This window comes from Telluria sp. LT2P80 (assembly GCF_059685955.1).
In genome coordinates this window covers 1-56,680 of sequence record NZ_JCASIO010000007.1, presented here as the reverse complement: position 1 = coordinate 56,680, position 56,680 = coordinate 1, and the positions used below count along the sequence as shown (strand labels likewise).

The following is a 56,680-nucleotide window of genomic DNA, read 5'->3' as shown; positions in this document are numbered from 1 at the left end:
CGGGCCAAGACGATGCAAGTCACGAAGGAAAGTGACACGCCGCGCTCGTTTGGCCAGTTCCCAGAAGCGCCCCTTCAATTTCAGTGCAACTAGGATGATCATTGCGACCGACAAAGCTATGATTACTATCTCCGGGTTGCAGGATCATGAGGTGATTCTCGCGTCCGGTAGTCATCTCGATAAGACGCCACACCAAGTCGATTTATTCCAGGCTTCTGACAGCTCTCCAAGGGTACCTGCACGCCGGGAGGCTCAATCACCTAGCACGGCAGCGAATGCTCTGCCAGAGGCCGCGCCAGCCTTCGCACCTGTCACGAAACCATGGAAAGTGGCCAGCGGCGCCCCCACGGCCGTCAACTTCCGGCCGGATATGCCACTACACGCCAAGATGGAATGGGTCTGCGACAACGTCCCCAAGATGTCCCGCCTGCGCATCCTGCGCGAGGGCGCTATGGCCGAGTGCGACCGGTTAATCGAGCTACACTACAAGGATTAGGTGCGCGGATGAGTCCGGCGGCGATAGGAACCGCGCATCTTGATGCCGCCTTAATTCCTGTCGTACCCCGGAGAAAACACAATTGATCGGCTTTATGCGAAACGTTCGGCAGCGGTGGATGGATTGGCTGATCGCGCGGGTACAGGAAGACGCGCCTATTCGCCAACAACCATGCAGTTCATGTGAGCACCACGCTGCCGGCTGCTATCTTTGTCCCCGAGAGCATTGCATTGGGATGCTGAACGACCGCGACGACCTCGACCCAGATAAGCCTCGGCCATTCACCTCGGGGCACTGCGTTTATATGCCGGGGGGGGGGGGGTAATGGCGGTATCGGAATGCGCGTTAACATCACTCTCCACGGCGCCAATGAGAACTACAAAAAGCGCGCGATAGACCGGTGCTACTCGGATATTTCGATTCGCGAAATGATCCTGGCCAACTGGATCCGGTTGGATCAGGTATCTTCCAAGCCAAAACGAGAGCCATTGATCGAAGCGAAGCGGCAGGCACGTCCAGGCGACGTACTCTTCTGATGATACAAACACGCAGGGACAGCCTCTGACGGGGAAGTCCGTGCTCAGTGCGTGACCGCCTCCATAGACACGAGCAAAAGGTCGATTTTCTCTTCAATCGCGTCAAGGCGATAATTAATGCGTTCCAGTACCGTGATCAGGGACGGCACGTCCTGCTGGGCAGGCGGGGCAGCTTTTTTTACCGCAGTGCTTCGGCACTCATTGGCACGGACAATTGAGCGCCAGTCGAAGAGTCCGGTCACCGGAAGCGCGCCCCACATGAGGCGCAGCGAACGACTGACAACTTGACGTAACTGATCATTCATGAGCAAGGGCGTGATATGGGTACAACCCTATGATGCTGGATTGAGAGTAATTCGACGGGTGCTTCCAAAAATTTTTGGCTTTTTCTATGCGCCGAAAAATTTTGAGGCATTGACCTATAAATTACGTACAGACGGGAGGGCGCCTTCGGCCTCCCCCCCCACGGGGGTGGGGCCGGTAGGCATGCCAAACCGCTCTGAGGGCGTCAAAAGGGTTGTACAGTACAGCGGCGGGGCGGCCGGTGAGCTTCCACAGTGAGCTGTACTTGCGGCCTATGCAGGGCACGTCGCCCGCGCTGAGCATGCGGCCTAGTGCATCGATGGCGACCTTGTAAGGCAGATTGGCGCGGGGTTTGGTGCACTCCCGGCCTGACAGTGCCGGCTTGGAGCCTTGTAGAGCCTTGGCGAGGACGGTGCGGATTCTAACTGCGACAGTTTCACATCGAGGTAGACAATCATGGCATTGCGGGCCACACCTAGACGTGGCGGTGGACGCACGTGGTCCAGCCATTTTGTCCAGGATGGGCCAGCCCTCTCGTCGTGCGTGCCGGGGTAGGAGAATCTGGAGACGGACGCTTCAATGGAGAAGGTGACCACGGCAAACGGCAAGGTGCTCGAAGGCGTGGTATTGGGATAGACCCTAGCCACGGCCATCAACAATTCACCAGCAATGTTTTCGCTGGGACGCGGCGCTGTTCAGAACGGTCAAGTGGTGGGAACCGTCACCCAAGGGGACGCAGATAAGGCGATTAGCAATGCTCTCCGTGGCATCACGCGCGGGGTCCAAGGTATCGAGTTCCACGTCGTCCCGACCTTCTCCGCCCTCCAGGCCTATGTCCTGGCCGAGGCGACCGAGCAGAAAGTCACCGCCGCCAAGGGCGTTTTCAGCAACGGGCGCGTCTTTCTTATCCTTGACACGCGCACAACGAAACAGAAACTTCAAGAAACGGTCTTTCACGAATTGTATGGTTATACCGGCGTCCAAAGGCTATTTGGCGAGCATGCTACCACGATGCTCGATCAGCTCTATCGCAATATCGGCGGCATGGAGGTGTGCTTTCCATTCGGTCATTAGGCCGTCATGGTCGCAGATTTCTTCAAGATCAGCTTGACTTGGGATTCGCTGACGTTAAGGGTCGCCGCGACTTTAGCGATGGTGTAGCCTAGGCCGCGCAGTTCGACGATTTTTATGTTAGCCACTGTGTCGGGTTTGCGGCCCTTGTAGACGCCCTTGGCCTTGGCGATTTCGATTCCGCTGGCCTGCTTGCTCGCGCGCTGCTCGTAGTCTTTGCGGGCCATGTGCAAGGCGATCTTGAGCATCATCTTTTGGTTTGCTTCCAAGACGATCTGCACCAGCGGATCGGTCGCGCTGGCGATAATGTCGGACAGGTCGATCAGGTCAGGTACGGCGATCTTGGCGCCCTTCTCAGTGATGCGAGCGATCAGAGCTTCACCTTCGGCCACTGGCAGGCGGCTAATGCGGTCGAGCGATTCGGCAATGACCACGTCACCCTTTTTCAGGTCGGCGATCAGTCGGTTTAGCTCGGGGCGACTCGCCACAGTGCCACTGACCTTTTCAGAGTAGACAGCGGCCACATAGAAGCCCGCTGCTTCGGCGTCCACCACGAGCTGGTGCTGGCGGCTGAGGTCTTGGCCAGATGTGCTGACACGCTGGTAGATGCGGCAGGCTTTGGTTTTGGTCATTGACAGCTCAAAATGCTAGGTTAAATTGAGTATACCCTAAATGACCATTATTTTAGCTACCGTTTATGGGGAATACAAGCTAGAAATGCCAGCTTTTTAACCTATCTCGAGCAAACCACCCTATTTAGCCCTTCCTGCCGACGGCCGTTGGTGCGTTCAGCACGAATTGACACTGGCATTGAAAGTCGCGATCCCGCTTTATCTGTCACTGCTCTTCAGAAAGAACTGCACATGTAAGGCGGCCGTGCGCTCCCTGGTCCTATCGATCAGTTATGTCTGCGGCACTCTCCATGCGCCATGCTCGAGCCACGGCGAGTACGTATGACGAATTAAAAGTCAGGTCCTTGTAGTCCATGTTACGGATCAAGCCAGTATGAGCCAGCCGCGCCAGCACGGCACTGACGTTCGATATCGGCACCGATCGGGGTTGCCCCGACGATGCAGGCGTGATCTCAAGCACCGTTCCAACAACCTCGACGCTAAACTCGCTGCCCCGGGCCGTTGTCGAAAAAATCGAGCCTTGGTGCACGCGGCAAAATGCGAACAGTTGCGCTGCCGAGGGTACCCCGTGAAGCGTGATCCCCAGACCCAATCTCGGAGGAGTATCGTTTCGAGCGGGTGCCGCCCGCTTTGGCGATTTGGTCGGCGCTACCGAGCTGCGCCCATTCCACGGTGGGTTAAGAACCCTAATCAAGCTGTCCTCGATTCCAGCCGCGACGTTCAGTGGGAACTCTCCGTGGTGGTAAGCAGCCGTCTGGTCCAGGACATATATCTCGACCGCTGCACCACTGGTCAGCGCGGTCACGATGTTCTTGTTGTTTTTGATGTTCGTCGAGCCTCCACCCTCGGCGGTTGCAGCGGGCGAGCGGTACCCCTGCATCCGCCTCGGTAGACCTTGTGTGGTCTTGCCAACGTAAGTCAGCATCGAGTTTACCGCGAACGCGTAGACGACGTTCTGTACCGAGGTAATTGGTGAATGTAAGACAAGACGCAGAGCATCGCTTTCAATTGCCCAATAGCCGGCGCGGCGAAAGCCAGCGGCGAGCAGTCGGTCCAGTTCTGTGGCCATAAATCTCCTAAATGTCCATTTTGAGTTCGGCTTGCACGTTCTTGCCCCCTCCGATTTTAGACTAAGATAGTAGCCTTCTCGATTGATTCACTTGGGCTCAGCATTGGTCTAAGGGTTTTTTGTGTGGGACGTAGCACTCTCTCTGGGGAGCCGTCTCCGTCGCACTTGAATCAGCCCGATCTGCGACCGACTTTGACGGCCCAGCTTTTACCAAAACGACCTCCCGGCCCAGTCGCACTTCATGCAAACTTGTCGTTCGTACTCTTCCTCAACACCCTTTAATGCGCCGCTCAGCCGATACGCGATGGCTACCACATGCAGAACAGGATTCTAGGACCCGCCTCAAGCGCATCATTAGCGTAGTAGTACAAAGTCCAGTGCCACGGAACATATATGATCTGTCCACGCCTTCATATCGGCATGCTTAGGCGTTCAATTGCGGATCTACTCCATGGCATCACGGTCAGGGCGGAGCCGGCAAAGGCAAGCGATAGCTCAAGGCACTCCACTCCAATTGCCTGATAGTCAATCTTTCTTCTGCATTTTGGAATGCTTCAGTAGCACTCAGACAGTGCGTACCAACACGAAAAATGGTTCAACATATAGTTTGACAAATACCTAGTTATCGGTCTAAAAATACGAAAACAGCCGACTTGCACGACCTCATGTGCCTATTTTCGATAATTGAAAACTACAGAATTTTTCTAGCAACGATTCTGTGACAATTTGAGATATTTTTTCTTGATCGTCAAAAATATTCTTGCCATGGCTAAAGTCGTGGCTAAACCGAGACGTTGATCGCAAGAAACCATAGTAGAATTAATACATGCTGCCTGAGTTAGGCAAAAACAATTTTGCAAAGACTGCAACTACCGTGTCTACCGCCCCTCGCACCATTCTCATCGATACTTGTGTTCTACTTCAGGACCCAGATGTAATTATTAGAATTAAAGATAAAAACGGGATTCCCTTCCTTACTGGTACCGTTTTGGACGAACTTGATTACAACAAAAAAGGCGACGCGGAGATTAATAAGAATGCTCGCGCGATTGTTCGCAAGCTGAATAAAACTCCGAGCATAAAAGTACAAAATCTCCCTACCGGAAAAGATCTTGCCGATGGAGATCTGCTTACCCGTTTTGAATACGAAGGCGTTGGTGTTTTTCTTCTCACACGCGCCGTGTTCAAGAATAAAACGAACAATGACGGGAAGATTATTGAGCTAGCTCAGGACTATGGAATGTTGCTGCTAACTCGCGATGGTGGAATGAAGCTTCGTGCAGATGGGAAGGGGGTCAGAGTTGCGCTCTGGACTGGCCCAGTTCAAAATGCTAATGGTGATTCTACTGGAGCAGCGGCGGTAGAAAAAACGACAGCAAGCAATAAAAAGTCCAACTCGCCGCGTCAGTCGCCAGTTCCTAAAGCAAATACTGCGATCGATGCGCCGCTGCCTTTGGAGCTGACGCCTTTCAATATGCCCAACTCGCCCTTGTTAGACAAGGATCAACCTTGCGCTGTACCGTGCCTCCCAGTTGAAGGGGATAATATTTTTTTGGCAAATGGACAAAAAATAACACTAGGGCCGTTAATAAGCGAAGGTGGCGAAGGGAAGATTTACCAGGCTGCGAACGGGAGCACAGTCTGCAAGATATACCATGCAGATAAATTGACCGTATTGCGTCGGAAAAAAATTGAACTTATGGTCACACGAAAGGTTCAGCGACCGGGAATTTGCTGGCCTACCGATATCATTGCAAACGAGAAGGGACAGTTTCTCGGCTATCTAATGCCACGTGCTAACGGTAAAACGGTGCAATCCTCCATGTTTGTCAAAGCCGTACTTGAAAAAACATTCCCTCAATGGTCTCGAACTGATATCGTAAATCTCTGCATTGCATTTCTCGAGCACATTCAGTATTTGCATAGTTTGAATATTATTGTTGGTGATATTAATCCCCTGAACTTGTTAGTCAGCACTGATAGTACTAAGCTATGGATTGTGGATACGGACAGCTTTCAGATAGAGAGCTTTGCTTGCCCCGTTGGAACTGTGAATTTTACAGCTCCAGAAATTCAAGGGAAAAATTATGCTGATTTCTTACGTACAAAACAGCATGAGCTTTTCGCAGTGGCCACTATGCTATTTATGCTACTTCATCCAGGAAAGCCTCCGTATTCTCAACAGGGTGGAGGTTCCCCTGCTGATAACATTAAGGCGATGGATTTCCCTTATTGGTTCCGTAAGGACAATGACGAGTTCAGCGGTAAAAACGCACCACAGGGTCCATGGCAGATAATTTGGAGCAATCTGCCATATCACTTGAAGGAAGCCTTTCACAACGCGTTTCGCGCCAACAAGCGTGCACGCATAGATGAGTGGCTCAGAGCGTTCCGAAAATATAAACATATGTTGTCCCAAGGGCAGACGACTAACGACATTTTTCCAGCCTCATTTAAAATTAAAGAACCTGTTGATGCACCGTGCGGGAAATGTGGAAAAACTTTTATTGCTTCGAAGCCTTGGGTCGAAAAATTAGCATTAGAAGGAAAGCAGGCATGGTGTCCGGACTGCCATAAGCGCGTTAAATTAGAACGCTTGGCAAATCAAAGTATGCGGGACACCAATTCCGCAGTAAAACAAAGTCCGAGCGCGAAACCGGCGAGCCCTGGCGGTGCTTATCGGCCTCGTCCGAACCCAACAAGCGCACCAGGGAAGCCTTCGGGAGCCCAGCCCAAGTATAATCCTCCGCCTAAGCAGCAACCTGCGCCAACGTCGAGTGGTGGATTTCTCACCACTCTGCTAAAGATGTTTTTAAGTTAAGAATTAAGGAGCTAATTATGCAAGAAGAATATGTCCTCCGCCAAGAGGACCTGGTTGAGAACCCCACGGCTCGGGTACCGATTTGTCTCGTCCTCGATGTCAGCGGATCGATGGGAGGTGCCCCTATTCAGGAGTTGCAAGACGGCGTAAAAATGTTTTTTGATGCGATACGTCAAGACGAGGTTGCTCAATATGCAGCGGAGATCTGCATTGTGACATTCGGAGACGTTGCTCAAAAAGCGTTAGATTTTATGTCAATCGAGCGTCAATCGGTTCCGAACCTTGTTGCAAGTGGCTTAACCCCAATGGGCCAAGCCACAACGTTAGCCCTAGACCTTTTGGACGCGCGAAAGGAAGACTACAAGCGTGCTGGTGTCGATTATTACCAACCTTGGATGGTTGTAATGACTGACGGTGAACCTACTGACGACATTTCTCCCGCCGCTGCGCGGATAAAATCGCTAGTAACTAGCAAGAAACTTACGGTATTTCCTATCGGCATAGGTGCATCGGCTAATTTGAATAAGCTTGGCGAACTTTCTCCAACTCGGCCACCGCTGCGACTCAAAGGGCTAAACTTCAGAGAGTTCTTTCAATGGTTAAGCCGAAGCGTTTCGCGCGTATCTCAGTCCACGCCTGGTGAAACTGTTGCCCTCGATGTGGCAGGAATTGACGCATGGGGTCAGGTATAAATTAATGAAACGTGCGCCTTCCATGCGATACAAGGTAGCTTGCGGTCGAGTCGTTGGAAGGTCGCATATAGCGACCTCCACTCCCTGCCAAGATTACGTTGTAGCTAAAAACATTAATGGTATTGGATGCATTGCTTTAGCGGACGGCGCAGGGTCGCGGGCTCATTCAGAGATTGGAGCGCAAGAAGCAGTAAAAGCAACGCTGCGTGTTCTTCGGCGCGAATTTGATGCGTTATATACGTTAGCTTCTTCTGACTGTTCAGCGGTTGCATCTCGGGTGCTGGGCGAATGCCTGCGCGTCCTTGGCAAGAAAGCAAAAGCACTGAATGTGGAGATTGATGCACTTGCCTGTACACTCATGTTTGTCGTCCATAAAGATGGGCGTTACTTGGCTGGCCATTTAGGTGATGGTATTATTGCATTGGAAACGGCGGAAGGCATCGTCGATGTTCTCTCCCATCCCGACAATGGCGAGTACGCTAATACGACGGTGTTCATAACTGAACCTGATGCGGCCTCCCGTTTCCGCATTTATGCTGGCATCACGGCAACGCCTTCCTTTGCGGTAATGAGTGACGGCACTGCAGAAAGCTTGTATTTGCGTTCTACCGGTCGGCCAGCCCCAGCATTGCAGAAACTTTTGCAATGGACCCGGAATCTATCGAAACCGAAAGCCGAGGAAATGCTATCTGCAAACTTGGAGCGGGTTTTCAGCCAAAAGACCACTGATGACTGTTCGATAGGCTTGCTAACTTTCTCGACATAATGTTAGAAAGAACGACGCAAGGATAAGCCTGTCCATGATATCTCAGCGGATTAGAGGTTAGGTCCGGAGATCGCGGGTGGCGCAGCGGCGAGAGCCGACGCTGCTTCCGTTGTGATGAGGCGGGCACCGCAGGCCTACCTATTGGATGTGGCAGTCTTTAACCACTGTCCTGCATCCATTGAATACTTTACCCCCGCGTAGAACTCGCTTCTCCGCACTTTTACGGCAATGTGCCGATCTGCGTAGATGGAAAGAACGAACAGTGCGGGTCGGGCTGTACAAGCCCTACTGAGGGATGCCCGATGTGTTCGGCAATTGTATTGGTTGAAGATGCCACCACGTTGATGCCTGCGCCTAGGGAGCCAAGGACGATGGGCGCGCTGCCCCAGCTGTGGTACCGTCTGACCGGGCACCTGAGCGGCAGGCTTCGAGGCTAGCAAGAATGGGCTACATTTGGCGCTCGCGATTGAGAGGCTGAGCGCTTCGTTAGGATTAGCACCACGCAGGACTATGTCGACGCTCTGGCACAGACCGTCCCCTTGCTGCCCGACCGAGAAGAATCTGCGCCGGAGGTTATGATGGGTCTCAAGCGCCCACCTCTGGAGAGAAAATAGCGTCGCAACTCTGAACGTCAACCCGGTGAGAGCCAACATGGAACGTCTGCCGGCCTACTGCGTTCTGCTGCGCGGACCCTAGAGCGAGTTGACCTTTATCGCCAGCTTGGGCGCTTTCAGGAGGTCCGAGATTTGATCTCCTCCGTCCCACTGGATCTGTGGGTAAAGGCAGACCTTCAGAAGCAATGGGTCGAGACGGGAGATTCAAGCATGAGGGGCATTCCACCGCAACCAGCGACGCCCCTGGCATGCCGCTAAGGGTGATTCGACTGGGAGCTAAAGCACTGGTGACCACCTTACTGGCAGGCGATTAGAAGAACGTCAAGCAGGTGCTTTCACCATCGCCAAGACTGTGGACCTAGAAACGTGGTACAGCCTCGCCAAGGCGCCAATACTCTGCTTGGCTGCATACCCTTCGACGACCGCGTGCCGTTGCTGGCGTCGTTTTAGTGGGTCCGCTAAGTGTCTTACCATCGGCCTTGGCTCGGGCCAGTCCCACCTGGGTGCGCTCTACGATCAGATCGCGTTCCATCTTAGCCACCGCAGCTAACATGGCTAACATGAGCTTGCCGGCTGGAGAAGTCAGGTCGAGCTTCCCGAGCTGGAGCACGACTACCTCAACACCGAGATTGGCCAGCGTTTTTGATCGTCGCAAGCACTTCTGGGGCATCGCAGCCAACACAGTCCAGCTCGACGCGCCCACTGTGTCCTTCTTCCTCAGCTTCGTCAGCATGTCGCTGAACTGCCTGCGCTGGGCCGTATGAGCCTTGCCGCTCACGGTGTCGACGTACCAGTACTCCACTGCGTATCCAGCCCCTCGATCCCCAACCGCTGATTATCTGCTATACCGTCGACACCCACCCATACCCAAATACCGCCATGATTTGCTCCTTCACATGGTGAGAAACGGCATTAATTTATGCCAACATGTTGAGAATTTGAGGAGCTGTTTTTCCAAAAGTCAAAAACAGGTTGCTGCTGACTGTTGGAAAACGGTCGGTTCGAACATGGCATCAACATGGAACTAAAGACTGCATTGAATTCAGCGCGCTCAAAGGAGGCAAATTCCTCCTGTGTATCTCTTTGTCTCTTCAAGCAACGCGGCAGATACATCCACACTTTACTTAATCCTTACGCAACCTGTAGTATGGCCAGATTCGCAAACTATCAATAATCCTATGTGGTTCGAACAACTACCGTCTATGTGCCCGCCGGCGACCGCTGTACCTCCGAGCAGTGTTTTTTTTAGACTGACGGAATCAGTGTCGCCGACTTGTGAAGATTTTTGGTCTCATCGGAAGCTGAGTCCTGATACTAAATACAACACTGATGAGTGTCATGCGCGGGCGGTATCCATATTCGATACTCCAACCGGATTGGCTCCCCTTCTAAAAATGGAGCGCCACCGCCATAAGGCCATAACTGCAGTAAAACTTGACCAGTCGGCCGGGCTTATAGAGAAAAACGGTAAGCCAAATCACTACTCGTGGTGGCGTTCGGAGTCGTTTCCAGTCTTGCAAAACATTCAGGCTTCGCCATGAGAAAAATCAAGCAGGGCCTAATTCTTCTCTTTTACGACATACCTCAGGTTTTCTTGGCCAAGGATGAGGTTGGCGGGCAGTATGTTTGCATGATCGGTGCCGAAGATGGTGAACAAGGACCTGCTTATGCTTGTACATTGGTCTCGCCGCAACGAGCAAAGGATCTGATTTCAGGCAAAGTTGATTTGCGATCTATTTACGAATTTCCTGAAATTCCTGAGTTCTATATTGCACAGTTTCTTGGCGGTGATGATGTAACTTTGGGCGCCAGTTTAGCGGACTATAAAAATTTCCCGACTAGGTCACTTCCAGAAGCTGAACTCTTCTTTGAAGGTCTTGATGAGGTAGCAGAAACTGCAGCGGAGATGGCCACAACTGTTTCATTTGTTTCGCTTGAGGTTCCAGAAGCTGCAACCCATGCTCGCATCCACACAAATACCCTGGGCGAATTCTTATTTATTTTCCAGGCGCTAGTGCGTAATTTTTCAAGGGTAGCTGCACGAATTGCAAAAAAACCATTGAAAAAGAGTGATGATTCGTATGCCGCTGACGTATTTGGGTTTGCTAAAGGATCATTTACCGTAAAATTTTGCAGTTCTCATCCAAGTGATATGCATGGTGAGCACCCTGCCTTTACCTCGGCGATGGACCAGATAAACAAATTTTTGTCGCTTGCTAATGATTCGGCAGCGGCATTAGAATATTTGCAGTCAGTACGTGGGCACACGGCGTCATCGCTGATAAAAATGTTAGAATTTTTATCTGAGCATGCAGCGTCAATTCGTGTTGACTGGGCGAATCCTTCAATGTCTGCCGCGAACCGATCTCGGCTTGATCTGATCGCGATTCGAAGGTTAACTGAACTGTGCAGGCAGCGGTCTGATTTGAGTTTACAAGAAGTTTTGATACGCGGGCGTCTTGATCTCGCGGCGCAAACTGCAGGGACTTGGAAACTGATAAGCGAAGAAGACAAAGAAGTTTATTCTGGAGAGATTGCGTCTGGGTCCACAGTCAGCTTAAACGGCGTCGTTATCGGCGATGCCCTTTATGAATTTCTATGTGAGGAATATGTGGAAATTGTTCCGGCAACCGGCCGCGAAAACCGTAAATTATTTTTGAAAAGCATGAAAAAACTCAAGCCCGAGTGAGCTAACAGTTTCGATTATTTGATGCTTTACACATACGTTCAAGCTCATCTAGCTGTAACGGCACATGTAGAACTGTAAGGCCCGTCATCATAAAAATTGCGTCTCGGCGTAACCAGATGTCGCCCTTGTCACTCGTGATAAAGACGGTGCATTGGGCTTTAAATGCTGAGTCCAAGTGTTGCGCATCTACTCGCTGCCCGCCGACGAGCCGCAGAATCTGATTGAAAAGAGCCGATGACTTGTCGTCATCCCATGAGCCAGCATCACTTGCCCACGATACGTGCCCGCTTTGCGCCCATGTTGCACCTGAACCAGGCACGATCTCAGTGACTCTGGAGTTTCGATTTTCAAACGGAAAGTGGCACGTTCGGAGTAGGCCCTGCGACTCAAGCCGTCGAACGACTGGATGAAGGCCGCCTGTATCGATGTAGGCTCGAATCATTGGTTAGCTTCCTTTACACGTCGATGCATCGGATTAACGCCCCCTGCGAGCTGCCTGATGATCGTTTTGAGGTGGTCGTAGTACTTGATCGTTAGTGTGCCATAGGTTTGAGCAAACGATGCATGGCGACGCCTCCAAGCTCTCGGCTGCCGTGCTGGCATAGCGCCGCCGGGTTCGCCGCCAAGCTGAATTAGCAATTTCATACGCTTGAGTTTGGCGCGGGCCGTCGAAGTGGCAGCAATGTTCGTCCGGTACCTCAGCGCATGACAGTGTCGACATGCCAGCTCGCCGCTGCGGAAGTACAAGGACTGAAAATTCCCCTCGTGGGCGCGAGGGCACTTCAGGAGGTGGCGTAATCGGCCCTGGAGGCACTGGACGGCTACGATGTCGGCTACCCATGTCCGACCGCCCAGGAAGACCGCCAGGCGGGTCTCAGCGAGCACAGCGACGGTTCGCACATCCCCATCGTCGAGCACGACACGGCAGCCGCCTGTTGCCTTTACCGCACGCATCAGCTTCGGCAGGTTCACCTCGAACGCATTTTCGAGAATCGGCACTCGGGCCGCCTTGGCTTTTTTCATCATCAGTACCTAAAAGAAAAGCAAACCGGCATTTGCATGCGCGATTCCATAGCTGGGTTACGGTTTTGAAAAGCCCCTCAACGACTGGGAAGTAGCTGGCCGGTTGAAGACGTAGAGGCTTCAGGGGTACGTTGCCTAATGTGAGAGGCCAGCCGGCGAGCCCGGTGCAAGTGTTTCGACTGCCTGCCCTGAAAACTCTCTTGCCCAACGCCGCCTTGTCCATGTTGGGCACAGGGATGCACCCAGAATACCGGACACGAAAAAATTCGAGTGGGCATTCTTATCCGATTAGCATTTCCTCTTTTGCTGAGCCTTTAGGCAGCCAGCGCGCAGGAGGAGTACTGCGTGTCGCAAATCCGAGGCGCATTGTGTGCCTCTGCGTATTGTCTGGCCGTATTTGATGCCGTATGCAGGCGTGTATCCGCGAGGTTACGGGTCGCCCTGACGCGTGCGCACATCTGGCTGACGCGATTGGCCGCGATCAAAAGCAAAAGCCGCTTGCGGCCTATAAGCTAGGCTACATGCGGCTTTCAGGGTAAATAGTATATAAAAAGATACCCCCTTTTTTTTATATATTAATTTTCTCTCTGCCAGCACCTGGCCAGAGAGGTTTCTGCTTTTATTGCGTTTATTGCTCTTGGTCGGATTGCTGGACGAACTCGGGTGCAATGTATGCCTCGCGCGTCTTGCCCTTGCCGCTGGCCGACTTTGTGCCGTAGCGGCGGATATTACGGTCAGATTCCAGGTTCTCGAACACGCTGCGGCGCATGCGGCCTTCAGTTCCCTTGAATTTCGCTGACTTCCTTGCCAGTTCAGCAGTGGTCAAGCCACGACGACCAGCTTCCAGAATCAGATTGGCCACGTCGTTGCACAGGGCTGCGAACGGGGAGTCGGCGATGTTATCAGCCATTCGGCTGATCGCCCTGTCAGCCCAGAAGGTTACGTAGTCGATCGCCCAGCGAGCGTGCTCGAAGTCGATCACATCAGCCCCAGTGGAGTGCGCGACGATCAGGGAGACTCGCATGGCGATCTCCCGAACGCGGCTGTACATCTCGGCCATGCCGTGCAGTTCCAGCTCGTCCATGCGCGCGATGCAGCGCACCTCAAGTTCGTCGAACAAACAGCGCGCCTTTCCCGAGAAATTCAAGACAGTCGGCACCGGCTTTTCGCTGTGCACCGCGTCGATGATATCTGTCAAATCGCCGCCACTCTTGATACGGCATTCGCGGACCCAGCGAACCAAATCGTCGGGCATCTCGACTGGATCGACAAAGCGAGCGGGCTGTCGCCCGAGATCGGATTCAACAACGATGAGACGATTCAAGAAGCCATCCGTCAAAGCCCCCGATCCTACTGCCTCGTAGAACGGAGTGGGCGTGGTCATGCCCAGCACCGTCAGTGCTGGGTTCTCCACAAATTGTGGCCCCATGCTGGCACGTTGAATTTGGTTCATGGCGGCGGTGGAGAACGCCTTCGGTTGAAGCGTGCCGTGGCAGCGGCCGAACACCTCCATGAGGCGTTTGCGCGCTGTACCGCCATTGGTATTATTCTTCGCGTTTGCGGTCTTTAGCATGTAGCCAAACTCATCAATGATAGCAATGTGGGTGGGATGCATGCGCAGCATCGAGTCGATTGCACTGTCGGACGTGTATTCAGACGCGGGGGACATGGCGGAGAACTTTGCGGCGTCCAGCACGCGCTCGATCACGGTCTTCGCATGCTCTTTGCCGGCCCCTGACACTCCGATGTTGAGGAAGTACAGCGACGCCCAATTGTCATTGGTGGTGCGGAACTTACGGCCCATGGCGACGCTGCCGAGTGCCAGGGCCGCTTGCACGGCGAACACGGGCTGCGGCTTCATTGCCGTGTCGTTGGTCCAGTCAACCATCAGGCCCAGCTTGCCTGGGATAGTCAGCAGATGGGGCGGGATGTCGCAGATCATCTGCGCTGGCTTAGGTACTTCATCGGGCACCTCGATGGCATTCGCGACTGTGACGCATTTTGGCTCGGCTACCGGCATATGCTTAAAGCTTTCCAGCAGCTTGCTAATGTCCACATTTTTAATGCGTTCTTCTTGCGCCATCATGCGGACTGTCTCGTACGAAATACCTCCACCCGGCTTGAGGCTGTTCCACGCCTTAGAAAAGGCACTGGCATCGTACTTTTCAGGGCAGGTCTGGCTCCACTCGTCGGCGATATCGAACATCTCTTGGGACTGGTTGCGGCTGTGCAGGCCCATCAAGATTTTCAGCCATACGTCCCGGCAGCACGCGGCGGAGATCATCTCCAAGTCGAGTTTGATGAAAGCACGCTCGTAGGGCAACAGCGGTTCGGCGTTGGGGGCGATCTCCATGCCGCACTCAGCCGACTTTGCTGGCTTGCTGAATTTGTCGATAACCCACTGCGGAAGGTCTGCCATTACTTGGCCCTCGAACAGGTCGCTAGAAGCTTCCATCTCGTAGCGGCGCCCAGATGCATGGACGGAGCCGGGACCGACAACGTAGCCGTTAACTTTAAGGTCGATGTTCGCGCCCATCTTGCCGGCGAAGTTGAGCGAGCAGTCGGCCAGGAAGTAATAGTGGCTACCTCCTGCGCCGGTAAGCACCTCAACGGTTTCCGGGAGGCAGCCGTGGACTTTTTCCAGCTCTTCCAGCGCGTCTGCGCCGCCGTCCTTGTAGCGGTCCTCGTCCACCACGATGGCCATCTTGCCCGTGCTGCCGATCTCTTGCCCCAAACGCACGCCATAGTTCAGCTCAAGTTCGTCGTTGAACCACATGTTGATGATGGTCGGATTCGTGCTGGCCTCTTTGAAGGAATTCCAGCGGCGCGGGTGTTTGCCGGGAGCAGTGCAATTGACATCGCCGCAGGTACACTTGCCATCTTTCATCCCGTGCACCGGGAACACAGGGTGGCCCGTTGATGCCATCAGGAGGGCCTGTGCATGGGCAGGCGAGACCGCTGCGGACGTATCGTAGGGATTTCTCGGGAGCACATCCAAGGGCGCGAGAGGCGTGTTCTGCGCAGCAGGCTGCTGCTCGCTGTCCTTTACGTCAAGGGGGCCACTGGAAAGCTCCGCAGCAGGGCACTGCGCGCCTCCCCCTGGGGCGAGGGCGATCATGCTTTGCCCTCCAGTTTCTGGATACGCGTGATGGGAGTTTGCTCGATCAAGCCGTTGGAAATGAAGTTTCGGAAGTGAAATTTTGCCTCAGTGCCCTGGAGTTCGAACAGTTCGCCAATTTGTCCGTCCGCGTCGCTGAACGCCTGGATCACGGGGTCATCCTTGCTCATTGCGATATGGAAGGTCATTGGGACGTTCGCGATTTCGAGATCGAACATCACAACGTTGCCGATGGTCCAAATGAAAGCAATGTACATTGTGCGCGTTGCGCTGTATGGGGGGGTATGCAATGAATTCTCCTAGATTTTTTTTGGCATGCCAGCGGCTTTGCTGGCAGCGCAGTGAGTTCGTTTAGACTAGCAGGCGGCTTTTGCCAAGCGACGGTTGAGAATGGACAGTCGCTTGTTCTCGCTAGTCAACACTTCGACGGTCTGTTCCATTTTCGACACTGCCATATAGAAATCCCAGAACGGAATCATGTCCAGCGGCTGGCTTCCGATGTCGGAGCAAATGCGATTTACGAACACCATGGCCGCCTGACGCAGAGCCATCATGTCGGAAGAGTTAGCCACAGTAGTAGATGGCATGGCATGGGTCGCTTTGCGCTTGCTGATGGTTTGGATTTGTCCGTGCAGCGTTTGCAGCAAGGCCGTACGTTCATTATTAGAGGGGCTGGAGAGGGACATAATCTACTGCTTTCTGCCTTTTCGTAGGCGTAAGTTCGCCCCTAGCGACGGGGCTATATTTTTTCAAACTGCGTGATTTTGGGTTTGTGCCCGGCTTGCCGTTATGGCGTTGTTAGCGGCCCGTAGATAGTTGGGTAGATTATGGTTCGGGTCATCAGTTCGCGCAGAAAGTCACGCGAAGGATGCCGAATTAGTGGCGATGAAATTTTCGATGTCGCCCATATGCCAGACGGTCACGCTGACACCGATTTTGAAGGGCTTCGGGAATTTACCCGCACGGACCCAGCGCCAGATGGTGGCCGGGCTGACCGGCAAAATGCCGGATTTCTTTGGGGTGGTCGCCAAGTCGGCGATGCGGACGATACGGTGAGACATCTGATACTCCGGTTTAACGTCACATGACGCATCCGTAGTATTTCAAAATTGGCCTTATAAAACACCGACAAACGGTGTCACAGTTTTTTGTTGCTCACCATACGCTCAAGATCACGGATGCTGCGCGGGTGGAGTTTCGCTAACGCTTCGATCGCTGCCTTTACCGTCCGAAACTGCGGACGGATTAGCTTAAAGTCCGCTCGGACCATAAACCTCTCCAGCTTGACTTCCGTTTCCACCAGCCAGCCTGTCTTCGCCAAACGATCCATAGCGTCAAGCAGCACCTGAGCCGCGCGCGCGCTGGAAATGATGATATGGTCTTCTGGGTCCTCTTCTGGGTTGAGGCAAAACGTACCAGACACGCTACGGATCGGCGGTCCGTATGCTTTCAGCAAATCCTTGGCTGCTGCGCGAGCCTCTTGCGAAGCCGTCCCTCGTCGGCCCGGTGCGTGCGGTGAGCAATCCTGGCGCTCATTTGGTAGCCGGCCGTTCTCGACAAAGTACTCCCATGCGTCCAATAGCGCAGGGGCAGAAGTCACGTCAACCGTAGTCGGACCGTATACCAGGACGAGCTTCGCCGCGCTCGACCGTGATCTGTGTGTCGCTTTACGGCCCTTTTTTGAGGAATGTGCCATTCGCTAGTCCTTCAACATGTTGGTGGGAAACTCAGCCGAACAGATTAGTCGCTGCGAAGCGCGTCCAAGTAATCGGCCCAGCGTTGCATCATTAGCCGGCGCGCGGGCAGGTGGGCGGTGCGATTGTACGCCCGTCCATTCGCATCCTTAACGGTATGTGCTAGTTGATGCTCGATGTAGTCCACGCGCTCTTCCAGCACCTCGTCCAAGATCGTGCGCGCCATAGCACGGAAGCCATGGCCAGTCATGACATCCTTGCCAAAGCCGAGGCCACGCAATGCCGCGTTAATTGTGTTCTCGCTCATGCAGCGATCCGCTGTGCGAATACTAGGGAAAACGTACTTGCCATGGCTCGTCATCGGGTACACGACGCTCAGGATGTCGACGGCCTGTTTTGCGAGCGGGACAATGTGATCGTTTTTCATCTTCATCTTGTGCCCTGGGATGCGCCACTCGGCGGCGTTCAAATCAATCTCGCACCACTCTGCACTTCGCAGCTCACCTGGTCGGACGAACACAAGCGGTGCCAGCTTCAGCGCGGCCGCTGCATAGGGATGGCCGCTATAGCCGTGGATGGCCGCGAGCAACTTCGCTACCTGATGAGGATCTGTGATTGCGGCGAAGTGATTCGTCTGCACGGAGGCGAGTGCGCCTTTGAGGTCTGCCGTCACATCGCGCTCCGCAAGACCGGTAGCGACCGCGAAGCGAAACACCTGTCCACAGAGCGATTTGACGCGGTGAGCGGATTCGTTGGCGCCTCGCGCCTCGATGCGTTGGACGGCAACCAGCACATCGCGTGGCTTGATAGTCGAGATGGGTTGTGAGCCAATGACTGGGTAAAGGTCTTTAGCCAGCCAGTTTTTCACCTTCTCCTGCGTTGTCGGAGCGCGCTCAGACTTGGTCTTCTCCAGCCAGCGAAAAGCCACTGCCTCAAACGTATGCTCGGCGGCGATCATCTTGGCATGCTTGGCGTCGCGCTTGGCCGCACCCGGATCAATGCCGTCCGCCAAAAGCTCGCGCGCTTCCTGGCGGCGCGCACGGGCCTTCACGAGGCTCACATCCGGGTAGACCCCTAACGCCAGCGTCTTGCGTTTTCCCAGGAAGCTATAGTCGAAACGCCAGTATTTTCCAGCCGGTTTGACATGCAGGTACATGCCATGCCCATCGGTGTACTTGTCTCCAGCGGGTTTAACACTGCTCTTAACCTGTCGTACAAAAGTATCTGTCAATGCCATCTTCTATCCCATCATAACGGTATCTGTTTATCGGTATCCAGAGATACCGTGAAAAATCACGGTATCTTGTCGAGATGCGCCTTGACGAGATGAGATGAGATGAGACAGCAAAAAACCCGTTCTCCCTAGGGAGGTTACGGGTTTTGAGCTGGGATAAGACAGTATGATTCATGGGTTTGGTGCCTCCGGCCGGAATCGAACCGGCACGCCTTACGGCGCTTGATTTTGAGTCAAGTGCGTCTACCAATTCCGCCACAGAGGCCCAATCGCAGGCGGGCATCTTAGCACATCGATTGCTCAGCTGGCCAGTGCGCCGCGAAATTCGCTGTACGGGCTGCCTAATGGACACTCCAGCGGCGAACTTCACTCTGGCTAACACGTCATCCGATGCTGCAACAACCGCAAGCTCCCCATCGGCCCGACGATCTCCAGCACATGCTCGCGCACCGCGACATCGATCGCGCCTTCTTGCCCGCGCAACCAGGGGCGTGGGCGGAAGTAGCGGATGCTGGTGCTGTCGGCGGCCGTACGCCGGTAGCCAAGCGCTCCAAGCGCCTCGTCGAGCCTGTCGATCATCTGGCAGTCATCGGCGCGGCTACGCATTTCAAAGCGGCCCGGACCCAGCATGCAGATGGGGAGCAGGCCACCGACGACGGCTGGCACGACGAGGAACGGCATCGGGGTGCCGGGATCGATCAGGTGCAGGGCCAGTACCAGTAGCGGCAAGCCGGCCAGCAGCGTGAGCGCCCATGGCAGCGACTGACGCCAGGTATCGATGCGCTGCAGGAAGCCAGGGCGTTTCCTGACGCGCTCGATTTCAGAAAATGTCACGCTGTTCATGTTGCTCTCCCTGGGTGCCTGCATCAGTCCGTGTTCGCGCCGATCAAGAAAACTGGTGCAATATCCAGCCAACTATTATTTGAATCGTCATTGACTTGATCATTGTGACAAGCACTTAGTGGCTGACGTTTGACTGCGCGCAAACACGCATTCGTTGAAGTCAGCTTCTCATAAAGACAACACTTGCCGCGCACAGGTGGATTTCGGCCAGTCATTAGCCCATAACGAACAAGCCGCACAGAAGTGCGGCTTGTCGGGGAAGTGCTCAGGGCTTCTGGCGGAATAACCGGAAGCGTTCGTCACGGTCCGATGCACGCCGGCCTTCCCACAGCGGCACTGCGTCGCGCACGTTCCATTTAGGTAGCAGGGTGGCGTCGCGGCGGTTGCGCAGGCTGTCCTGCAGCAGCACGTAGTCGCACTTGCCACCGGCCAGCGTGACGAATGGCAGGCGGCCGTAGAAGGCCAGCGAGGCGCGCTGGGCGGCGCCGACGTTGGTGGCGATGCAGTTGGCGTCCGCCGGCAGGCGGGCGGCGATCTGCTGGGCGACGCCAGCGTAGCTCTTGCCGTAGTTCAGGTCGGGCAGGAACAGCGTCATCAACAGCACCCACAGCAGGATCAGGCCGCCGGAGGACAGCACCACGGCGCGCCACAGCACCGCCGGCTGGCGCGACAGGCGCCAGTGCACCAGCATGATCCAGCCGACGCTGGCGCCGGCCGCAACGATAAAGGTGACCACGCCGATTTCGGGTGTGAAGCCCGGCACCAGCTTGAGCGCGTTCTTGGCCAGCTGTGCCGGCCAGCCGGTCAGTTTGGCGATCCAGAACAGCCAGATGATCGCGCTCAGCATCGTCAGCACCATCACCGAGAACCAGTCGATGGCGTTGATCGCGCCGCGCTTCATCGTTGGCAGGCCGAAGGCGGCCATCAGTGCCAGCGGCGGCAGCATTTTCAGGAAGTCGCTGTTTTCGGGCGCTGGGTCGGCCAGCAGTTGCAGCACCAGCGCCAGGAAGAAGAATACGGGCAGCACGATGTGCAGCATCTGCTGGCGGCGCCAGGCCCAGACTGCCCACAGGGCGAATGGCCAGGCTGGCCAGAAGAACCAGATGCCGATCCGGAAGAAGGCTTTCAGCGCTGGCCAGCCGGGCAGGCCGATCTGGTGCGCGTTCCAGTTGAGCCAGTCGGCGACCGGCGACAGGCCATATGGTTGCAATACCGTAGCCGGCACGATCCAGATCAGCGTAATGCCGAAGCCCACACCGGCGGCAACGGCCAGATCGCGCAGCGCGCGTGGCGTGGGCAGCTCGAGGTAGTGGGTGCAGGCGAACAGCGCCACGATCAGCACCAGCGGCGGCAGGAAGCCTTGCGTGAGCGCCAGCGCGCCAAGGGCAAGGCCCACCAGCACCGCATTGCGCGTGCCGGCCAGTTCGACGTAGCGCACGGCGCGGTACAGGAAGAAGGCAAGCAGCGCGCCTTGCAGGGTCGCTGCGAGCGTCAGGTGGCTTTGCAGCAGCAGGCCCAGGCTGCCGAGGTAGATCAGGACGGCGGTATCGCCCAGCGTGCGGCCGTAGTCATCCGGTTCGGGCTGGCCGCCGAAGGCCAGGCGCAGCGGTTGCGCTTCAGCTCGCCGGCCCAGGTGAAAGGCGGTGTACCAGAGCGACATCGTGCCCAGCACGAAGATGCCGACGGTCGAGACGCGCGCGGCCAGTACGTCGCCCAGCAGCCAGCCGAACAGCTTGATGCACACGGCGCCGAGCCAGAATGCGAGCGGCCCTTCGTCGACGCTGGCAAGGCCCGCGATGTTCGGATACAGCCAGTCGGCCAGCGTGCCATGCGCCATCGTCCACATGATGCCGAAGCTGGCGGCGTCTTCCTTCCACAGGTCGCGGCCGATCAGGCCGGGCAGGATGTAGAACAGGCCCAGCGCAAGCAAGGCCCAGCGGGGCAGTGCCAGGGTGGCGGCGGCGGGAAGACGGACTGGTTTCATCGATAAGTCTGATGGCGGAAATGAGCGCGTAGTATAGCCGCGAAAAAAAAGAAGCCGGGTAAGCGGCTTCTTTTTTGAAGCCGGCAACGCCGGCTGTCTGGCCAAAGCCGGTGAAGGCTTTGACGGTATTACGTCGGCAATTAGCCGTTGGCGACCGAAGTCTTCGAACCAACTGCGCCGAATTTCTGGCGGAACTTCTCGACGCGACCGGCGGTGTCGACGATCTTGTGCTTGCCGGTGAAGAACGGGTGCGATTCAGCCGACACCTCGATCTTGACCAGTGGGTATTCTTTGCCTTCGTGTTCGATCTTGTCGCGGGTGTTGATGGTCGAGCGCGTGATGAACTTGAAGTCGCACGACACGTCATGGAACACGACGTCGCGGTATTCTGGGTGAGTTTCGGTCTTCATGGTCTTGCTTTCTATAGAGTTGGTAGCCAAACAGCACTTCGTCGGTCGTCTCGCTTCTTGACCCGATTGCCGATCACTTGCCAGGGTTGGGCAGAACCGGCGATTATAAATAGGTTTTCAGCTTCCGGCAATGCCCAACAAAAAAGGCAGCCCGAAGGCTGCCTTTGCGCGTACTGCGTTGCGGTGGCTTAGCCGCCGCGGCGCATCATGTCGAAGAACTCCACGTTGTTCTTCGTTGCGCGCATCTTGTCGAGGATGAATTCCATCGCTTCGATTTCGTCCATCGAGTACAGCAGCTTGCGCAGGATCCAGATTTTCTGGAGCTGGTCCGGCTTGATCAGCAGTTCTTCGCGACGGGTGCCCGATTTGTTCAGGTTGATCGACGGATAGACGCGCTTTTCGGCCAGACGGCGCTCGAGGTGCACTTCCATATTGCCGGTACCCTTGAATTCTTCAAAGATCACGTCATCCATGCGCGAACCGGTTTCGATCAGCGCAGTCGCGATGATGGTCAGCGAGCCGCCTTCTTCGATATTGCGGGCCGCACCGAAGAAACGCTTCGGACGCTGCAGTGCGTTGGCGTCGACACCACCGGTCAGGACCTTGCCCGAGGCAGGGATCACGGTGTTGTAGGCGCGCGCGAGGCGGGTGATCGAGTCCAGCAGGATCACGACGTCCTTTTTCATTTCGACCAGGCGCTTGGCTTTTTCCAGCACCATCTCGGCAACCTGCACGTGGCGGGTTGCTGGTTCGTCGAAGGTCGAGGCGACGACTTCGCCGCGCACCGAACGCTGCATCTCGGTTACTTCTTCCGGACGTTCGTCGATCAGCAGAACGATCAGCGTGACGTCGGGGTGATTGGCCGTGATCGCATGCGCGATGTGCTGCAGCATGACCGATTTGCCGGACTTCGGCGACGCCACCAGCAGGCCGCGCTGGCCCTTGCCGATCGGCGAAATCAAATCGACGATGCGGCCGGTGATGTTTTCGGCGCCGTTCATGTCGCGCTCGAGACGCAGCGGCTCGTTCGGGTGCAGCGGCGTCAGGTTCTCGAACAGGATGCGGTGCTTCGAGGCTTCTGGCGATTCGCCATTGACCTTGTCGACCTTGACCAGCGCGAAATAGCGTTCGCCATCTTTTGGCGTACGCACTTCGCCTTCGATCGAGTCACCCGTATGCAAATTGAAACGACGGATCTGCGACGGGGAGATATAAATGTCGTCGGTCGAGGCCATATAGCTCGCATCAGGCGAGCGCAGGAAACCGAAACCGTCCGGCAGCACTTCGAGAGCGCCGTCGCCGAAGATCTGCTCACCGCCTTTTGCGCGCTTTTTCAGGATTGCAAACATCAATTCCTGTTTGCGCAGGCGGGCTGCGTTGTCGATATCGAGGCCGATTGCCATTTCCAGCAGCGCGGAAACGTGCATCGCCTTCAGTTCAGATAAATGCATGTGTTTGGGTAACCCGTGACGGGTAAAAAAGGTAGGGGAGGGAACTGCGTGGGTTAATCAAGGCGGGAAGGTGGCGATGGGCCGTGGGCCCTCCCGGCCGGGAGGCGATGACGCGGGCGCGTCGTCGCCGCTTATTGTATCAGCTGAATCAGATGTTGCTGTCGATGAACGCAGTCAGTTGGCCTTTTGCCAGTGCGCCGACTTTCTGCGCAGCGACTTCGCCATTCTTGAACAGGATCAGGGTCGGGATGCCGCGGATGCCGAACTGGGCTGGGACAGCCTGGTTGGCGTCGACGTCCATCTTGGCGATCGTGATCTTGCCGCCGTATTCCTTGGCGACTTCTTCGAGGATCGGGGCAATCATCTTGCAAGGACCGCACCACTCGGCCCAGAAATCGACCAGCACCGGCAGCTCGGATTTGAGCACGTCGGATTCAAAGGATGCATCGCTGATGTGTTTGATGTTTTCGCTCATGGTTTCCTCGATAAGAGGTAGTAACTGTGATTAACGCCTTGAGACAGGACATGCGGAACGTCTCGACCGGCTACCGGGTATCTTCCTGTGTTGCTTAATATTGTTACTACACAATGGTGGAGGCACTGTGTGCGAATTTCAATATTGGAAGAACGGCTAGAGGGTGTCAGGCGGGGAATGAGCCGAATAATACCGCATTTTTTTGAAAAGTGTTTAGCCGGTTGTACAAAAATTCAACAGGCCAGCGCTGCGCGCAACTGGTTTTGTTCGAGCGGCTTGCGAAATGAACCGACGACTTGCAGCCCCAGTGCACGCGCCAGTTCGCCAGCCGCTTCGCGCACGCCGTCTTCAAGCGCCGAAATCAGGATCACCTTGCCCTGATACCCTTGCGCCGCAGCGGCTTGGAGGAATTCGATACCGTCCATTTCCGGCATCATCAGGTCGCAGATCAGGACATCGGGCATGGATTGGGCGAGGTGCTGCAGTGCGTTGCGCGCCTCGGTCTCGAGCACGACCGTATTCGGCCCGCATGCGGCCAGCATTTCCCGCATCATTTCCAGCAGCAGCGGATCGTCGTCGAGCACCAGCACATGCAAGGGCGCTTCCGGGGCTGGCGCGTTGGCGGCTGGCGATGGCATGGTCATACCCGACGGGGAAGGTGATGGCTGGTCCGCCAGATGGCCAGAGTGTGGCATGGTTTATTGTCTGTTCGAATAATTAATTGCTACACGCTGCCCGTGAAGCGCGTCAGGTGGCCCGGATGCCACATCGTGGCCACCGAGGCAATACGGCCGGCCGATGTCGTGCGCCGATGCAGCACCAGGCACGGCGCGCCGGGCGCGATGCCAAGATGCCTGGCCGTGTCACCCGATGCCGGCAGGGCCTCGATCGTATACGTCGCGCCCTGTAGCGGCGCGCTCACCATCAGGTGTTCATTGGGCGTGATGCTGGAAAAATCCTGTTCCAGGTAGGCCGGGGCACAGGTTGGATTCACCCAGCGGTCTTCAAACTGGATCGGCACGTCATTCTCGAAGTGGACGATCAGCGAGTGGTACAACGTGCTGCCCGCTTCGAGCGCGAATTCGGCCGCCAGTCCATCGTCCGCCACGCCGGCCGCCAGCACCAGCACGCGGCTGGTGTGCTGCTTGCCGCGTTCGCGGATCTCGTCGGCGATGTTGCGGATCTCCACCAGCGTGGCCTGGTACTTCTGCGGCGCGACATACGTGCCCGAGCCCTGGCGTCGCACCAGGACGTGCTCGGCGGTGAGTTCGCGCACGGCGCGGTTGACCGTCATGCGCGAGACGCCGAACAGGCGCACCAGTGCCTGTTCGGACGGCACCAGGTCGCCTTCCTTCCAGCGCCCGGTCGCGATTTCGCCGACCAGGTAATCCTTGATTTGCCGGAAAATGGGTGCTTTGTCCGGGGGGCTGTCTTGCAGGGGATCGTGTGTGGTCCTTGGGTCCAAGCGGTTCTCCGAAGTGACGGCCTGTCTGACCAGCCGAGATTCTAGCATTCGATTCGAAAGCAAGACCCGGCGTGCATAGCACCAGGCATAGGGCTACGATAGGCTTGCCGCCTGACCCATGGAGATGAACATGACCATTCCCACCGATGCCAATGCCGATGCCGGCGCCGACAGCGCCGATCTGCGCTGGGCCGCTGTGCAGCAGCGCGACCCGGCCTTCGACGGCCGCTTCGTGTACTCGGTGCGCACCACCGGCGTGTATTGCCGGCCGTCGTGTCCATCGCGCGCGGCGCGGCGCGCCAACGTGGCCTTTCATGCGGACCCAAATGCCGCCGAAGCGGCCGGCTTTCGGCCCTGCCTGCGCTGCGCGCCGCATTTGCCGCCGCTCGCCGAGCGCCAGCGCGAAGCCGTCGCGCGGGTGTGTCGCCTGATCGATGCCGCCGACGAAGCGCCTGACCTCGACAGCCTGGCGCAGGCGGCCGGCATGAGCCGCTTTCACTTCCACCGCGTGTTCAAGGCGCAGACGGGGATCACGCCGAAAGCGTATGCGGCCGCGCGGCGCGGTGAGCGCGTACGGCGCGGGCTGGCGCAGGGCGCGCCGGTGCTCGACGCGCTGTTCGACGCCGGCTACGGGTCCAGCACGCGTTTCTATGCGGGCGCGCAGGCGGTGCTGGGCATGGCGCCGGCGCACTACCGGGCCGGCGGGCGCGGTGAGACGATCCGCTTCGCCATCGGGCAGTGTTCATTGGGCGCGATCCTGGTGGCGGCGACCGCGCGCGGGATCTGCGCGATCCTGATCGGCGACGCGCCGGCGCCGCTGCTGGACGATCTGCAGGCACGCTTTCCGCAGGCCACGCTGGAAGGCGCCGACGCTGCATTCGGGCAGACCGTGGCGCAGGTCATCGCGCTGGTCGAAGCGCCGCGCATCGGTTTCGAACTGCCACTGGACGTGCGCGGCACTGCATTCCAGCAGCGCGTGTGGCAGGCGCTGCGCAGCATCCCCGCCGGGCGCACGGTCAGCTACGCCGAGCTGGCCGTTATCGTCGGTGTGGCCGGCGGCGCGCGCGCCGTGGCCGGGGCCTGCGCCGCCAATCCGGTGGCGTTGGCGATTCCCTGCCACCGCGTGGTGCGCACGGGCGGCGCGCTGTCGGGTTATCGCTGGGGGATCGAGCGCAAGCGCACGCTGCTCGAACGGGAACAGGAGCAGGTTGCATCCAACCCGGATTGAACGGGCGCTGGTGCTATGCCGGGCATGCAAATTTCGATACACTCTGCCGAGCTGCGCCCACGAGGCGCGGGATCCCAACCGACGGAGAAAACCACGCATGCGCGCCCGCTTGACCCCCCTGTGTTCCCTGATCGTCCTGGCCGTTGCCGGCAGCCTGCCAGCCCACGCCGCGACCCTGATCGACAACGCCAACGGCTATACCCTCAATACCAAGGGCGACCTGGTGCAATTCACCGCGCTCGCGTTTGACGATGCCGGTCGCATCATCGCCGTGGGCGCCAGCGCGGATGTCGCGGCCAAGGCCCCGCAAGCCAAACGCATCGACATGGGTGGCCGCACGCTGCTGCCTGGCCTGATCGACGCCCACGGCCACGTGTTCGGCCTGGGCCAGCAACTGACGCAGCTCGACCTGTTCAACAGCACCTCGCTGGCCGGCGCGCTCAAGTCGATCGGCGAGTACGCAGGTGCCAATCCGGGACACCCATGGCTGCGCGGGCGCGGCTGGAACCAGGAAAACTGGAAGCTGGGGCGTTTCCCTACCGCCGCCGAACTCGACGCCGTCGTCAGCGACCGGCCGGTGTGGCTCGAACGCGTCGACGGCCACGCCGGCTGGGCCAATAGCCGCGCGCTGGCGCTGGCCGGCATCACGAAGGCCACGCCGGATCCGGTCGGCGGCAAGATCGTGCGCGACGCGAATGGCGAAGCGACCGGCGTCCTGGTCGATACGGCGCAAGACTTGCTGACCAAGGTGCTGCCGCCGCAGACCGGGGCCGAATCGCGCACGATCCTCGACCGCGCCCTGAGCGAACTGGCGCGCGTGGGTCTCACCAGCGTGCACGACGCGGGCGTGGACGTGACCCAGGACCGCCTGTACCGCGCCTACGCCGATGCGGGCAAGCTGACGACGCGCGTGTACGGCATGATCGGCGGCGCCGGTGCGGATTTCGATGTGCTGGCCAAGAACGGCCCGCTGAACGACTATGGCAACGGCATGTACGCACTGCGCGCCGTGAAGCTGTATTCGGACGGCGCGCTGGGTAGCCGCGGCGCAGCGCTGATCAAGCCATACAGCGATGACGCGCATTCGCACGGCCTGCTGTTCTTCAAGAGCGGGCAGATGGATACCATGATGACGAAGGCGATGCGCCGCGGTTACCAGGTCAATGTGCATGCCATCGGCGACGCTGGCAACAAGCAGATCCTCGACATCTACCAGAAAGAGGTGTCCGCAACGAAGAGCGCAGCGCAGCGTCACCGCATCGAGCACGCGCAGGTCGTGCAGCCGGGCGACATCCCGCGCTTCAAATCGATCGGCATCATCCCGTCGATGCAGCCAACCCACGCGACGTCCGATAAAAACATGGCCGAGACCCGCGTTGGTCCGGAGCGCATCAAGGGCGCGTATGCCTGGCGCACCTTCCTGCACCAGGGTTCGCGCATCGCCTGCGGCTCGGACTTCCCGGTCGAAGCGCCGAACCCGTTCTTCGGCCTGCACGCCGCCGTCACGCGCCAGGATGCGCAGGGCCAGCCGGTGGCCGGCTGGTACCCGAACCAGGCGATGTCGCTGAAAGAGGCATTCCGCTGCTTCACGCTCGACGCCGCCTACGCCGGTCACCGCGAAGACAGCCTCGGTTCGCTCGAAGCCGGCAAGCTGGCCGACTTCATCGTGATCGACCAGGACTTGTTCAAGATGCCGACATACGACATCCACAAGACCGGCGTGCTCGAAACTTGGGTGGCGGGCAAACAGGTCTTCAAAAAGTGAATTGATAGGGTTGTATAGACAACCTGAATAAGGTACCGTGGACGCATTCTGCGTTCACGCGGGGACGGTTGGCGCCAACCCATTCGTAGGGTGGACGGATTCTCCGTCCACGCGGTGATGGTTGGCAGCCAAGTCATCCGGCAAGCACGCGGAGCCCCATCCCTGACCCGAAGGAGCCGCCATGTCCCAAGATGCCAGTCTCATCGACGATCCCCGCTTCGACCCCTCGCGCGTGATCCAGGCCCCGCGCGGCACGACGCTCAGTTGCAAGAGCTGGCTGACCGAAGCGGCCTACCGCATGATTCAAAATAACCTGGACGCCGAGGTCGCGGAAAACCCGCAGCGCCTCGTCGTCTATGGCGGCATCGGCCGCGCAGCCCGCAACTGGGCCTGCTACGACCAGATCCTGGCCAGCCTGCGCGAGCTCGATGACAACCAGACCCTGTTGATACAGTCCGGCAAGCCGGTCGGCGTATTCCAGACCCACCCGGACGCCCCGCGCGTGCTGCTGGCGAATTCCAACCTGGTGCCGAAATGGGCCGACTGGGCCCACTTCAACGAGCTCGATCGCCGCGGCCTGTTCATGTATGGCCAGATGACGGCCGGCAGCTGGATCTACATCGGCACGCAGGGCATCGTGCAGGGCACCTACGAAACCTTTGCCGAAGCAGGGCGCCAGCACTTTGGCGGCGACATGCTCGGCCGCTGGATCCTGACGGCGGGCCTGGGCGGCATGGGCGGCGCGCAGCCGCTGGCGGCGAGCTTCGCCGGCGCCGTGTCGCTCACCATCGAATGCCAGCAAAGCAGCATCGATTTCCGGCTGCGCACGCGCTACCTCGACAAGCAGGCGCGCGATATCGACGAGGCGCTGGCGATGGTGCAGCAGCACACGGCGCAGCGCGAGGCGGTCTCCATTGGTCTGCTCGGCAACGCGGCCGACGTGCTGCCGGAACTGGTGCGCCGCGCCCGTGCCGGCGGCATCAAGCCCGACCTGGTGACCGACCAGACCTCGGCCCATGACCTGATCAACGGCTACCTGCCAAGCGGCTGGAGCGTGGCCGAGTGGCAGGCCGCGCAGCGCGATCCCGGCCAGCACGCGCGCCTGACGCGCGACGCGGCGGCATCCTGCGCGCAGCACGTGCGCGCCATCCTCGACTTCAGGGCCATGGGCTGCCATGCGGTCGACTATGGCAACAACATCCGCCAGGTGGCCAGGGACGAAGGCGTGCAGGATGCGTTCGAGTTCCCGGGTTTTGTGCCGGCGTATATCCGGCCGCAGTTCTGCGAAGGGCGCGGCCCGTTTCGCTGGGTGGCGCTGTCGGGCGACCCGGAAGACATCTACAAAACGGACGCCAAAATCAAGGAACTGTTCCCGCACGACGCGCGCGTGCACCGCTGGCTCGACATGGCGCGTGACCGCATCGCGTTCCAGGGCCTGCCGGCGCGCATCTGCTGGCTGGGCCTGGGCGAGCGCCATCTGGCGGGCCTCGCGTTCAACGAGATGGTGCGCACGGGCGAACTGAAAGCGCCGATCGTCATCGGGCGCGATCACCTCGACACCGGCTCGGTCGCCAGCCCGAATCGCGAAACCGAAGCGATGCGCGACGGGACCGACGCCGTATCCGACTGGCCGCTGCTCAATGCGCTGCTCAACACGGCCGGCGGCGCCACCTGGGTCTCGTTGCACCATGGCGGCGGCGTGGGCATGGGCTATTCGCAGCACTCCGGCGTCGTCATCGTGGCCGACGGCACCGATGCCGCCGCCAAGCGCCTGGCGCGGGTGCTGGTCAACGACTGTGGCTCGGGCGTCATGCGCCACGCCGACGCCGGCTACGACACCGCCATCGACTGCGCCCGGCGCAATGGCCTCAATCTTCCGATGATCAAATAAATCCATGAACGAATTCACTCTGCACCCCGGCCAGCTGACCCTGGGCGACCTGCGCGCCGCCTGGAGCGCGCACGCACCATTGACCCTGGCCAGCGCGGCCTGGCGCGACATCGTCGCATCCAGTGCGGCCGTCGCCGCCATCGTCGCCAAGGGCGATCCGGCCTATGGCATCAACACCGGCTTCGGCATCCTGGCCAAGGCCCATATCCCGGTCGAGCAACTGGCCACGCTGCAGCGCAACCTGATCCTGTCGCATGCGGTGGGTACGGGGCCGCTGATCGACGACCAGATTGTCCGCCTGATCCTGCTGACCAAGATCGGCAGCCTGGCGCGCGGCTACTCGGGCGTGCGCCCACTCATCGTCGAGACGCTGATTGCGCTGTACAACGCCAACATCATGCCGGCCATTCCCGTACAGGGCTCGGTCGGCGCGTCGGGCGACCTGGCGCCGCTGGCGCACATGACGCTGGCCATGCTGGGCGTGGGCCAGGTGCGCCACAACGGCGTGCTAGTCGACGCCGTCGATGCGCTGGCGGCAGCCGGCATCGAGCCGGTCGTGCTGGGCGCAAAAGAAGGCCTGGCGCTGATCAACGGCACGCAGGTCTCGACCGCACTGGCGCTGCACGGCCTGTTCCTGGCCGAGCGCCTGCTCGAAGCGGCGCTGGTCACCGGCGCATTGTCGGTCGACGCCGCGCGTGGCAGCGATGCACCGTTCGATGCCCGCATCCACGCCGTGCGCGGGCAGCCGGGCCAGATCGCGGCAGCGGCCATCTACCGCGAGCTGGTGGCCGGCAGTGCGATCCGCGCCTCGCACCTGGTGGGCGACGAGCGCGTGCAGGATCCGTACAGCCTGCGTTGCCAGCCGCAGGTGATGGGCGCCGTGATGGACCTGATCGGCAATGCCGGCCGCACGCTGCTGATCGAGGCGAATGCAGTCACCGACAATCCGCTGCTGTTTACCGACGGCGAGGCGGGCAGCGTCATCCTCTCGGGCGGCAACTTCCACGCCGAGCCGGTGGCGTTTGCCGCCGATTCGCTGGCCTTGGCCATCGCCGAGATCGGCGCCCTGGCCGAACGCCGCATCGCGCTGCTGATCGACGCCAACCTGTCCGGTCTGCCGGCGTTCCTCGTGCGCGAGCCGGGCCTGAATTCGGGCTTCATGATCGCCCACGTGACGGCGGCGGCGCTGGCGTCCGAAAACAAGTCGCTGGCCCATCCCGCCAGCGTCGACAGCCTGCCGACGTCGGCCAACCAGGAAGACCATGTCAGCATGGCCACCTTCGCGGCGCGCCGTCTTCACCAGATGGCGCACAATACCTGCGTGATCGTCGGCATCGAACTGCTGGCCGCATGCCAGGGCATCGAGTTCCACCGTCCGCTGCGCAGTTCGCAGACGCTGGAATCGGTCCATGCGCAGTTGCGCGAGCAGGTCGCGCCATATGATGCCGATCGCTTCTTTGCGCCGGACATCGAGGCGGCGCGCACGATGGTATGGCAGGGCGCGCTGTCGGCCTCGTGCAAGGCGCTGTTTTCGGCGCTGCATCCGTAAATCGACCAGGGAGTTGCGATGGAATTCCGGTTCAAGGCAGGCAGGCTTCCCATGCTGGTATCGATGCCGCATGCGGGCACCGATATTCCCGACGAGGTAGCGCACACGCTGGCGCCGTGCGCCGCGGCGCGCGCCGACACCGACTGGCATTTGCCCGAGCTGTACGGTTTTCTGGAAGAGATGGGTATCTCGACCATCTCGGCGCGCTGGTCGCGTTACCTGATCGACCTGAATCGCCCGCCCGAAAACACCAACCTGTATCCGGGCCTGGACACCACCGGCCTGTGCCCGCTCGACACGTTCGGGCGCGAGCGCCTGTACCGCGACGGCATGGAGCCCGATGCGGCCGAGGTGCAGCGGCGCCTGGCGCGCTACTGGCAGCCGTACCACGCGCAGTTGCGCGCGGAGCTCGACCGCCTGAAGATGGAGCACGGGCGTGTGGTGCTGTGGGATGCGCACTCCATTGCCTCCGTTGTCCCGCGCTTTTTCGAGGGCACGCTGCCCGACCTGAACTTCGGCACGGCCGAAGGCACGTCCTGCGCCCCGGACCTCGAAGGGGCGGTGCTGGGCGTGGCGCGCGCGCAGAAACGTTTCTCGATCGCGCTCAATGGTCGCTTCAAGGGCGGCCACATCACGCGCCACTACGGTCAACCGGCATCGGGCGTGCATGCAATCCAGCTCGAGAAATGCCAGTACCTGTACATGAACGAAGCACCGCCGTTCGAGTACCGGCCAGCGGTGGCCGCGACGCTGCAGCCGCTGCTGCGCGACATGGTCAAGGCCGCCGTCGACTGGGTGCGCCCATGACAGCGCTGTTCGCGCGCCACGCGCTGCTGCCGCAGGGCTGGCAGCGTGACGTGCTGCTCGAATGGGACAGCGGGGGCGACCTGACGCAGGTCGCCCCCGGCGCGCGCCCACCACTGAACGTGGCGCGCGCCGAGTATGTGCTGCCGGGGATGGTCAATCTGCATTCGCACGCGTTCCAGCGGGCGCTGGGCGGCCTGACCGAAACGGGCAGCGAAGGGCCGGACAGCTTCTGGACCTGGCGCGACCTGATGTACCGCTTCGCCGCGCGCATCACGCCGGAGGGAATCGAAGCCATCGCTGCGCAGCTGTTCGCCGAGTGCCTGCGTCATGGCTACACATCGGTCTGCGAATTCCACTACCTGCAGCGCGCTGTCGATGGCGCCAGCTATGCGCGGCCCGCCGAAACCGCCGAGCGTGTGGCCGCGGCCGCGCAACTGGCCGGCATGGGCGTGACGCTGCTGCCGGTGCTGTACAGCCACGCCGGGTTTGGCGCGCAGCCGCTTACACCGGGCCAGGCGCGCTTTCGCACCGACGTCGACGATGTGCTGGGCATCGTCGAATCACTGGCGCCGCTGCGGGGTGGCCAGCTCGAAGTGGGCGCGGCGCCGCACTCGCTGCGCGCGGCCGGCATCGATGCGATCCGCGCGCTGGCGGCCGGCTTGCCTCCCGCGCGGCCACTGCACATCCACATCGCCGAGCAAGAGGCCGAGGTGGCCCAGTGCATCGCGCACACAGGCCGGCGGCCCGTTGCCTACCTGCTCGACCAGCTCGCGCCTGATGAGCGCTGGTGCCTCGTGCATGCCACGCACCTGGACGCGGCCGAAGTAACGGCGCTGGCGGCCAGCGGCGCCGTCGCCGGCCTGTGCCCGACCACCGAGGCGAACCTGGGCGACGGCGTGTTTCCGCTGGCGCCGTACATCGCTGCCGGCGGGCGCTTCGGCATCGGCAGCGACAGCCATGTCTCGCAGAGTCCCGTCGAAGAATTGCGCTGGCTCGAATACGGCCAGCGCCTGCAGCACCGGCAGCGCAATGTCGCGCACGTGCCAGCGCAGCGCAGCGTTGGCGACTTTTTGTGGCAAGCTGCGTTGACTGGTGGCGCGCAGGCCACTGGCCGACGCGTCGGTGCACTGGAAGCAGGGCGGCGAGCCGACCTGCTGGTGCTGGATGCCCAGCATCCGAACCTCGACGGTATTGACCACGCCGAGGTCCTTGGTCGCATGGTATTTTGCGGTAACGATAACCTCGTGCGCGACGTGCTGTGCGGCGGCCGCTGGGTCGTGCAGGGCGGCCGCCACCGGGCGCAGGAGGCGATTGCGGCGCGCTACCGCCAGGCGCTCAGGGATTTGCGTTCTTAGAAAGGTGACCACATGACTGTCTTGATTCCGTTTGCAGGCCTGGCCCCGGTACCGTGGAAGAACGGCGGCGGCAACACGACCGAGATCGCGATCGGCCCGCTCGACGCCGGTTTCGACGATTTCGACTGGCGCGTCAGCCTCGCCACCATCGCCGAAGACGGCGCGTTCTCGCAGTTCGAGGGTGTCGACCGCACGCTGGCGCTGGTCGACGGCCACGGCATGACCTTGCAGATCGATGGCGAGCCGACCCTGATCACGCATGCCGAGCCGGTGGTGGCGTTCGACGGTAGCTCGGAAGTGCGGGCCAAGCTCAATCGCGGGCCGACGACCGACTTCAATGTGATGTCGCGCAGCGAGCGCTGTTATCACCAGTTCGGCCGGCGGCGCCTGAGCGGCGACTCGACCTTCATCGCGCGCGCCGAGATCACGGTGCTGTTTTTGGCCGAAGGCGACAGCCTGCAGCTGGCCAGCGACAACGAGCGCATTGGTCTCGTGCGCTACGACGCGGTGCTGCTCGACCAGGGCACCGTGTGGACGCTCGAGGCGGGGCAGGCCACCATCTATATCGTCGACGTCCACTATTACTCTGACGAGGATGATGACGACGACGCGGGGATGTATGACTGACCTGCTGCTGTCCAACGTGCACCTGGCCACGATGGACAACGGCTACGGCCTGCTGCACGACGCCGCGCTGGCGATCAAGGATGGCCGCATCGCCTGGATCGGTGCGCGACACGATGCGCCGCCAGCCGCGCGCGAACACGATTGCGGCGGCGCCTGGCTCACGCCCGGCCTGATCGATTGCCACACCCATATCGTCCATGGCGGCAACCGCAGCGACGAATGGGAAGCACGCCTCAACGGCGCCACCTATGAAGACATCGCGCGTCAGGGCGGCGGCATCATGGCCACCGTGCGCGCCACGCGCGCGCTCGACATCGATGCGCTGGTCGCGGCCAGCCTGCCGCGGGTAAAGGCATTGCTGGCCGAAGGCGTGACAACGCTCGAGATCAAGTCGGGCTACGGTCTCGCGCTGGACGCCGAAGAACGCATGCTGCGCGCGGCGCGCCGCATTGGCGAACTGCTGCCGGTGCGCGTCGTGACTACCTTCCTGGGCGCGCATGCGCTGCCGCCCGAATGTGCGGGGCGTCCGGACGACTACCTCACCGACGTGTGCGACGTCATGCTGCCGGCGCTGGCGGAGCAGGGCCTGGTCGATGCAGTCGATGCGTTCTGCGAGCGTATCGGCTTTACCAATGCGCAGACCGCGCGCGTGTTCGACAAGGCTGGCGCGCTGGGCTTGCCCGTCAAGCTGCATGCCGAGCAGTTGTCCGACCAGGGCGGCGCCGCACTCGTGGCGCGCCATGGCGGCTTGTCGGCCGATCATCTGGAACACCTGAGCGAACAGGGCATCGCTGCAATGGCGCAGGCTGGCACGGTGGCCGTGCTGCTGCCAGGCGCCTATTACTATCTGCGCGAAACGACCATGCCGCCGATCGCCGCCTTGCGCGCTGCCGGCGTGCCGATGGCCGTGGCCACCGACTGCAATCCCGGCACCTCGCCACTGACGTCATTGCTGCTGGCGCTGAACATGGCGTGCACCTTGTGGCGCCTGACGCCGCAAGAGGCATTGCTGGGCGTGACCGCGCACGCGGCGCGCGCGCTCGGTCTGCAGGACGAGATCGGCACGCTGACGGTTGGCAAGCGCGCCGACCTGGCGTTATGGAACATCGCGCGACCTGCCGATCTTGCCTACGCGATCGGTTTGAATCCCTGCCAGGCCGTCATTCATGGCGGCATCTTGCGCACCATTGGCTGAGCTTTTGATCGCCCGCAAGGCCGTCATCTGCGTTTCGGAGAAGATGAATTTCACGACATGTAAAAAAAACGGTGATCGCCGTAAGCAAATGTAAGGCTTAATCAATCGTTAAGGATCGCTGGCTATAGTCCTTCTCGTGATTCAACTTCTCCCCTCCCCATTTGCCAAAATGGGTTTGCCCACGGCGCCAACGCGTCGTGGGTTTTTCTTTGTCGGTCGGGTTTAGCGTCAGCCGAAATCAGCCGAAATCAGCTGCGTTCGGCCAGCGCCGTCAGGCTCTCGCCCGTCACGCGGCAGATGCGCCACTCGGGCATCACGTCAGCGCCCATCGCCTTATAGAAATTGATCGCAGGCTCATTCCAGTCCAATACCGACCATTCGAAACGCCCGCAACCGCGCTCGACCGCCAGCTGCGCCAGCCGCTGCAGCATGCGCGTGCCGATGTTCTTGCCGCGATGCGCCTGCTTCACATACAGGTCTTCGAGGTACAAACCTTTCTTGGTCAGGAAGGTCGAGAAGTTATGGAAGAACAGCGCGAAGGTGACGACCTCGCCGTTCTCTTCGCCAACGATGGCTTCGCACGACGGGTGGGTGCCGAACAGGCCTTCGTGCAGCAGCGCTTCGGTGGCCACGACCATGTGTTCGAGTTTTTCAAAGACGGCCAGTTCCACGATCATGGCGTGGATGTGGGTGACGTCGTCCGGACGGGCAGGGCGGATGGAAAATGGGGCAGCGGTCATGGCGATTCGATGGGATTGTTCAGGTTAGCGGATTGGACGATTTTCGGCGCGGGCGCACGCACGGCCCAGGCCACGCTCGCCAGGCACACGATCATGCCGAGAAATTCGAGCGCGCCGGGGCGGTAATCTTCGAGCAGCACCGACAGCAGCACCGACAGCACGGGCGTGACGACGGTGACATACACGGCCTTGTTGGCGCCGATGCGGGCGATCAGCGTGAAGTAGGCAAAGAAGGCGACGACGGAGCCGAAGATCGACAGGTAGAACAGGCCGGCCCAGTAGGTGCCGCTGTCGGGCAGCGTGAAGGCGTCGCCGTTCGCGAGCGACCACAGCGTGACCATCGACGCGCCCCACAGCATCGACCACGCCATCGTCAGCGGCAGGTTCGCGCACTGCTGCTTGACCTTGGTGACGACGACGCTGCCGCCCGCGCTGGCCATGGTCGCGGCCAGCGCCAGCACAACGCCGGCAATGAAGTGACCGTTGCCGCCGGCCTGGATCGCCTGCCAGGCATCGCCAATGGCGTGCCAGAACAGCAGCGCGACGCCCACCATGGCGGCCGCGCCGCAGGTCCAGGTGCGGCGGTTGATCGCTGTGCCAAAGAAGAGGCGGCTCCAGATGGGCGTCCAGAACACCATCAGCGCAAACATCACGGCCACGAGGCCGGAGACGACGTGCTGCTCCGCGTGGTAGGTGCAGATGTACGAGATACCGAAGGTCAGGCCGCCCTGCAGCGCCATCCAGCGGTGCGTGCGCCAAGGCAGGCTCAGGCGTTCGCGGCGTGCGATGCATACGGCGAACAAGGCAGCGGCGGCGAGGAAAAAGCGGTAGGCCACCGACACCGCCGGTGCGGTGTGCCCCAGTTGCAAGGTGATGGCCCAGAAGGTCGAGCCCCAGATCAGGGACGCGATGGTAAACAGGATGGGGGAAGACATCGCGGGAGTATAGATGGCCCGCCAGGTTCCTGTCGGCATCACCTCATCGACCAGCATCCCCGATGTAGTAGAAATGCAACATCACCATGCAAGCCGGATACGCCGGTACAGAATGCTCAGCACGAACAGCGGCCCGATCAGCAAGAAGCGCAGATCGTCGAAAAACGAAGGCTTCTTGCCCTCGATATGGTGGCCGATGAACTGGCCGAGCCAGGCCGCCACGAACACGCCGATCGCCGTCGGCAACACGGTCCCGTCCGGCAGCATCGCCAGTACCAGCAGCATCGCGCCGACCATCACGCCCATCCCCAACGCGAAGGCGCGCGATAGCGTGACGTAATACGCCAGCGCCGCTGCCGCCACCAGCAGCGCTACCGCGGGATGGAGCGCCCACAGGATGCCCAGCAGGCTGAACACGATTGCCGGGATGCAGACGATGTGGATCAGTTCATTGACGGGATTGCGGTGGCTTTCGCCATAGCGCGCCAGCAGGACGTCGATGGCGCGGGGCGTGGATGCGGTGTACATGGCGGCGTCTCCCTGTATTGTTGTAACGACGATTCTACCGCCGCTGTTCCCCGTGCGGCGGCCTATCGTGGCGGCAGCGCCGGCGTGGGCGCCGTGGTGTCGGCCGGCTGCACGCGCAGATGGGCATGGTTCGCGAACAGCTCGGCGATCCATTCGACGAATACCCGCACCTTGGCGGACAAATGGCGATTCTGCGGATAGACGACGTGGACGGGAATCGGATCGCAGCGCCAATCCGGCAGCAGCCGCACCATCTTGCCGGTCGCGAGCTGCTCGGACAAAAGATAGTCGGTCATATTGATCACGCCCAGGCCGGCCAGGCCCGCCTTGATATAGGCATTTGAGTCGTTGAGCGCGATGGCGCCGGGCAGCATGACCTCGATGCGCTCGCCGTCGCGGGTGAAATCCCAGCCGCTGACCTTGCCCGACTTGGACGAGAAATAATTGACGCAGCGATGGCGCTCCAGATCGTTCGGATGCAGCGGCATGCCGAAGCGCTCGATATACGAGGGCGCTGCGCAGGTGACGAAGTTGATCACGCCAACGCGGCGCGCAATCAGGTTGTTGTCGATCAGGTCGCCACCGCGCACGGCGCAATCGACGCCTTCCTCGACCAGGTCTACCGGGCGATCGGTGCTGCCCATCTCCAGCGTGATATCGGGATAGCGCGCGAAAAAATCGGGCAGGGCGGGAATCAGGATCTCGCAGGTGAGACCAGTGGGCGCATCCACCCGCAGCCGGCCACTGGGGCTGAAGCGGTGGCGCGTGAGCGATTCTTCGGCGTCGCGCACGTCCGACAGGATCCGCACGCAGCGCTCGTAATAGGCGGCGCCGTCCGATGTCACGGACACGTGGCGGGTCGTGCGATGCAACAGGCGTGAGGCGAGCGACGTTTCGAGCGCCTGGATCAGTGTCGACACCGTCGCCTTGGGCATTTGCAGCGTGTCGGCGGCGCGCGTGAAGCTGCCTGCATCGACGACTTGCACGAACACTTCCATGGCTTGCAGCTTGTTCATCTGGATTCTGACTCAAAAATAGCGCCATTGTTCAGGAATCTGAACAATCAATTCGGTATTGTCATCTTTATCCGATTGGGGATCAAGACTATTATGTGTGCATCGCAACAAAGTATTTACTTGAGAAGACGGAGCAGGACATGAGTATTCGAGATGGCATTTTTACCACGGTTGCAGTCACGCTTAGCGGCGTCGCGCTGGCGGGATTGCTTTGCACGGATGCTTACTCCCGCGCCGCCGGCGCCGAAGCACGCGGTGTGCGGGCGTTGTCGATGCAGATGCAGATGACCTGCGTGGGCGATTGCGCCGTCGTCGACGAGCGCATCGTCGAACTCGAGCTCGGGCAGGCCGCGCGATGAACACCGTGGGCGACATGCCGGACCGCGCGCTGAAAGTACGCGACCTCGAGGTCGCGGGCGCTACCGGCCCGCTGCCGGCGCGCCTGTACGCCGCTGGCCCGGCCGCCAAGCGCGACATGCTGGTCGTGTTCTACCACGGCGGCGGCTTTGACAGCGGCGACCTCGATGAGGCGGACGACTTCCTGCGCTCGCTGGCCGAATGCGATCATCTGCCGCTGGTGCTGGCGCCGAGCTACACGCTGGCCACCGTCAGCCCGTTCCCGGCGGCCGTCGAGGATGCCCACGCGGTCCTGCAATGGGCCAAGAAGAACAAGGCCAAGCTTGGCTGGAACGGCAAGCTCCTGGTAACGGCCGGCATCGAAGCCGGCGCCAACCTGGCGGCCGTCTGCGCGCTGATGTCGCGTGATCGTGGTGGTCCGGCACTCGCTGGCCAGATCCTCGTCATGCCGATGCTCGACCCGGCCCTGAGCACCGGTTCGATGCGCCAGCTCACGCAATGCTCCGACCGCGAAAAGGCCGCCACGATCTGCGCCGAAGCCTATCGCGGCTATTTGCCCCACGCAGCCGACCGCTCGCATCCGTACGCGGCGCCGCTGCATTCCAGCCGTCTGAAGAACCTGGCGCCGGCGCTGATCCTGTCGGCCGAAGACGATCCGCTGCGCGACGAAGCTGAGCTGTATGGCGCAAAGTTGATCAATGCGGGCATCTGCACCACGGTGCGGCGTATGGCGCCCGCTGATCTGCAAGACCCGAACGGCCGCAATGAATGCGCCTGCAAATGGCAGGCGATGGGCGAGATTGCCAACTTCTTGGCGCGGCTGGAAGGGCGGCAGGGGGCGTAGGGTGGGCGGGGCGTAGGGTGGGCGGGTTCCCCGCCCACGCGTGCAACGAACGATGGCGTGCCACAAAACCAGATGAATTTGAACGCGTGGACGGCGTAGCCGTCCACCCTACAGGTGTAGCCAGAGCAGTAAGTAAGAGTTCATCACAATAAGGAAGTGCTAATGCATCACAGCGCCCAGTCGCAGCACCCGCCTTGCCGATAACACACGGCCAACCGCCGGCATAAGCCACCGGCCCTACATCAGATAACAGAAATTTTTCCACGCCCTGGCGCGGAAGGGGATTCGTTTTGCCTGCGTTTCGTCTGGCCGACATGCCAGCGACGCGGGACGGGGTTCTATTGTCTTTTTTTTTCATCGTCGTACTTCATCGTTCTTAATAAAAGGGTTAATCATGAATAACCAATCAGGGATGGGCAAACTGCGCGTCATCATCGCCACGCTGGCAATCGCAGGTCTCGCGGGCGCCGGTATCACCGGCTGCGCGGACGCCACCAGCGACGACGCACCGGCAGCGGCAGCACCGAGTGCGCCGCCAGTCACGAGCGCGGTCGTCATCCAGCGCGCCGTGACCGAAACGCAGGAATTCTCCGGTCGCCTGGAAGCGATCGAAGTCGTTGCAATCCGCCCCCGCGTGTCGGGCTACATCACTGCGGTGAACTTCAAGCCGGGCGCCGAAGTCAAAAAGGGCGAGGTCCTGTTCGTGATCGACCCACGGCCTTACCAGGCCGAAGCGGACCGCACGAAGGCCGTCGCCGCTGCCGCGCAGGCACGCGCCGGCCTGGCCCGCCTTGAACTGCAGCGCGCCGAGCTTCTGCTGGCCGACAAGGCGATCGCTCAGCGCGAATTCGACGAACGTTCGGCCGGCCAGAAAGAACTGGATGCGAGCGTGCGCGCCGCCCAGGCCGAGCACGAAACGGCGCGCCTGAACCTGGCCTACACCCGCGTCACGTCGCCGATCGATGGACGCGTCTCGAAGGCCGAGATCACCCTGGGCAACCTGGTGGACGCCACCGCAGTCCTGACCTCGGTCGTCTCGCTCGAACGCATCTACGCCAGCTTCGATGGCGATGAATCCACCTACCTGCGCGTGTCGCGCCGCACCAACGCCGGCCAGCCGGTGGACGTGAAGGTGGGCCTGGCCGGCGAAGAAGGCTTCCCGCACAGCGGCAAGCTCGAATTCGTCGACAACCAGCTCGACAGCCGCAGCGGTAGCGTGCGCATGCGCGCCACGCTGGCCAACACCGACCGCGCGCTGGCGCCGGGCCTCTTTGCCCGCGTGCAGATCGCCGGCGGTGCGCCGACCCCGCAGATCCTGATCGTCGACCGCGCCATCAACACCGACCAGGACCGCAAGTTCGTCTACGTCGTCGACAAGGACGGCAAGGCCGAATACCGCAGCGTCAAACTGGGCCCGCTGGATGACGGTTTACGCATCGTGCGCGAAGGCCTGAAACCAGGCGAAAAGATCGTCGTGAACGGTCTGCAGCGCGTGCGCCCGGGCGCCCCGATCGCGGCGCAGGTTGTGCCGATGGTGGCCACCGCAGCACCGGCAGCGGCAGCGGCCACCCCAGCGGCTGCAACGGGAGCATAAGTCACCATGAACTTTCCTAAATTCTTTGTCGACAAACCGATCTTCGCGGTCGTGCTGTCGGTGATCATCTTTGTCGCCGGCCTGATCTCGATCTTCATGCTGCCGATTTCCGAGTACCCCGAAGTCACGCCGCCATCGGTGGTGGTGCGCGCCCAGTATCCGGGCGCGAACCCGAAGGTCATCGCCGAAACGGTGGCCACGCCGCTGGAAGAGCAGATCAACGGCGTCGAAGACATGCTGTACATGTCGTCGCAAAACACGTCCGACGGCGCGCTGGCGCTGACCGTCACGTTTAAAATCGGCACCGATGTCGAGCAGGCCGAGACCGCGGTGCAGAACCGGGTCCAGCGCGCGCTGCCACGGCTGCCTGAAGAAGTGCGCCAGATCGGCGTGACGACCGTGAAGTCGTCGCCGAACCTGACGATGGTGGTCCACCTGAATTCCCCGGACGGCCGCTACGACGATCTGTATCTGCGCAACTACGCGGTGCTGAACGTGAAGGATCAGCTGGCCCGGATCAAGGGAATGGGCGAAGTCCAGCTGTTCGGCTCGGGCGACTACGCGATGCGTATCTGGCTCGATCCGCAGAAGGTCGCCGCGCGCGGCCTGACCGCGGGCGACGTCATCGACGCGATCCGCGAACAGAACGTGCAGGTCGCAGCCGGCGTGATCGGCCAGGGTCCGGCCAAGGACGCGGACTTCCAGCTCACCGTGAATACGCAAGGGCGCCTGCAAAGCACCGACGAATTCGGTGACATCGTCCTGAAGACCAATGCCCAAGGCGGCACCACGCTGCTCAAGGATGTCGCGCGCATGGAACTCGGTTCGAGCTCGTATGCACTGCGCTCACTGCTGAACAACAAATCGGCCGTCGCGATCCCGATCTTCGCTGCCCCGGGCGCGAATGACCTGCAGCTGTCCGCCGATGTGCGCACCACGATGGAAGCGCTGTCGCAGGAGTTCCCGGAAGGCGTGAAGTACTCGATCGTGTATGACCCGACCCAGTTCGTGCGCGAGTCGATCAACTCGGTCATCGTGACGCTGTTCGAAGCGGTCGTGCTGGTGGCGCTGGTGGTGATCATCTTCCTGCAGACCTGGCGCGCTTCGATCATTCCGCTGCTGGCCGTGCCAGTGTCGGTGGTCGGTACCTTTGCCGTGATGCTGGCCTTCGGCTTTTCGATCAACACGCTGTCGCTGTTCGGCCTCGTGCTGGCCATCGGTATCGTGGTCGACGATGCGATCGTGGTGGTGGAAAACGTCGAGCGCAATATCGCCGATGGCCTGAATCCGCGCGACGCAACGATCCAGGCCATGAAGGAAGTCAGCGGGCCGATCATCGCCATCGCGCTGGTGCTGTGCGCCGTGTTCGTGCCGATTGCTTTCGTGTCAGGCCTGACCGGCCAGTTCTATCGCCAGTTCGCACTGACGATCGCGATTTCGACCGTGATCTCGGCCTTCGCCTCGCTGACGCTGGCGCCGGCCCTGTCGGCCGCGCTGCTCAAGCCGCACAACGCACCGAAAGACCGCCTGACGCGCATGATCGACGCCGTGCTGGGCCGCTTCTTCGGCGCCTTCAACCGCTTCTTCGGCCGCTCGTCGGTGCGCTATGAACACGGCGTGAAGGGTGTCCTGCGTCGCAAGAGCGCTTCGGTCGCTGTTTACCTTGCGCTGGCTGTGGCTGCGGTGTTCATGTTCAAGGCGGTGCCACCGGGCTTCGTGCCACCGCAGGACAAGGCCTACCTGATCGGCTTCGCGCAATTGCCGGATGCCGCTTCGCTCGACCGCACCGACGCCGTGATTCGTCAGATGTCGAAGATCGCCCAGGAGATTCCCGGTGTCGAATCGTCGATCGCCTTCCCGGGCCTGTCGATCAACGGCTTTACCAATGCGCCGAACGCCGGCATCGTGTTCGTCGGCCTGAAGTCGTTCGATCAGCGCAAGGACAAGGCGAAAAGCGCCGAAGCCATCGCCGCCGAGATCAACAAGCGCATGGGCGCGGTCGAAGATGCATTCGTGATGGTGCTGTCGCCGCCGCCGGTCAATGGCCTCGGTACGACGGGCGGCTTCAAGATGATGATCGAAGACCGCGGCAACGTCGGCTACGAAGAGCTGAACAAGGCGGTGCAGGCACTGACGGCCAAGGCCGCGCAGACGCCGGAACTGGCCGGCGTGTTCTCGGGCTTCCAGATCAACGTGCCGCAGTTGTACGCCGACATCGATCGGGTGAAGGCCAAGCAGCTGGGCGTGCCGCTGGCAAGCATCAACCAGACCTTGCAGGTCAACCTTGGCTCGCTGTACGTGAACGACTTCAACCAGTTCGGCCGTACCTACCAGGTGCGGGTGCAGGCCGACGCGCCGTTCCGTTCGCAGCGCGAGCAGATCGAGCAGTTCAAGGTGCGCAGCAATACGGGCGAAATGATTCCGCTGTCGTCGATGATGCGCGTGAAGGACACGTATGGTCCGGACCGCGTCACGCGCTACAACGGCTATGTCTCGGCCGAGATGAATGGCGGCGCAGCGCCCGGTGTGTCGTCCGGCCAGGCGCAGGCGGCGATGGAACGCATCGCGAAAGAAGTGCTGCCGAAGGGCGTGTCGTACGAATGGACCGAGCTGACCTACCAGGACGTCCTGTCGGGTAACACGATGATCTATGTGTTCCCGCTGTGCGTGCTGCTGGTGTTCCTGGTGCTGGCGGCCCAGTACGAAAGCTGGACGCTGCCGCTGTCGGTGATCCTGATCGTGCCGATGTCGATCCTGTGCGCCCTCATCGGCGTCAAGCTCACCGGCGGCGACAACAATGTGTTCACGCAGATCGCACTGTTCGTGCTGGTCGGGCTGGCGTCGAAGAACGCGATCCTGATCGTCGAATTTGCCCGCGAGCTGGAAGACCACGGTCGCAGCGTCGTCGAGGCAGCGCTGGAAGCGAGCCGCCTGCGTCTGCGGCCGATCCTGATGACGTCGATCGCGTTCATCGCCGGCGTGGTGCCGCTGGTGTTCTCGAGCGGCGCGGGTTCCGAGATGCGCCACGCCATCGGTGTCGCCGTGTTCTGGGGCATGCTGGGCGTGACCTTCTTCGGCCTGTTCCTCACGCCGCTGTTCTATGTGTTGCTGCGCTCGCTGGCCAAGCGTTTTGAAAAACCCGTGCACACCGCCCCTGCGGTGGCGCACAGCGCAGAAGGAGTGCACTGATGAATACGATGATTGCAAAGGGTGTCGCGCCCCTGCTGGCGGCGTTGCTGCTGACGGCCTGCGCCACGCCCGACTTCGTGCAGCCGCACATGGTCACGCCGGACGCCTTCCGCGAGTCGCAGGCACCAGTGCCGGCGGCCGAAGTGGCAGGGATTGACGGCGCGCGCTGGAAGCCGGCGCAGCCGGCCGAGCAGCAGCCGCGCGGCCAGTGGTGGCTGGCCTTCAATGACCCGGCGCTGACCGCGCTGATCGACGAAGCTGCTACCAACAACGCCAACCTGTCGGTCGCGGCCAGCCGCGTCAAACAGGCGCGCGCGATTGCCGGCATCGCCGAAGCGGACCGCATCCCGCAGGTCGGCGTGGGTATCGGCGCCCAGCGTGCGCGCCTGTCGCCACGCGAATCGAACCTGCCGCAAGGCGTGGGTACTGAGGCTTACACCAGCTACAGCGCGCGCCTGTCGGCCAGCTACGAGGTCGACCTGTTCGGCCGCGTGGCAGCCGGCGTGTCGGCAGCGCGAAGCGATGCGGCGACCTCCGAAGCCAACTTCCGCTCGGTGCTGCTGGCCTTGCAGGCCGACGTCGCGCAGACCTATTTCAGGCTGCGCGCACTCGATGCCGAACTGGTGACGCTGGCCGACACGGTGCGCCTGCGTGAAGAAAGCATCAAGGTCACGCAACGCCGTTTCGACTTGGGCGACATCGGCGAATTCGACCTGTCGCGCGCCCGCACCGAGCTGTCCACGGCGCGCGCCGAAGCCATCGGCGTGCAGCGCCAGCGCGCCACGACAGAGCACGCACTGGCGGTCCTGCTGGGCAAGCCGGCAGCCAACTATGTGGCCGGTCCGAGCCCGTTGCTCGATGCGAGCCTGATGCCGGCAATTCCTGCCGGCCTGCCATCGTCGCTGCTCGAGCGCCGGCCCGACATCGTCGCTGCCCAGCGTGCGATGGAGGCGTCGAACGCCCGCATCGGCGTGGCGCGCGCGGCGATGTTCCCGGCCCTGACCATCAATGCCGATGGCGGCGGCGTGGGCGGCGTGTTCTCGGAAGTGTTCAAGTGGAGCAGCCGTTCGTGGGTGCTCGGGGCCCTTGCCTCGATGCCGATCATCGACGGTGGCCGCAATCGCAACAACATCGTGCGCAGCGAAGCGGTGCTCGAAGAATCGGTGGGCACCTATCGCCAGAGCGTACTGGTGGCGTTTGCCGAGGTCGAGGACAACCTGGCTGGCCTGCGCATCCTGGCAGGGCAGGCCGGTGAGATCGACGCGGCCGTGGTGTCGGCGCGCCGCTCGACCGACCTGGCGCAGAAGCTGTACGACGCGGGCCGCTCGAGCTATCTGGAACTGCTCGACGCCCAGCGCAACCTGGCCGTGGTGGAACGCACGGCGGTGCAGTTGCGCGGTGAGCGCGCGTTGACGACGGTGGCGCTGATTCGCGCACTGGGCGGCGGTTGGGATGCGACGCAGCCGGTGAATGCGGCGGTGGCGCAACGTTGATTCCCGTATAAAAGTTGTTTGCCCTTTGCGGCGGTGCGCGTGAGCGTACCGCCGCTTTTTTCGTCGGTGTAGCAAAACTACAAAAATATTCTGATTCAATTGACTCGGTTAGACGACAAGAACAGAATCTGTGGGCCGAAAGTGTCCGCTCAGAGACCACGGCAACTAGTTACGTAGTTTATCTACGTGACCAACAGTACGTCCGTCGATGTCCTGAAGGACTGAAACACATCAATTACACCGGAGGAGACAAAATGAAGAAAAGCATCATCGCCATGCTTGCCACCAGCGTTGTGGCATTGAGTAACCCGGCCCTGGCCGCCACCCCGCCTGCCCAGTCGGGCAACAGTTCTGCGGTGCTGCTGCAGGGTTTCCACTGGAACTCGTCGAGCGCCAGGAGCCCGAACTGGTACAACACCCTGCAGGGCAATGTGGGGGAGCTGAAGACCATGGGCTTTTCCCATGTCTGGTTCCCGCCGCCATCCGACTCGGCGGCCTCGCAGGGCTATCTGCCGCGCCAGCTGAACAACCTGAATTCCGCCTACGGCAGCTCGGCCGAGCTCACCAACGTCGTGCGCGCGTTCACGAACAGCGGCATCAAGGCGGTGGCCGACGTCGTCGTCAACCACCGCGTCGGCACCACCGGCTGGTCGGACTTCACCAATCCCAACTGGACCACGTATTCGATCGTCAACAACGACGAGTGCAACTGCGGCCTGGGTAGCGCCGATACGGCGCTCGGCTTCAACGGTGGGCGCGACCTGGACCACCGCAACGTCGGCGAAGTCCAGAACGGCATCACCACGTGGCTGAACTACACGCTCAAACCCGTGGGCTTCACCGGCATGCGGGTGGACTATGTGCGCGGCTTCAGCCCCAGCTACGTCGGGCAGTATGCGAATGCCTTCAACGCCGAGTTCTGCGTCGGCGAGCTGTGGAACGACCTGAACCTGAATAACGTCGATGCGCACCGCCAGGAAATCATGAACTGGATTAACGGCACCAGCAACAGCTGCGGCGCGTTCGACTTCACCACCAAGGGCCTGCTCAACGACGCGCTGGCCAACGGCAACTACTGGCGTCTGAAAGATGCCGCCGGCAAGCCGCAGGGCGCTATTGGCTGGTGGCCGGCGATGGCGGTGACCTTCGTCGACAACCACGACACCGGTCCGTCCGAAAGCTGCGGCAACGGCCAGAACCACTGGGCGGTGCCGTGCGGCTCGGTGATGCAGGGTTACGCCTATGTGCTGAGCCACCCGGGCATTCCGACCGTCTACTACCCGCACATCTACAACTGGGGCCTGAAGACCCCGATCGCCGCGCTGATGGCGGCGCGCCGGGCGGCCGGGGTGACGTCGACGTCGCCGGTCGCGATCCAGCAGGCGGCGCAGGGACTGTATGCGGCAGTCGTCACGGGCAATACGCGCCAGCTCGCGATGAAGATCGGGCCGAACGCCTGGAGCCCGGCCGGCACGGGCTGGGTGCTGCAGACGTCGGGCAGCAATTACGCGGTGTGGATGAAGTAAGGATCCGCTGTGTGTGACGTACCGGCTGCCGGCCACGGCGGCCGGTCGTCAGCCTGATGCCGGCTGCGCGCCGCTACAATGGCGCCATGTCCATCGCATCTGCTTGTGTTCCTGTTCCACCGCTCACCGGCCTCGCGCCCGTGATCGACGCTACTACCTGCATTCTCGTGCTGGGCAGTTTTCCCGGCGCCGCGTCGCTGGCGGCCGGGCAGTATTATGCGCATCCGCGCAATCTGCTGTGGCCGATCCTGTCGCAACTGACGGGCGAAGACCTGGCCGGCTTGCCCTACGACGAGCGCCTGCCGCGCCTGCTGGCGCACGGCATCGGTTTGTGGGATGTGCTGGGTGCGTGCGAGCGCGAAGGCAGTCTCGATTCAGCCATCCGTGCGCCGGCTGCGAACGACTTCGCGCGGCTGCGTGAGCGTTGTCCGCTGCTTGAAACCGTCGGCTTCAACGGCAAGACGGCGGGCAAATTTGCACCGCAATTTGCCGACGCCGGCTATCGGACGGTGCTGCTGCCATCGACCTCGCCGGCGTATGCGGCGATGCCGTTTGCGCAAAAGCTGCTGGCCTGGCAGCGCTTGCTGGCGGACTGACGGCGCTGAGTCGTTCCAAGTCGCAGGGCATGCTACTCGCGCAGCCTATTTGCGGCAGGGTGTCTTGGCAGGTCTGACCACCGACCGATCTGTCAGGCGGCTATGCAGATATGCGCGCACGTCGTCGGGCGCGTAGCCTTGGCCCTGCGCCAACATCTCTGCTCTGGCGTCACGAGCTTGCGCAACGCAGGCTGCACGCTTCTCAACCGCATGGACGGCTTGCCGGATCGCTTCGACCATGAATGCATGCGGGCTGATGCCAAGCACGTGCGCAGCACCGATTGCGCGCTGCTTGAGTTCATCGGTAAGTTTCAGTGAGATCGTTGACATGGGATTGTGCCTCGTTTGTGCGCGCTGTCTTACCGAATATGCGTCCCGGTCCCCGCCGCCATCTTCCGCAGATACGCCAGCTTCGCCACGTACACCTCGCGCATATCCTGCCGCGTGCTGTGATCCACCGCCAGCGCAATCTGTTCCCGCGCATCGCGCACGTGCCCAAGCTGCAGATGGGCGACGCCCAGCCAGAACCGGAACTCGTCGTTGTACGGCGCACGCCGCACCTCGCGCGCAAAGTGAGCCACCGCATCGTCATACCGGCCGGCCTTGAGTGCGGCGGTGCCCAGATCAAAATAGTGGTACGGCGGCGTCGGATCGATCGCTGCGATGCGCGCGGCCAGTGCCGCTGCTTCCAGCGGCCGGCCCAGCGCCGCCAGCACCGGTTGCAGGTTGTGCAGCACCGCCAGGTTCTCGGGCTCGCGCACCAGCGCCGCCTGGAACGCGCGCTCGGCCAGTGCCGGTTCGCCATGCCGCTGGTAGATCACGCCCAGCGTGTTGAGCGTGCTCGCCACGCCGGGCCGCGCCAGTACGGCCGCGCGCGCCCACCAGTAGGCGTCGTCGCGCCGGCCCTGCACCAGAGCTTCGGCGGCGCGGTTGTTCAGGAAGAGGGCGACGATGTCGTCTTCTTCGAGCTCGCGCGTGCGCAGGCGCGCGGCCTCGTCGCGCGGGATGAAATCGACGACCAGCACGCGCTGTGGGTGGTAGCCGCGCGGCGCGTCGGCCGGGCGTTCGCCCAGGCTGACGTTGATGTGGGAACTGGACAGGTACAGGCCCGCAGTGCGGCTCCAGGCATTGTCGACGTCCACGCTCTGGAACCGGACCGGCATGCCCAGCTCTTTCGCGAAGGCTGCCGTCATGATGACCAGCGACAGGCAGTTGCCCGTGCGCGCGGCGTAGGTCTGGCTGGCGGTGCGCGTGATGGTGGATTCGTACTCGAGCTTGAGGTCGGACTTGCTGTAGAGCGCATCGACCAGACCGTGCTGCATGCCCTTGGTGCGCAGGCGCGACGTGAATGCGCTGCTGTTCAGGTAAGTACGCATCGCGGGGCTGAGCGCGAACAGGTCGTGCGCGCCGATGGGCTCGGAGGGTGGCGCAAAGCGCGCATCGGCAAACAGGGCCGCTGGCGGGGCAGGGGGAGGAGCGAGACTGGCGCAGCCGCCCAGCAGCATGCTCAACAACAGCCAACCGAGCGACAGCCAATTGAACAAGACCCCGCGCATGGCGCCTCCTGCAAACGAGCGTACTGACAAGGCAGTATCCGCTCCCTTGCGGGCGAAGTCAAAGTTCAGTCTTCGTGAAACGCTTCCAGCAGTTCGTCCATGATCTCGGCGGTTTCTTCGTCCGACAGGCCCAGATACGCGCAGGCCGCGACGCCGCCCTTGTTCCATTCGTTCGACTCGGCGTGGCCCTGGTAGCGGCAGATCGCGTTCTCGGCCAGCAGCGACAAGGCGATCAGCGAGCGCACCGGCCCCGCGGTGGCGGCATCGTCGATCACGGCAAAGTCGTGGTGGTGCAGGATGGCCCAGGCGACGTGGTCGGACAGTCCCCAGTTGCGGGCCAGCAGGCAGCCCATGGCGGCGTGGCTGGTGGAGTGGCGTTCATTCTCGAGGTCGGTGAACGGCCGATGGGCTTCCATTGACGCCGCGCCATAGGTGGCTTCGTAATCCTTGAAGCGGTCCATCAGAAGCGGCACGCCGGTGTCGCAGAACAGGCCGAACGTGTGCGCCACGTCGGGCTCGCCCATGCGCAGGCGGCGCGTCAGGAACACCATCGCGTGCGCACGGCGGGTCGAGAGGTCCCAGAAGTTGGCCAGCGCGGCGCTGTTGACAGGAATCGCCTGGCGCGCCAGCAGCCCGGTCATCAGGGCGGCAACCTGGTTAATGCCCAGGAACAGGATGGCCTGCTCGATCGACTTGGCCTTGCGCCGGCCGCCGTAGACGGCCGAATTGGCCAGCTTGAGCAGGGCGCCGGACATGCCGACGTCGCTCGCCACGATCCTGCCGATGGCGTCGGGCGAAGGATCGTCGGCGCCCAGTTCGCGCTGCAGATCGGCGAGCAGGCTCGGCCGCGGCGGAATGCGGATCGACTTGATCAGGGCATCGACCTGGTCGGTTTGGGGGGCGGACTCGACGACGGTATTCATGAAATGGCGGGGCGCGAGAGGGCATCTCGGACGTTGCGGGGGAACGTGTCACTATACCCGAGCCGATAAAATATTGCAGCATGGCAATGTGTAAATCAACTGGTTAATGTGGCAATTCCACCATAGCGCCAGGGCACGGGCGTGCGCGCTAGAATCCCGGCATGGCTATTTCGACAATTGCAGGGATTGATTTTTCAGCCGATGCCGCCACCGTGGCGCGCCAGCTGATCGGGGTGACGGTGCTGCTCGACGGCGTGGGCGGGCGTATCGTCGAGACCGAAGCCTATGACCGCGACGATGCGGCCTCGCACGCGTTTGCCGGCGAGACCGAGCGCAATGCCTCGATGTTCGGGCCGCCCGCGCATGCCTACGTCTACCGCTCGTACGGCATCCACTGGTGCCTGAACTTCGTGTGCCGCGAAGCGGGGCATGGCGCCGGGGTCCTGATCCGCGCGCTCGAACCGGTGGCGGGGCTGGACATCATGCGCGCCCGGCGCGATGCGCTCGATGAGCGCGCGCTGTGTTCGGGGCCGGGCAAGTTGTGCCAGGCGCTGGGCGTCACGCGTGCGCACGATGGGATGGCGCTGGCGGGGGCGTCGTTTGCCTTGCTGCCGGCAGAGCCGGGCCTGGTCGTCGTGGAAGGCATCCGCATCGGCATCTCGAAGGCGGTCGACGTGCCGTGGCGCTTCGGGCTGGCCGGCTCGCGCTTCCTGAGCCGGCCAATCCGCGGCGAAGCGCGCAACTAAGCCGATCCACGCCGGCGCGCTGTCGCCGGCGGCAGGGCCGGCACGGGCTTTGCGCGCATCGTGCTGGCGCGGCTGCGGCGGTCGGCCACGCCCTGGAAGCCCACCGCCAGCGCGTCGTCGTGTGCGTCTTCCATCTCCTCTGCTTCTTCGACGTCGCCGTCGCCCGGCGCGATGCGGAAGATCGCCACGGCCCTGGCCAGATTGACGGTCTGCTCGTGCAGGCTTTCGGCCGCCGCTGCGGCCTGTTCGACCAGCGCCGCATTCTGCTGCGTCATGCTGTCCATCTGCCCGACCGCGCGATTGACGTCGGCGATACCGTCGGCCTGCTCGGTGCTGGCGATGCTGATACGGCCGATGATGTCGTTCACCTGGCGCACCGACGAGACGATGTCGCCCATGCTGGCGCCGGCTTCGCTGACCGACGCGTTGCCCCGTTCGATGATGCTGACCGAATCCGCGATCAGGCCCTTGATTTCCTTGGCCGCTGCCGCCGAGCGCTGCGCCAGCGTGCGCACTTCGGATGCCACCACGGCAAAGCCGCGCCCCTGTTCGCCGGCGCGCGCCGCTTCCACCGCCGCATTCAGGGCCAGGATATTGGTCTGGAACGAGATGCCGTCGATGACGCCGATGATCTCGACGATCTTGCGCGAGCTGGCCTGGATCGATTCCATCGTCGTCACCGCCCCTTGCACCGCCTGGCCGCCGCGCGCGGCCAGTTGCGCCGCTTCGGCTGCGAGCTCGGACGCCTGGCGCGCATTGGTGGCGTTGTCCTTGACCGCCGTGGTCAAGGTCTCCATCGTGCTGGCCGTCTGCTCGAGCGAGCTGGCCTGCATCTCGGTGCGGCTCGACAGGTCCATATTGCCGGTGGCGATTTCCTGCGACGCCGTGTCGATCGAGCGCACCGCCGTCATCACGCTGCGCAGCGCGGCATTCAGGCGCGCGATCGTGTGATCCAGCGCGCGGCCCGTGTCGACGATTTCGTCGCGGCCCTGCGCGTCCACCGGCGGCGCGTCGAGCCGGCCCTCGGCCAGTTCGCCGACCGTGTGCGCGATCGAATGGATCCCGGCCAGCATCGCGCGCCGCACCAGCATCGTCACCGCCAGCGACAGCGCGATCGACAGCAGCACCAGGCCGGCCATGGTCCAGCCCAGCGTGCGAAACTCGGCCCGGGCGGCGGCATAGGCTTCCTGGTTCATGGTCTTTTCGATGTGCGCAAGCTGCGTCAGCGCGGTGTCGAGCGCGCCGAACTGCTGCTCGGCCTTCTGCATCGCATTGGTGGCGATTGACTGGTCCACCGCTGCCATCTCGATCGTCTCGCCGATCGCCTTGCGATAGCGCGTCAGCGCCGCCTGCGACGCCTCGACCGGCGCGCGTTCTTCGCGCTCGGCGGCATGCGCAAACTTGCCCAGTTTGTCGCCGATGGCGGCGTGCCGGCGGCCGATGTCGGCCGTCAGCGCGCTCAAGCGGTTCTGGGCGAAGCTGCCGTTGGTCCAGGCCAGCAACTGGTAGGCGTTGGCGTGGGCAAAGCGCGCCTCGCCGGCGACATCGGCCACCGCCTGCAGGCGCGCGGCGCGCACCTGCACCATGTGTTCCAGCGAGGCGTTCTGGCGCACCATGCCGTAGTAGGCGGCGCCCGACAGCATGGTCAGCAGCACGAGCACGAGGCCCGGGGCCAGCAGCAGTTTCTGGCCGATCCGCAGTTTGTTCAGCATGGGTCACTCCACAAAAAAAGCTGCCATCGCGGGCAGGCGACGGCAGCGACAGCAGGGGATGCGCGACGGCAGCGCAGGCTTATTTCTTGTAGATGCCCGCTTCGAGTACCACGCCGTCGACCAGCAGGATGTAGGTCGTCTTGGGTTCGATCTTGCCGGTGGTGGGATTCTTGTACTGGTAGTCGACCCAGCCCTTGCCCTTGGCGGCGGCCAGCTCGATGATCTCGCGCCGGTACTTCTTGCCGTTTGCATCGGGCACGTCGGTCAGGTCCTTGCCGACGATCGACGGGTTATAGGGGTGGGCCAGCACGATGCCGGTCTTGACGTCGCGCAGGTCGATGTACAGCTGGCCCTGGACAAAATCCGGGTCCTTGGCATTGATGCGCTTCATCATTTCATCCTTACCCTTGGCCTTGATCAGGGCGGCGCCGCGCTCGGCCATGGCGATGGCGTCTTTCTCGGTCGGTTCATTGGCCAGGGCGGCGGTCGATGCCAGCCCCAGGCACAGGGCGGCGGCGGTGGCGATCAGTTTCATGGCGGTCCTTTCGCGTTGAATGCATCAGAAATATTGCTTAAGTGCATTCACTACTCTAGCGGCGCGTGCCCTTGCCGGATTGCGCGCGCACAAGGCCGTGGAAATCGTCCTGCCGCCGTTGCGCCGATGCCGCACTTTTTCCTACAGCAGCCCGTGATTGTCCGATTCACGCGGTCAGACACCTTCTCATTGATTGATGGCAATTGCTGTCCATTCGGCCTCCCTAAGATGGGTTCTTTCCGGCAATCCGCCGCCTTCCATCGTCTTCTTCTGGAGATTTTCGTGAACACGACTGCAACGACGCCCACCAAGTTCAAGCCCTTCACGCGCCAGTCGATCATGAGCGCGCGCCAATGGGAGTGGCTCACGCCCGACCTGCAGGAAGCCGTGCAGGTGGTCTCGCACGTGCTGCCGTTTCGCACCAATGCGTATGTGATGGAGACGCTGATCGACTGGTCGCGCGTGCCGGACGATCCGATCTATCGCCTGACATTTCCGCACCGCGACATGCTCCCGCGGGCCGAATACGAGCAGCTGCGCGACCTGGTGCTGGTCAAAAAAGACGACGCCGCGACCGCGCGCCTGGTGCACGCGATCCGCATGCGCATGAATCCGCACCCGGCCGGCCAGATGACGCACAACGTGCCGCGCGTGAACGATGCGCCGCTCAAGGGCCTGCAGCACAAGTACATGTAGTGTTGTAAAACGTCCTTTTGAATCATGAGGTCTGCTTGTTCTACATCAGTACAATCAGCTGAGGCAAAGGTATGTTGTTGCTATGCTTAAACTGTTCCCTCGCGGCCCGATCAACAACGTTGCCATCCTTGCAGCGGCGCTGCTGCTTCAAAAGCTACACGGAACGGAGTTTGCCGCCCGGTTTCTTCAGCAGTACGATTTCGATGATGCTTTGATTACGGAATTGCTGGGGTCAAGCACAGGCAACAGCAGGTGACTTCAGATTTCAATACTCGACACAATGGGCCAGTTAGTTAAGCAAACCGGCTCGTTTCAATCACAAAATTCCTGCAGGAAATATGCATTACAGCACATCCAGCCAGAGTGAGATGATGCCTATTTGCTATGGGATTAGCTTGTGCAGAAATTTATTATTTTTTCTTGCTCTTTCTTTACGGGCGTGGTAGATACTTGACAAAGTGGGTCGGCTGTGGTACTATATTTTCAGCTGGGAAACATGCAACATCCGCTTTCCGACGGCTACGACATCCCACCAACGCACGACCCGATAACACCTGTTATCCATCTTTGACATGGAGAATCCCCTATGGGCAATCAAGATGCAATCCCGGCTTTCGGAAAGCCGCTCAAGACCCCTGACTACTATGTACAAGTCCGGGCCTATTTGGAGTCGCTACGCGGCACCACAACCCTACGAACGATGGCTCTGATGCTGAACACAGCCGGGTATCGCTCACCGACAGGCAAGCCGTTTTGCCGCCAAACTGTCGCGAATTTTTTGCGCAGAACTTCATTAAAATAAGGAAAGAAATGACCAAAGTTACAACAGCAATCGTCGCACCGGAAGCCCCGGCAGCGCCGACCCCGACCCGTACTATCCACCAGCCGAAGCCGGAAACGCTCAAGCTGATCGGTGCAACCGTCCCGACACTGGCTAAGGCCGCTGTTCACATTCGCAATGGATACATCTTTTCACCTGATGTGGTCCCGGAAGTGTTCGGAGCAGCCGGGATGATCGGTGTAACCCTTGTGCTGGGATCGCCCGAGCAGTACGCCATCGAGGAAGCAGCACAGGAATCCGCCGAAGCGATGGCAGCACAAGACCGCCAGCGCCAGAGGGACATTCAGGAAGCCGCCGCCCAACTGGTTGCCGACAACGAACGCGCAGCGGTGAAAGCAGCAGCAGCGGTGAAGGTAGCAGCAGCCGAAGCAGCACTAGCAGCAGCGAAAGCAGCCGAGGCCGCTATATGAGCGATGTAATCTTCTCTCCGCTGATGGTATCTACCGCCGTCGTGCCAGATCGCCGCGTCGGCCCACGTGCGACTACCGCGAACGAATCCGGCTCTGCACGTGTCGCCTCCAACCCACGAGGAACGCTGGCGAAACCGCGTGTCAGTGATGCCAAGATCACAGCCCTGTTGGCACGATTCGGCGTGGCATGGAAACCGGGCAAGGCTAAGTAAGACTGTCATAGAACGTCCAGTATCAACCTCATCTACGCGACAAGATACAGGAATTTCATTTATGCAAGAAATAGGCCGAGGCCCCTATGGTAGCACATCCAAAGTAGATCGGTCGAAATCAGGCCGAAATATACCTCCGGCCATGAGCTTCCCATAGGGGAATCCGTCAATTACGGGTTGTGCAGCCGCGATTTGAAGATTCAAGTACCAAGTACCAGAGTAGGAGCTAGGTTGTGACAAGCCCGAGTAGTCCGGGTAGCTCCCCTAAGTAGTTCTTATAAAAACCCAATCATCTACAAGAAAGAACAGACTGAGATAGCCCCCTGATCCACCGGACACAGTCGATGCGGTATCCTTACGGATAGGAATACGACTGTGAATATGACTAGGAACAACCAAACCATCGAAGTAGTGACGGTGTCGGAGGA

General features: G+C 60.8%; 52 protein-coding genes, 1 tRNA gene and 1 pseudogene (1 of these 54 cut by a window edge). 26 read left to right on the top strand and 28 right to left on the bottom strand.

Annotated features, from left to right (window positions below; genetic code table 11):
* On the top strand, positions 1-93 hold the 3' end of the coding sequence (locus AC56LW_RS17720) for a hypothetical protein (protein WP_499636469.1). 177 nt of this gene lie to the left of the window's left edge; 93 of the gene's 270 nt are visible here — the last part of the coding sequence; its start codon lies off the left edge, out of view; it ends in the stop codon at positions 91-93.
* Between the two features lies 1 nt (position 94).
* Positions 95-496, top strand: a complete 402-nt coding sequence (locus tag AC56LW_RS17715) for a hypothetical protein (protein ID WP_499636467.1) — start codon at positions 95-97, stop codon at positions 494-496.
* 580 nt (positions 497-1,076) lie between these two features.
* Here AC56LW_RS17715 and AC56LW_RS17710 read toward each other — a convergent pair.
* Positions 1,077-1,337, bottom strand: a complete 261-nt coding sequence (locus AC56LW_RS17710) for a hypothetical protein (protein WP_499636465.1) — start codon at positions 1,335-1,337, stop codon at positions 1,077-1,079.
* Positions 1,338-2,004: 667 nt separating this feature from the next.
* Here AC56LW_RS17710 and AC56LW_RS17705 point away from each other — a divergent pair.
* Positions 2,005-2,409: a hypothetical protein gene (locus tag AC56LW_RS17705; RefSeq protein WP_499636463.1), complete on the top strand. Its 405-nt coding sequence runs from the start codon at positions 2,005-2,007 to the stop codon at positions 2,407-2,409.
* Here AC56LW_RS17705 and AC56LW_RS17700 read toward each other — a convergent pair.
* A complete protein-coding gene (locus tag AC56LW_RS17700; protein WP_499636461.1) occupies positions 2,406-3,038 on the bottom strand; it encodes a recombinase family protein in 633 nt (210 codons plus the stop codon). The two genes, AC56LW_RS17705 and AC56LW_RS17700, sit on opposite strands and share 4 nt — an antisense overlap.
* Positions 3,039-3,297: 259 nt before the next feature.
* Complete coding sequence (locus tag AC56LW_RS17695; protein WP_499636459.1) at positions 3,298-4,107, bottom strand: GIY-YIG nuclease family protein; 810 nt, start codon at positions 4,105-4,107, stop codon at positions 3,298-3,300.
* Between the two features lie 826 nt (positions 4,108-4,933).
* On the opposite strand from AC56LW_RS17695, the gene AC56LW_RS17690 reads away from it, so the two are divergent.
* The 3 genes from AC56LW_RS17690 to AC56LW_RS17680 are packed head-to-tail and all read left to right on the top strand — an operon-like array spanning position 4,934 to position 8,386.
* On the top strand, positions 4,934-6,928 hold the full coding sequence (locus AC56LW_RS17690; protein ID WP_499636457.1) for a protein kinase domain-containing protein: 1,995 nt from the start codon (positions 4,934-4,936) through the stop codon (positions 6,926-6,928).
* Positions 6,929-6,945: 17 nt separating this feature from the next.
* The gene (locus tag AC56LW_RS17685; protein ID WP_499636455.1) at positions 6,946-7,620 is read left to right on the top strand and encodes a VWA domain-containing protein; all 675 of its coding nucleotides are present in this window, start codon (positions 6,946-6,948) and stop codon (positions 7,618-7,620) included.
* Positions 7,621-7,624: 4 nt separating this feature from the next.
* The gene (locus AC56LW_RS17680) at positions 7,625-8,386 is read left to right on the top strand and encodes a PP2C family serine/threonine-protein phosphatase (protein ID WP_499636453.1); all 762 of its coding nucleotides are present in this window, start codon (positions 7,625-7,627) and stop codon (positions 8,384-8,386) included.
* A gap of 972 nt (positions 8,387-9,358) precedes the next feature.
* On the opposite strand, the gene AC56LW_RS17675 is transcribed toward AC56LW_RS17680, so the two are convergent.
* Positions 9,359-9,802 carry a recombinase family protein gene (locus tag AC56LW_RS17675; RefSeq protein ID WP_499636451.1) on the bottom strand — a complete coding sequence of 148 codons (444 nt, stop codon included), beginning with the start codon at positions 9,800-9,802 and terminating at the stop codon, positions 9,359-9,361.
* A 735-nt stretch (positions 9,803-10,537) separates the two neighbouring features.
* On the opposite strand from AC56LW_RS17675, the gene AC56LW_RS17670 reads away from it, so the two are divergent.
* Entirely contained in the window at positions 10,538-11,689 is a 1,152-nt protein-coding gene (locus tag AC56LW_RS17670) for a hypothetical protein (protein ID WP_499636449.1), read from the top strand.
* A 438-nt stretch (positions 11,690-12,127) separates the two neighbouring features.
* Here AC56LW_RS17670 and AC56LW_RS17665 read toward each other — a convergent pair whose 3' ends face one another.
* The 15 genes from AC56LW_RS17665 to hutC form a co-directional block, all read right to left on the bottom strand.
* Entirely contained in the window at positions 12,128-12,715 is a 588-nt protein-coding gene (locus AC56LW_RS17665; RefSeq protein ID WP_499636447.1) for a hypothetical protein, read from the bottom strand.
* Between the two features lie 625 nt (positions 12,716-13,340).
* Positions 13,341-15,830, bottom strand: coding sequence for a bifunctional DNA primase/polymerase (locus AC56LW_RS17660; RefSeq protein WP_499636445.1), 2,490 nt, complete (start codon positions 15,828-15,830; stop codon positions 13,341-13,343).
* On the bottom strand, positions 15,827-16,087 hold the full coding sequence (locus AC56LW_RS17655) for a hypothetical protein (protein WP_499636443.1): 261 nt from the start codon (positions 16,085-16,087) through the stop codon (positions 15,827-15,829). Before AC56LW_RS17655 ends, AC56LW_RS17660 begins: the two co-directional genes overlap by 4 nt.
* A 99-nt stretch (positions 16,088-16,186) precedes the next feature.
* Positions 16,187-16,516, bottom strand: a complete 330-nt coding sequence (locus AC56LW_RS17650; protein ID WP_499636442.1) for a hypothetical protein — start codon at positions 16,514-16,516, stop codon at positions 16,187-16,189.
* 171 nt (positions 16,517-16,687) lie between these two features.
* Positions 16,688-16,891: a helix-turn-helix transcriptional regulator gene (locus AC56LW_RS17645; RefSeq protein ID WP_499636440.1), complete on the bottom strand. Its 204-nt coding sequence runs from the start codon at positions 16,889-16,891 to the stop codon at positions 16,688-16,690.
* 77 nt (positions 16,892-16,968) lie between these two features.
* Positions 16,969-17,526 (bottom strand): hypothetical protein, encoded by a 558-nt coding sequence (locus AC56LW_RS17640; RefSeq protein ID WP_499636438.1) that lies wholly within the window; start codon positions 17,524-17,526, stop codon positions 16,969-16,971.
* Positions 17,527-17,570: 44 nt separating this feature from the next.
* Positions 17,571-18,761, bottom strand: a complete 1,191-nt coding sequence (locus AC56LW_RS17635) for a tyrosine-type recombinase/integrase (protein ID WP_499636437.1) — start codon at positions 18,759-18,761, stop codon at positions 17,571-17,573.
* Between the two features lie 177 nt (positions 18,762-18,938).
* A tRNA-Leu gene (locus AC56LW_RS17630) sits at positions 18,939-19,023 on the bottom strand.
* A 110-nt stretch (positions 19,024-19,133) separates the two neighbouring features.
* On the bottom strand, positions 19,134-19,601 hold the full coding sequence (locus tag AC56LW_RS17625) for a hypothetical protein (RefSeq protein WP_499636435.1): 468 nt from the start codon (positions 19,599-19,601) through the stop codon (positions 19,134-19,136).
* Between the two features lie 265 nt (positions 19,602-19,866).
* Positions 19,867-21,585, bottom strand: coding sequence for an ArnT family glycosyltransferase (locus AC56LW_RS17620; protein WP_499636433.1), 1,719 nt, complete (start codon positions 21,583-21,585; stop codon positions 19,867-19,869).
* Positions 21,586-21,725: 140 nt separating this feature from the next.
* Positions 21,726-21,995, bottom strand: a complete 270-nt coding sequence (locus AC56LW_RS17615; RefSeq protein WP_183556195.1) for a type B 50S ribosomal protein L31 — start codon at positions 21,993-21,995, stop codon at positions 21,726-21,728.
* 188 nt (positions 21,996-22,183) lie between these two features.
* Positions 22,184-23,446, bottom strand: coding sequence for a transcription termination factor Rho (gene rho / locus AC56LW_RS17610; RefSeq protein WP_183556196.1), 1,263 nt, complete (start codon positions 23,444-23,446; stop codon positions 22,184-22,186).
* A 148-nt stretch (positions 23,447-23,594) separates the two neighbouring features.
* A complete protein-coding gene (gene trxA, locus AC56LW_RS17605; RefSeq protein ID WP_183556197.1) occupies positions 23,595-23,921 on the bottom strand; it encodes a thioredoxin TrxA in 327 nt (108 codons plus the stop codon).
* A 233-nt stretch (positions 23,922-24,154) separates the two neighbouring features.
* On the bottom strand, positions 24,155-24,559 hold the full coding sequence (locus AC56LW_RS17600; protein WP_332532171.1) for a response regulator: 405 nt from the start codon (positions 24,557-24,559) through the stop codon (positions 24,155-24,157).
* A gap of 86 nt (positions 24,560-24,645) precedes the next feature.
* Positions 24,646-25,386 carry a histidine utilization transcriptional repressor HutC gene (gene hutC, locus AC56LW_RS17595; RefSeq protein ID WP_499636431.1) on the bottom strand — a complete coding sequence of 247 codons (741 nt, stop codon included), beginning with the start codon at positions 25,384-25,386 and terminating at the stop codon, positions 24,646-24,648.
* A 124-nt stretch (positions 25,387-25,510) separates the two neighbouring features.
* Here hutC and ada point away from each other — a divergent pair, with 124 nt between their 5' ends.
* The 8 genes from ada (at position 25,511) to hutI (ending at position 35,803) form a co-directional block, all read left to right on the top strand.
* Positions 25,511-26,614, top strand: coding sequence for a bifunctional DNA-binding transcriptional regulator/O6-methylguanine-DNA methyltransferase Ada (ada, locus tag AC56LW_RS17590; RefSeq protein WP_499636429.1), 1,104 nt, complete (start codon positions 25,511-25,513; stop codon positions 26,612-26,614).
* Positions 26,615-26,711: 97 nt separating this feature from the next.
* Positions 26,712-28,379 carry an amidohydrolase gene (locus tag AC56LW_RS17585; RefSeq protein ID WP_499636428.1) on the top strand — a complete coding sequence of 556 codons (1,668 nt, stop codon included), beginning with the start codon at positions 26,712-26,714 and terminating at the stop codon, positions 28,377-28,379.
* A gap of 181 nt (positions 28,380-28,560) precedes the next feature.
* Positions 28,561-30,270 carry a urocanate hydratase gene (hutU, locus tag AC56LW_RS17580; protein ID WP_499636426.1) on the top strand — a complete coding sequence of 570 codons (1,710 nt, stop codon included), beginning with the start codon at positions 28,561-28,563 and terminating at the stop codon, positions 30,268-30,270.
* Positions 30,271-30,274: 4 nt separating this feature from the next.
* Positions 30,275-31,819, top strand: a complete 1,545-nt coding sequence (hutH, locus tag AC56LW_RS17575) for a histidine ammonia-lyase (protein WP_499636424.1) — start codon at positions 30,275-30,277, stop codon at positions 31,817-31,819.
* 18 nt (positions 31,820-31,837) lie between these two features.
* Positions 31,838-32,626 carry an N-formylglutamate deformylase gene (gene hutG, locus AC56LW_RS17570; RefSeq protein WP_499636422.1) on the top strand — a complete coding sequence of 263 codons (789 nt, stop codon included), beginning with the start codon at positions 31,838-31,840 and terminating at the stop codon, positions 32,624-32,626.
* A complete protein-coding gene (locus tag AC56LW_RS17565) occupies positions 32,623-33,981 on the top strand; it encodes a formimidoylglutamate deiminase (protein ID WP_499636421.1) in 1,359 nt (452 codons plus the stop codon). Before hutG ends, AC56LW_RS17565 begins: the two co-directional genes overlap by 4 nt.
* Positions 33,982-33,993: 12 nt before the next feature.
* Positions 33,994-34,608, top strand: a complete 615-nt coding sequence (locus tag AC56LW_RS17560; protein WP_499636420.1) for a HutD/Ves family protein — start codon at positions 33,994-33,996, stop codon at positions 34,606-34,608.
* Positions 34,601-35,803: an imidazolonepropionase gene (gene hutI / locus AC56LW_RS17555; RefSeq protein WP_499636417.1), complete on the top strand. Its 1,203-nt coding sequence runs from the start codon at positions 34,601-34,603 to the stop codon at positions 35,801-35,803. Before AC56LW_RS17560 ends, hutI begins: the two co-directional genes overlap by 8 nt.
* 248 nt (positions 35,804-36,051) lie before the next feature.
* Here hutI and AC56LW_RS17550 read toward each other — a convergent pair whose 3' ends face one another.
* The 4 genes from AC56LW_RS17550 to AC56LW_RS17535 all read right to left on the bottom strand — a co-directional run bounded on the left by AC56LW_RS17550 (position 36,052) and on the right by AC56LW_RS17535 (position 39,022).
* On the bottom strand, positions 36,052-36,543 hold the full coding sequence (locus tag AC56LW_RS17550; protein WP_183556207.1) for a GNAT family N-acetyltransferase: 492 nt from the start codon (positions 36,541-36,543) through the stop codon (positions 36,052-36,054).
* Complete coding sequence (locus tag AC56LW_RS17545; protein WP_499636415.1) at positions 36,540-37,478, bottom strand: DMT family transporter; 939 nt, start codon at positions 37,476-37,478, stop codon at positions 36,540-36,542. The genes AC56LW_RS17550 and AC56LW_RS17545 overlap by 4 nt, the downstream gene beginning before the upstream one ends.
* Before the next feature lie 81 nt (positions 37,479-37,559).
* Positions 37,560-38,006 (bottom strand): Mpo1 family 2-hydroxy fatty acid dioxygenase, encoded by a 447-nt coding sequence (locus AC56LW_RS17540; RefSeq protein WP_499636413.1) that lies wholly within the window; start codon positions 38,004-38,006, stop codon positions 37,560-37,562.
* A gap of 62 nt (positions 38,007-38,068) precedes the next feature.
* Positions 38,069-39,022, bottom strand: coding sequence for a LysR family transcriptional regulator (locus AC56LW_RS17535; RefSeq protein ID WP_499636411.1), 954 nt, complete (start codon positions 39,020-39,022; stop codon positions 38,069-38,071).
* 140 nt (positions 39,023-39,162) lie between these two features.
* Between AC56LW_RS17535 and AC56LW_RS17530 the strand changes: the two genes are divergently transcribed.
* From AC56LW_RS17530 to AC56LW_RS17500, 7 genes are all read left to right on the top strand, one after another.
* Positions 39,163-39,381 (top strand): hypothetical protein, encoded by a 219-nt coding sequence (locus AC56LW_RS17530; protein ID WP_499636409.1) that lies wholly within the window; start codon positions 39,163-39,165, stop codon positions 39,379-39,381.
* A complete protein-coding gene (locus AC56LW_RS17525) occupies positions 39,378-40,223 on the top strand; it encodes an alpha/beta hydrolase (protein ID WP_499636407.1) in 846 nt (281 codons plus the stop codon). Before AC56LW_RS17530 ends, AC56LW_RS17525 begins: the two co-directional genes overlap by 4 nt.
* A 394-nt stretch (positions 40,224-40,617) precedes the next feature.
* Entirely contained in the window at positions 40,618-41,817 is a 1,200-nt protein-coding gene (locus AC56LW_RS17520; protein ID WP_499636405.1) for an efflux RND transporter periplasmic adaptor subunit, read from the top strand.
* A 6-nt stretch (positions 41,818-41,823) separates the two neighbouring features.
* Positions 41,824-45,006: an efflux RND transporter permease subunit gene (locus AC56LW_RS17515; RefSeq protein WP_499636403.1), complete on the top strand. Its 3,183-nt coding sequence runs from the start codon at positions 41,824-41,826 to the stop codon at positions 45,004-45,006.
* Positions 45,006-46,499: an efflux transporter outer membrane subunit gene (locus AC56LW_RS17510; protein ID WP_499636402.1), complete on the top strand. Its 1,494-nt coding sequence runs from the start codon at positions 45,006-45,008 to the stop codon at positions 46,497-46,499. The genes AC56LW_RS17515 and AC56LW_RS17510 overlap by 1 nt, the downstream gene beginning before the upstream one ends.
* Before the next feature lie 254 nt (positions 46,500-46,753).
* A complete protein-coding gene (locus tag AC56LW_RS17505; protein ID WP_499636400.1) occupies positions 46,754-48,025 on the top strand; it encodes a glucan 1,4-alpha-maltotetraohydrolase domain-containing protein in 1,272 nt (423 codons plus the stop codon).
* A gap of 86 nt (positions 48,026-48,111) precedes the next feature.
* Positions 48,112-48,621 (top strand): DNA-deoxyinosine glycosylase, encoded by a 510-nt coding sequence (locus tag AC56LW_RS17500; protein WP_499636398.1) that lies wholly within the window; start codon positions 48,112-48,114, stop codon positions 48,619-48,621.
* A 45-nt stretch (positions 48,622-48,666) separates the two neighbouring features.
* On the opposite strand, the gene AC56LW_RS17495 is transcribed toward AC56LW_RS17500, so the two are convergent.
* The 3 genes from AC56LW_RS17495 to AC56LW_RS17485 all read right to left on the bottom strand — a co-directional run bounded on the left by AC56LW_RS17495 (position 48,667) and on the right by AC56LW_RS17485 (position 51,100).
* On the bottom strand, positions 48,667-48,951 hold the full coding sequence (locus AC56LW_RS17495; RefSeq protein ID WP_499636396.1) for a hypothetical protein: 285 nt from the start codon (positions 48,949-48,951) through the stop codon (positions 48,667-48,669).
* A 29-nt stretch (positions 48,952-48,980) separates the two neighbouring features.
* Positions 48,981-50,177 (bottom strand): tetratricopeptide repeat protein, encoded by a 1,197-nt coding sequence (locus tag AC56LW_RS17490; protein ID WP_499636394.1) that lies wholly within the window; start codon positions 50,175-50,177, stop codon positions 48,981-48,983.
* A gap of 65 nt (positions 50,178-50,242) precedes the next feature.
* Positions 50,243-51,100: an HDOD domain-containing protein gene (locus AC56LW_RS17485; protein ID WP_332532193.1), complete on the bottom strand. Its 858-nt coding sequence runs from the start codon at positions 51,098-51,100 to the stop codon at positions 50,243-50,245.
* A gap of 161 nt (positions 51,101-51,261) precedes the next feature.
* Here AC56LW_RS17485 and AC56LW_RS17480 point away from each other — a divergent pair, with 161 nt between their 5' ends.
* Positions 51,262-51,846, top strand: a complete 585-nt coding sequence (locus AC56LW_RS17480; protein ID WP_499636392.1) for a DNA-3-methyladenine glycosylase — start codon at positions 51,262-51,264, stop codon at positions 51,844-51,846.
* Here AC56LW_RS17480 and AC56LW_RS17475 read toward each other — a convergent pair.
* The gene (locus tag AC56LW_RS17475; RefSeq protein WP_499636390.1) at positions 51,843-53,558 is read right to left on the bottom strand and encodes a methyl-accepting chemotaxis protein; all 1,716 of its coding nucleotides are present in this window, start codon (positions 53,556-53,558) and stop codon (positions 51,843-51,845) included. The two genes, AC56LW_RS17480 and AC56LW_RS17475, sit on opposite strands and share 4 nt — an antisense overlap.
* 79 nt (positions 53,559-53,637) lie before the next feature.
* Entirely contained in the window at positions 53,638-54,093 is a 456-nt protein-coding gene (locus AC56LW_RS17470) for a cache domain-containing protein (protein WP_332532196.1), read from the bottom strand.
* A gap of 339 nt (positions 54,094-54,432) precedes the next feature.
* On the opposite strand from AC56LW_RS17470, the pseudogene AC56LW_RS17465 reads away from it, so the two are divergent.
* The 3 genes and pseudogenes from AC56LW_RS17465 to AC56LW_RS17455 all read left to right on the top strand — a co-directional run.
* Positions 54,433-54,783 (top strand): annotated as a pseudogene (locus AC56LW_RS17465) (lysine 2,3-aminomutase); the annotation flags it as partial.
* Between the two features lie 88 nt (positions 54,784-54,871).
* Positions 54,872-55,045, top strand: a complete 174-nt coding sequence (locus AC56LW_RS17460; RefSeq protein WP_499636388.1) for a hypothetical protein — start codon at positions 54,872-54,874, stop codon at positions 55,043-55,045.
* A gap of 554 nt (positions 55,046-55,599) precedes the next feature.
* Complete coding sequence (locus AC56LW_RS17455) at positions 55,600-56,040, top strand: hypothetical protein (RefSeq protein ID WP_499636386.1); 441 nt, start codon at positions 55,600-55,602, stop codon at positions 56,038-56,040.
* Positions 56,041-56,680: the final 640 nt, after the last annotated feature.

Bases quoted from the DNA above. Each gene is read 5' to 3' on its own strand.
- AC56LW_RS17715 (WP_499636467.1), top strand. From the start codon at position 95: ATGATCATTGCGACCGACAAAGCTATGATTACTATCTCCGGGTTGCAG.
- AC56LW_RS17710 (WP_499636465.1), bottom strand. From the start codon at position 1,337: ATGAATGATCAGTTACGTCAAGTTGTCAGTCGTTCGCTGCGCCTCATG.
- AC56LW_RS17705 (WP_499636463.1), top strand. From the start codon at position 2,005: ATGTTTTCGCTGGGACGCGGCGCTGTTCAGAACGGTCAAGTGGTGGGA.
- AC56LW_RS17700 (WP_499636461.1), bottom strand. From the start codon at position 3,038: ATGACCAAAACCAAAGCCTGCCGCATCTACCAGCGTGTCAGCACATCT.
- AC56LW_RS17695 (WP_499636459.1), bottom strand. From the start codon at position 4,107: ATGGCCACAGAACTGGACCGACTGCTCGCCGCTGGCTTTCGCCGCGCC.
- AC56LW_RS17690 (WP_499636457.1), top strand. From the start codon at position 4,934: ATGCTGCCTGAGTTAGGCAAAAACAATTTTGCAAAGACTGCAACTACC.
- AC56LW_RS17685 (WP_499636455.1), top strand. From the start codon at position 6,946: ATGCAAGAAGAATATGTCCTCCGCCAAGAGGACCTGGTTGAGAACCCC.
- AC56LW_RS17680 (WP_499636453.1), top strand. From the start codon at position 7,625: ATGAAACGTGCGCCTTCCATGCGATACAAGGTAGCTTGCGGTCGAGTC.
- AC56LW_RS17670 (WP_499636449.1), top strand. From the start codon at position 10,538: ATGAGAAAAATCAAGCAGGGCCTAATTCTTCTCTTTTACGACATACCT.
- AC56LW_RS17665 (WP_499636447.1), bottom strand. From the start codon at position 12,715: ATGATGAAAAAAGCCAAGGCGGCCCGAGTGCCGATTCTCGAAAATGCG.
- AC56LW_RS17660 (WP_499636445.1), bottom strand. From the start codon at position 15,830: ATGATCGCCCTCGCCCCAGGGGGAGGCGCGCAGTGCCCTGCTGCGGAG.
- AC56LW_RS17655 (WP_499636443.1), bottom strand. From the start codon at position 16,087: ATGTACATTGCTTTCATTTGGACCATCGGCAACGTTGTGATGTTCGAT.
- AC56LW_RS17650 (WP_499636442.1), bottom strand. From the start codon at position 16,516: ATGTCCCTCTCCAGCCCCTCTAATAATGAACGTACGGCCTTGCTGCAA.
- AC56LW_RS17645 (WP_499636440.1), bottom strand. From the start codon at position 16,891: ATGTCTCACCGTATCGTCCGCATCGCCGACTTGGCGACCACCCCAAAG.
- AC56LW_RS17640 (WP_499636438.1), bottom strand. From the start codon at position 17,526: ATGGCACATTCCTCAAAAAAGGGCCGTAAAGCGACACACAGATCACGG.
- AC56LW_RS17635 (WP_499636437.1), bottom strand. From the start codon at position 18,761: ATGGCATTGACAGATACTTTTGTACGACAGGTTAAGAGCAGTGTTAAA.
- AC56LW_RS17625 (WP_499636435.1), bottom strand. From the start codon at position 19,601: ATGAACAGCGTGACATTTTCTGAAATCGAGCGCGTCAGGAAACGCCCT.
- AC56LW_RS17620 (WP_499636433.1), bottom strand. From the start codon at position 21,585: ATGAAACCAGTCCGTCTTCCCGCCGCCGCCACCCTGGCACTGCCCCGC.
- AC56LW_RS17615 (WP_183556195.1), bottom strand. From the start codon at position 21,995: ATGAAGACCGAAACTCACCCAGAATACCGCGACGTCGTGTTCCATGAC.
- rho (WP_183556196.1), bottom strand. From the start codon at position 23,446: ATGCATTTATCTGAACTGAAGGCGATGCACGTTTCCGCGCTGCTGGAA.
- trxA (WP_183556197.1), bottom strand. From the start codon at position 23,921: ATGAGCGAAAACATCAAACACATCAGCGATGCATCCTTTGAATCCGAC.
- AC56LW_RS17600 (WP_332532171.1), bottom strand. From the start codon at position 24,559: ATGCCATCGCCAGCCGCCAACGCGCCAGCCCCGGAAGCGCCCTTGCAT.
- ada (WP_499636429.1), top strand. From the start codon at position 25,511: ATGAACATGACCATTCCCACCGATGCCAATGCCGATGCCGGCGCCGAC.
- AC56LW_RS17585 (WP_499636428.1), top strand. From the start codon at position 26,712: ATGCGCGCCCGCTTGACCCCCCTGTGTTCCCTGATCGTCCTGGCCGTT.
- hutU (WP_499636426.1), top strand. From the start codon at position 28,561: ATGTCCCAAGATGCCAGTCTCATCGACGATCCCCGCTTCGACCCCTCG.
- hutH (WP_499636424.1), top strand. From the start codon at position 30,275: ATGAACGAATTCACTCTGCACCCCGGCCAGCTGACCCTGGGCGACCTG.
- hutG (WP_499636422.1), top strand. From the start codon at position 31,838: ATGGAATTCCGGTTCAAGGCAGGCAGGCTTCCCATGCTGGTATCGATG.
- AC56LW_RS17565 (WP_499636421.1), top strand. From the start codon at position 32,623: ATGACAGCGCTGTTCGCGCGCCACGCGCTGCTGCCGCAGGGCTGGCAG.
- AC56LW_RS17560 (WP_499636420.1), top strand. From the start codon at position 33,994: ATGACTGTCTTGATTCCGTTTGCAGGCCTGGCCCCGGTACCGTGGAAG.
- hutI (WP_499636417.1), top strand. From the start codon at position 34,601: ATGACTGACCTGCTGCTGTCCAACGTGCACCTGGCCACGATGGACAAC.
- AC56LW_RS17550 (WP_183556207.1), bottom strand. From the start codon at position 36,543: ATGACCGCTGCCCCATTTTCCATCCGCCCTGCCCGTCCGGACGACGTC.
- AC56LW_RS17545 (WP_499636415.1), bottom strand. From the start codon at position 37,478: ATGTCTTCCCCCATCCTGTTTACCATCGCGTCCCTGATCTGGGGCTCG.
- AC56LW_RS17540 (WP_499636413.1), bottom strand. From the start codon at position 38,006: ATGTACACCGCATCCACGCCCCGCGCCATCGACGTCCTGCTGGCGCGC.
- AC56LW_RS17535 (WP_499636411.1), bottom strand. From the start codon at position 39,022: ATGAACAAGCTGCAAGCCATGGAAGTGTTCGTGCAAGTCGTCGATGCA.
- AC56LW_RS17530 (WP_499636409.1), top strand. From the start codon at position 39,163: ATGAGTATTCGAGATGGCATTTTTACCACGGTTGCAGTCACGCTTAGC.
- AC56LW_RS17525 (WP_499636407.1), top strand. From the start codon at position 39,378: ATGAACACCGTGGGCGACATGCCGGACCGCGCGCTGAAAGTACGCGAC.
- AC56LW_RS17520 (WP_499636405.1), top strand. From the start codon at position 40,618: ATGAATAACCAATCAGGGATGGGCAAACTGCGCGTCATCATCGCCACG.
- AC56LW_RS17515 (WP_499636403.1), top strand. From the start codon at position 41,824: ATGAACTTTCCTAAATTCTTTGTCGACAAACCGATCTTCGCGGTCGTG.
- AC56LW_RS17510 (WP_499636402.1), top strand. From the start codon at position 45,006: ATGAATACGATGATTGCAAAGGGTGTCGCGCCCCTGCTGGCGGCGTTG.
- AC56LW_RS17505 (WP_499636400.1), top strand. From the start codon at position 46,754: ATGAAGAAAAGCATCATCGCCATGCTTGCCACCAGCGTTGTGGCATTG.
- AC56LW_RS17500 (WP_499636398.1), top strand. From the start codon at position 48,112: ATGTCCATCGCATCTGCTTGTGTTCCTGTTCCACCGCTCACCGGCCTC.
- AC56LW_RS17495 (WP_499636396.1), bottom strand. From the start codon at position 48,951: ATGTCAACGATCTCACTGAAACTTACCGATGAACTCAAGCAGCGCGCA.
- AC56LW_RS17490 (WP_499636394.1), bottom strand. From the start codon at position 50,177: ATGCGCGGGGTCTTGTTCAATTGGCTGTCGCTCGGTTGGCTGTTGTTG.
- AC56LW_RS17485 (WP_332532193.1), bottom strand. From the start codon at position 51,100: ATGAATACCGTCGTCGAGTCCGCCCCCCAAACCGACCAGGTCGATGCC.
- AC56LW_RS17480 (WP_499636392.1), top strand. From the start codon at position 51,262: ATGGCTATTTCGACAATTGCAGGGATTGATTTTTCAGCCGATGCCGCC.
- AC56LW_RS17475 (WP_499636390.1), bottom strand. From the start codon at position 53,558: ATGCTGAACAAACTGCGGATCGGCCAGAAACTGCTGCTGGCCCCGGGC.
- AC56LW_RS17470 (WP_332532196.1), bottom strand. From the start codon at position 54,093: ATGAAACTGATCGCCACCGCCGCCGCCCTGTGCCTGGGGCTGGCATCG.
- AC56LW_RS17460 (WP_499636388.1), top strand. From the start codon at position 54,872: ATGCTTAAACTGTTCCCTCGCGGCCCGATCAACAACGTTGCCATCCTT.
- AC56LW_RS17455 (WP_499636386.1), top strand. From the start codon at position 55,600: ATGACCAAAGTTACAACAGCAATCGTCGCACCGGAAGCCCCGGCAGCG.